General features: G+C 72.6%; 49 protein-coding genes, 1 tRNA gene and 1 riboswitch (1 of these 51 only partly in view). Of the genes, 27 read left to right on the top strand and 23 right to left on the bottom strand.

The window, feature by feature from the left end:
* On the bottom strand, positions 1 to 1,558 hold the 5' portion of the coding sequence (locus AB0R04_RS32315) for a zinc-dependent metalloprotease (protein ID WP_063351153.1). Its footprint begins 8 nt before the window's first position; 1,558 of the gene's 1,566 nt are visible here — the first part of the coding sequence; the start codon lies at positions 1,556 to 1,558; its stop codon lies beyond the left edge, outside the window.
* 260 nt (positions 1,559 to 1,818) lie between these two features.
* Here AB0R04_RS32315 and AB0R04_RS32310 point away from each other — a divergent pair, with 260 nt between their 5' ends.
* The 4 genes from AB0R04_RS32310 (at position 1,819) to AB0R04_RS32295 (ending at position 5,091) form a co-directional block, all read left to right on the top strand.
* On the top strand, positions 1,819 to 2,907 hold the full coding sequence (locus AB0R04_RS32310; protein WP_063351152.1) for an NAD-dependent epimerase/dehydratase family protein: 1,089 nt from the start codon (positions 1,819 to 1,821) through the stop codon (positions 2,905 to 2,907).
* A 109-nt stretch (positions 2,908 to 3,016) separates the two neighbouring features.
* Positions 3,017 to 3,457: a molybdenum cofactor biosynthesis protein MoaE gene (locus AB0R04_RS32305; protein ID WP_363377185.1), complete on the top strand. Its 441-nt coding sequence runs from the start codon at positions 3,017 to 3,019 to the stop codon at positions 3,455 to 3,457.
* Positions 3,458 to 3,741: 284 nt separating this feature from the next.
* Positions 3,742 to 3,933 (top strand): hypothetical protein, encoded by a 192-nt coding sequence (locus AB0R04_RS32300; RefSeq protein ID WP_063347895.1) that lies wholly within the window; start codon positions 3,742 to 3,744, stop codon positions 3,931 to 3,933.
* A 42-nt stretch (positions 3,934 to 3,975) separates the two neighbouring features.
* On the top strand, positions 3,976 to 5,091 hold the full coding sequence (locus tag AB0R04_RS32295; RefSeq protein WP_363377184.1) for a PDZ domain-containing protein: 1,116 nt from the start codon (positions 3,976 to 3,978) through the stop codon (positions 5,089 to 5,091).
* Between the two features lie 80 nt (positions 5,092 to 5,171).
* Here the strand turns inward: AB0R04_RS32295 and AB0R04_RS32290 are convergent, their stop codons facing one another.
* Positions 5,172 to 5,753 (bottom strand): PPA1309 family protein, encoded by a 582-nt coding sequence (locus AB0R04_RS32290; RefSeq protein ID WP_063347893.1) that lies wholly within the window; start codon positions 5,751 to 5,753, stop codon positions 5,172 to 5,174.
* 199 nt (positions 5,754 to 5,952) lie between these two features.
* On the opposite strand from AB0R04_RS32290, the gene AB0R04_RS32285 reads away from it, so the two are divergent.
* The 3 genes from AB0R04_RS32285 to AB0R04_RS32275 all read left to right on the top strand — a co-directional run bounded on the left by AB0R04_RS32285 (position 5,953) and on the right by AB0R04_RS32275 (position 11,387).
* Positions 5,953 to 8,904 (top strand): UPF0182 family protein, encoded by a 2,952-nt coding sequence (locus AB0R04_RS32285; RefSeq protein WP_363377191.1) that lies wholly within the window; start codon positions 5,953 to 5,955, stop codon positions 8,902 to 8,904.
* A 76-nt stretch (positions 8,905 to 8,980) separates the two neighbouring features.
* Positions 8,981 to 9,054: transfer RNA gene (locus AB0R04_RS32280), tRNA-Met, on the top strand.
* Positions 9,055 to 9,410: 356 nt separating this feature from the next.
* Positions 9,411 to 11,387: a tetratricopeptide repeat protein gene (locus tag AB0R04_RS32275; RefSeq protein ID WP_159398438.1), complete on the top strand. Its 1,977-nt coding sequence runs from the start codon at positions 9,411 to 9,413 to the stop codon at positions 11,385 to 11,387.
* Between the two features lie 39 nt (positions 11,388 to 11,426).
* Here the strand turns inward: AB0R04_RS32275 and AB0R04_RS32270 are convergent, their stop codons facing one another.
* Positions 11,427 to 11,846 (bottom strand): Fur family transcriptional regulator, encoded by a 420-nt coding sequence (locus AB0R04_RS32270; RefSeq protein WP_063347892.1) that lies wholly within the window; start codon positions 11,844 to 11,846, stop codon positions 11,427 to 11,429.
* Between the two features lie 103 nt (positions 11,847 to 11,949).
* On the opposite strand from AB0R04_RS32270, the gene AB0R04_RS32265 reads away from it, so the two are divergent.
* Positions 11,950 to 13,425, top strand: coding sequence for a catalase (locus AB0R04_RS32265; protein ID WP_063347891.1), 1,476 nt, complete (start codon positions 11,950 to 11,952; stop codon positions 13,423 to 13,425).
* An 82-nt stretch (positions 13,426 to 13,507) separates the two neighbouring features.
* Here the strand turns inward: AB0R04_RS32265 and hisN are convergent, their stop codons facing one another.
* From hisN to AB0R04_RS32240, 5 genes are all read right to left on the bottom strand, one after another.
* The gene (gene hisN, locus AB0R04_RS32260; RefSeq protein ID WP_363377183.1) at positions 13,508 to 14,305 is read right to left on the bottom strand and encodes a histidinol-phosphatase; all 798 of its coding nucleotides are present in this window, start codon (positions 14,303 to 14,305) and stop codon (positions 13,508 to 13,510) included.
* A 123-nt stretch (positions 14,306 to 14,428) separates the two neighbouring features.
* Positions 14,429 to 14,752 carry a multidrug efflux SMR transporter gene (locus AB0R04_RS32255; protein WP_063347889.1) on the bottom strand — a complete coding sequence of 108 codons (324 nt, stop codon included), beginning with the start codon at positions 14,750 to 14,752 and terminating at the stop codon, positions 14,429 to 14,431.
* 130 nt (positions 14,753 to 14,882) lie between these two features.
* Positions 14,883 to 15,938: a ribosome small subunit-dependent GTPase A gene (gene rsgA, locus AB0R04_RS32250; protein ID WP_363377182.1), complete on the bottom strand. Its 1,056-nt coding sequence runs from the start codon at positions 15,936 to 15,938 to the stop codon at positions 14,883 to 14,885.
* 15 nt (positions 15,939 to 15,953) lie between these two features.
* Positions 15,954 to 17,285, bottom strand: coding sequence for a 3-phosphoshikimate 1-carboxyvinyltransferase (aroA, locus tag AB0R04_RS32245; RefSeq protein ID WP_363377181.1), 1,332 nt, complete (start codon positions 17,283 to 17,285; stop codon positions 15,954 to 15,956).
* A gap of 154 nt (positions 17,286 to 17,439) precedes the next feature.
* Positions 17,440 to 18,171 (bottom strand): M50 family metallopeptidase, encoded by a 732-nt coding sequence (locus tag AB0R04_RS32240; RefSeq protein WP_063347886.1) that lies wholly within the window; start codon positions 18,169 to 18,171, stop codon positions 17,440 to 17,442.
* Between the two features lie 138 nt (positions 18,172 to 18,309).
* On the opposite strand from AB0R04_RS32240, the gene AB0R04_RS32235 reads away from it, so the two are divergent.
* From AB0R04_RS32235 to AB0R04_RS32180, 12 genes are all read left to right on the top strand, one after another.
* Positions 18,310 to 19,062 (top strand): SOS response-associated peptidase, encoded by a 753-nt coding sequence (locus AB0R04_RS32235; protein ID WP_363377180.1) that lies wholly within the window; start codon positions 18,310 to 18,312, stop codon positions 19,060 to 19,062.
* 73 nt (positions 19,063 to 19,135) lie between these two features.
* Positions 19,136 to 19,771 carry an alpha/beta family hydrolase gene (locus AB0R04_RS32230; protein WP_363377179.1) on the top strand — a complete coding sequence of 212 codons (636 nt, stop codon included), beginning with the start codon at positions 19,136 to 19,138 and terminating at the stop codon, positions 19,769 to 19,771.
* Positions 19,772 to 20,081: 310 nt separating this feature from the next.
* Entirely contained in the window at positions 20,082 to 20,825 is a 744-nt protein-coding gene (locus AB0R04_RS32225) for a sigma-70 family RNA polymerase sigma factor (protein WP_363377190.1), read from the top strand.
* Entirely contained in the window at positions 20,822 to 21,229 is a 408-nt protein-coding gene (rsrA, locus tag AB0R04_RS32220; protein WP_079135634.1) for a mycothiol system anti-sigma-R factor, read from the top strand. The genes AB0R04_RS32225 and rsrA overlap by 4 nt, the downstream gene beginning before the upstream one ends.
* Before the next feature lie 375 nt (positions 21,230 to 21,604).
* The gene (locus AB0R04_RS32215) at positions 21,605 to 23,053 is read left to right on the top strand and encodes an HD-GYP domain-containing protein (RefSeq protein ID WP_363377178.1); all 1,449 of its coding nucleotides are present in this window, start codon (positions 21,605 to 21,607) and stop codon (positions 23,051 to 23,053) included.
* 23 nt (positions 23,054 to 23,076) lie between these two features.
* On the top strand, positions 23,077 to 24,408 hold the full coding sequence (locus AB0R04_RS32210; protein ID WP_363377177.1) for an HD domain-containing protein: 1,332 nt from the start codon (positions 23,077 to 23,079) through the stop codon (positions 24,406 to 24,408).
* A gap of 304 nt (positions 24,409 to 24,712) precedes the next feature.
* Positions 24,713 to 25,705, top strand: a complete 993-nt coding sequence (locus tag AB0R04_RS32205) for a hypothetical protein (RefSeq protein WP_063347881.1) — start codon at positions 24,713 to 24,715, stop codon at positions 25,703 to 25,705.
* An 83-nt stretch (positions 25,706 to 25,788) separates the two neighbouring features.
* The gene (gene def / locus AB0R04_RS32200) at positions 25,789 to 26,433 is read left to right on the top strand and encodes a peptide deformylase (protein WP_079135633.1); all 645 of its coding nucleotides are present in this window, start codon (positions 25,789 to 25,791) and stop codon (positions 26,431 to 26,433) included.
* Between the two features lie 342 nt (positions 26,434 to 26,775).
* Positions 26,776 to 27,492 carry a two-component system response regulator CseB gene (cseB, locus tag AB0R04_RS32195; protein WP_363377176.1) on the top strand — a complete coding sequence of 239 codons (717 nt, stop codon included), beginning with the start codon at positions 26,776 to 26,778 and terminating at the stop codon, positions 27,490 to 27,492.
* 5 nt (positions 27,493 to 27,497) lie between these two features.
* Positions 27,498 to 28,736: a HAMP domain-containing sensor histidine kinase gene (locus AB0R04_RS32190; RefSeq protein ID WP_363377175.1), complete on the top strand. Its 1,239-nt coding sequence runs from the start codon at positions 27,498 to 27,500 to the stop codon at positions 28,734 to 28,736.
* A gap of 198 nt (positions 28,737 to 28,934) precedes the next feature.
* Complete coding sequence (locus AB0R04_RS32185; protein WP_363377189.1) at positions 28,935 to 29,672, top strand: ABC transporter ATP-binding protein; 738 nt, start codon at positions 28,935 to 28,937, stop codon at positions 29,670 to 29,672.
* Between the two features lie 30 nt (positions 29,673 to 29,702).
* On the top strand, positions 29,703 to 32,270 hold the full coding sequence (locus tag AB0R04_RS32180) for an FtsX-like permease family protein (protein WP_363377174.1): 2,568 nt from the start codon (positions 29,703 to 29,705) through the stop codon (positions 32,268 to 32,270).
* Between the two features lie 16 nt (positions 32,271 to 32,286).
* Here AB0R04_RS32180 and AB0R04_RS32175 read toward each other — a convergent pair whose 3' ends face one another.
* The 9 genes from AB0R04_RS32175 to AB0R04_RS32135 all read right to left on the bottom strand — a co-directional run bounded on the left by AB0R04_RS32175 (position 32,287) and on the right by AB0R04_RS32135 (position 39,203).
* Positions 32,287 to 32,577, bottom strand: a complete 291-nt coding sequence (locus AB0R04_RS32175; protein WP_363377173.1) for a hypothetical protein — start codon at positions 32,575 to 32,577, stop codon at positions 32,287 to 32,289.
* Positions 32,574 to 32,855 (bottom strand): hypothetical protein, encoded by a 282-nt coding sequence (locus AB0R04_RS32170; protein WP_363377172.1) that lies wholly within the window; start codon positions 32,853 to 32,855, stop codon positions 32,574 to 32,576. The genes AB0R04_RS32175 and AB0R04_RS32170 overlap by 4 nt, the downstream gene beginning before the upstream one ends.
* A gap of 495 nt (positions 32,856 to 33,350) precedes the next feature.
* On the bottom strand, positions 33,351 to 33,680 hold the full coding sequence (locus AB0R04_RS32165) for a hypothetical protein (protein ID WP_363377171.1): 330 nt from the start codon (positions 33,678 to 33,680) through the stop codon (positions 33,351 to 33,353).
* Positions 33,681 to 33,773: 93 nt separating this feature from the next.
* Positions 33,774 to 34,010 (bottom strand): hypothetical protein, encoded by a 237-nt coding sequence (locus tag AB0R04_RS32160; RefSeq protein ID WP_363377170.1) that lies wholly within the window; start codon positions 34,008 to 34,010, stop codon positions 33,774 to 33,776.
* Positions 34,011 to 34,216: 206 nt separating this feature from the next.
* The gene (locus AB0R04_RS32155; RefSeq protein WP_363377169.1) at positions 34,217 to 34,528 is read right to left on the bottom strand and encodes a hypothetical protein; all 312 of its coding nucleotides are present in this window, start codon (positions 34,526 to 34,528) and stop codon (positions 34,217 to 34,219) included.
* Positions 34,509 to 35,339 carry a helix-turn-helix transcriptional regulator gene (locus AB0R04_RS32150; RefSeq protein ID WP_363377168.1) on the bottom strand — a complete coding sequence of 277 codons (831 nt, stop codon included), beginning with the start codon at positions 35,337 to 35,339 and terminating at the stop codon, positions 34,509 to 34,511. The genes AB0R04_RS32155 and AB0R04_RS32150 overlap by 20 nt, the downstream gene beginning before the upstream one ends.
* On the bottom strand, positions 35,336 to 35,488 hold the full coding sequence (locus tag AB0R04_RS32145) for a hypothetical protein (RefSeq protein ID WP_363377167.1): 153 nt from the start codon (positions 35,486 to 35,488) through the stop codon (positions 35,336 to 35,338). Before AB0R04_RS32145 ends, AB0R04_RS32150 begins: the two co-directional genes overlap by 4 nt.
* Before the next feature lie 275 nt (positions 35,489 to 35,763).
* Entirely contained in the window at positions 35,764 to 36,759 is a 996-nt protein-coding gene (locus AB0R04_RS32140; protein WP_079136257.1) for a ribonucleotide-diphosphate reductase subunit beta, read from the bottom strand.
* Positions 36,760 to 36,779: 20 nt separating this feature from the next.
* On the bottom strand, positions 36,780 to 39,203 hold the full coding sequence (locus tag AB0R04_RS32135) for a ribonucleoside-diphosphate reductase subunit alpha (protein WP_363377188.1): 2,424 nt from the start codon (positions 39,201 to 39,203) through the stop codon (positions 36,780 to 36,782).
* A 191-nt stretch (positions 39,204 to 39,394) separates the two neighbouring features.
* Positions 39,395 to 39,537, bottom strand: a riboswitch (cobalamin riboswitch).
* Between the two features lie 443 nt (positions 39,538 to 39,980).
* Between AB0R04_RS32135 and AB0R04_RS32130 the strand changes: the two genes are divergently transcribed.
* The 5 genes from AB0R04_RS32130 to AB0R04_RS32110 all read left to right on the top strand — a co-directional run bounded on the left by AB0R04_RS32130 (position 39,981) and on the right by AB0R04_RS32110 (position 46,456).
* Entirely contained in the window at positions 39,981 to 40,949 is a 969-nt protein-coding gene (locus AB0R04_RS32130) for a hypothetical protein (protein ID WP_363377166.1), read from the top strand.
* Positions 40,950 to 41,089: 140 nt separating this feature from the next.
* A complete protein-coding gene (locus AB0R04_RS32125; protein ID WP_363377165.1) occupies positions 41,090 to 42,544 on the top strand; it encodes a glycosyl hydrolase in 1,455 nt (484 codons plus the stop codon).
* Between the two features lie 182 nt (positions 42,545 to 42,726).
* Positions 42,727 to 43,629, top strand: coding sequence for a hypothetical protein (locus AB0R04_RS32120; RefSeq protein WP_363377164.1), 903 nt, complete (start codon positions 42,727 to 42,729; stop codon positions 43,627 to 43,629).
* A gap of 163 nt (positions 43,630 to 43,792) precedes the next feature.
* Positions 43,793 to 45,244, top strand: coding sequence for a glycosyltransferase family 2 protein (locus AB0R04_RS32115; protein ID WP_363377163.1), 1,452 nt, complete (start codon positions 43,793 to 43,795; stop codon positions 45,242 to 45,244).
* Between the two features lie 15 nt (positions 45,245 to 45,259).
* Entirely contained in the window at positions 45,260 to 46,456 is a 1,197-nt protein-coding gene (locus AB0R04_RS32110; protein WP_363377162.1) for a hypothetical protein, read from the top strand.
* Between the two features lie 20 nt (positions 46,457 to 46,476).
* On the opposite strand, the gene AB0R04_RS32105 is transcribed toward AB0R04_RS32110, so the two are convergent.
* Both AB0R04_RS32105 and AB0R04_RS32100 read right to left on the bottom strand, forming a co-directional pair.
* Entirely contained in the window at positions 46,477 to 48,633 is a 2,157-nt protein-coding gene (locus AB0R04_RS32105; protein WP_363377161.1) for an acyltransferase family protein, read from the bottom strand.
* 135 nt (positions 48,634 to 48,768) lie between these two features.
* A complete protein-coding gene (locus AB0R04_RS32100; RefSeq protein ID WP_363377160.1) occupies positions 48,769 to 49,263 on the bottom strand; it encodes a GNAT family N-acetyltransferase in 495 nt (164 codons plus the stop codon).
* A gap of 408 nt (positions 49,264 to 49,671) precedes the next feature.
* On the opposite strand from AB0R04_RS32100, the gene AB0R04_RS32095 reads away from it, so the two are divergent.
* Positions 49,672 to 50,631 (top strand): helix-turn-helix domain-containing protein, encoded by a 960-nt coding sequence (locus tag AB0R04_RS32095; RefSeq protein ID WP_363377159.1) that lies wholly within the window; start codon positions 49,672 to 49,674, stop codon positions 50,629 to 50,631.
* 43 nt (positions 50,632 to 50,674) lie between these two features.
* Here the strand turns inward: AB0R04_RS32095 and AB0R04_RS32090 are convergent, their stop codons facing one another.
* The 4 genes from AB0R04_RS32090 to AB0R04_RS32075 form a co-directional block, all read right to left on the bottom strand.
* Positions 50,675 to 51,463 (bottom strand): histidine phosphatase family protein, encoded by a 789-nt coding sequence (locus AB0R04_RS32090; RefSeq protein WP_363377158.1) that lies wholly within the window; start codon positions 51,461 to 51,463, stop codon positions 50,675 to 50,677.
* Positions 51,464 to 51,618: 155 nt separating this feature from the next.
* Positions 51,619 to 53,232 carry a monocarboxylate uptake permease MctP gene (mctP, locus tag AB0R04_RS32085; protein WP_363377157.1) on the bottom strand — a complete coding sequence of 538 codons (1,614 nt, stop codon included), beginning with the start codon at positions 53,230 to 53,232 and terminating at the stop codon, positions 51,619 to 51,621.
* The gene (locus AB0R04_RS32080) at positions 53,229 to 53,495 is read right to left on the bottom strand and encodes a DUF3311 domain-containing protein (RefSeq protein ID WP_363377156.1); all 267 of its coding nucleotides are present in this window, start codon (positions 53,493 to 53,495) and stop codon (positions 53,229 to 53,231) included. The genes mctP and AB0R04_RS32080 overlap by 4 nt, the downstream gene beginning before the upstream one ends.
* A 396-nt stretch (positions 53,496 to 53,891) precedes the next feature.
* A complete protein-coding gene (locus tag AB0R04_RS32075) occupies positions 53,892 to 54,683 on the bottom strand; it encodes a GntR family transcriptional regulator (protein WP_244293370.1) in 792 nt (263 codons plus the stop codon).
* A 337-nt stretch (positions 54,684 to 55,020) separates the two neighbouring features.
* On the opposite strand from AB0R04_RS32075, the gene AB0R04_RS32070 reads away from it, so the two are divergent.
* Positions 55,021 to 56,313: an extracellular solute-binding protein gene (locus AB0R04_RS32070; RefSeq protein WP_363377155.1), complete on the top strand. Its 1,293-nt coding sequence runs from the start codon at positions 55,021 to 55,023 to the stop codon at positions 56,311 to 56,313.
* The last annotated feature ends 114 nt before the right edge of the window (positions 56,314 to 56,427 follow it).

The raw sequence follows: 56,427 nt of genomic DNA, 5'->3' as shown, positions 1-56,427 counted from the left end.
TGGGCTCGCCCTTTCCGTCGGTGCCGTCGCCGTCCTGCTTCGGCTCGTCGCTCTTCGCCGGCCCGTCGTTCTTGGTGAGGTCCGGCTTGGCGGCGGTGCCGCCCGCGGCGGCCTCGCCGAGCAGCTTGTCGATCGCGTCGAAGTCGAGGCCGCCCTCCAGGTCGCCGGTGCCCCGGTGCACGAAGGCGTCCGGGTCGTCCAGGTCGGCGGCGGTGGGCAGCATGTCCGGGTGCTGCCAGAGCGCGTCGCGGCCCTCGATGCCGCGCGCGTCGGCGAGCAGCGCCCACAGCCGGGCGGCGTCGCGCAGCCGGCGCGGGCGCAGCTCCAGGCCGACCAGGGTGGCGAAGGTCTGCTCGGCGGGCCCGCCGGCGGCGCGGCGGCGGCGGACGGTCTCGCGCAGCGCGCCGGCCTGCGGCAGGTGCGGTTCGGCGGCGGCGTGCACGACCGCGTCGACCCAGCCTTCGAGCAGGGCGAGCGCGGTCTCCAGGCGGGCGAGCGCGGCCTTCTGCTCGGGGGTGTCCTCGGGCTGGAGCAGCCCGCCGGCCAGCGCCTCCTGGAGCGCCTCCGGGTTGTTCGGGTCGAGCTGGCCGACGAGCTCCTCCATCCGGGAGGTGTCGACCTTGATGCCGCGGGCGTAGGCCTCGACGGCGCCGAGCAGGTGGGCCCGCAGCCACGGCACGTGGGCGAAGAGCCGCTGGTGGGCGGCCTCGCGCAGGGCGAGGTAGAGCCGGACTTCGTCGGCGGGCACGTTCAGGCCCTCGCCGAACTCGGCGACGTTCTGCGGCAGCAGTGCGGCCTTGCCGGCCGGGGCGAGCGGCAGGCCGACGTCGGCGGAGCCGACCACCTCGCCGGCGAGGGCGCCGAGCGCCTGGCCGATCTGGGTGCCGAACATGGCGCCGCCCATGGAGCGCATCATGCCCATCAACGGGCCGGCCATGGCCTGCATCTCCTCGGGCAGGACGCCGCCCATGGCGTTGCCGACCCGCTCGGCGACCGGGTCGACGAGGTCCTTCCAGACCGGGAGGGTGGCCTCGATCCACTCGGCGCGGCTCCAGGCGACGGCGGAGGCGGCGCCGGAGGGGAACTCGGTGACGCCGTCGAGCCACAGGTCGGCGAGCCGGACGGCCTCGGCGACGGCGGAGTGCTCGGCGGCGCTGACCGAGCGGTCCTTGCTCTTGCCCTCGGCGGGTTCGGCGACGACGCTCTGGCGGGCGATGTTCTTGGCGAGGTCCCAGTTCACCGGGCCGCCCTCGAACGAGAGCATCTGCCCGAGCTGCTGGAACGCGCTGCCGAGGTCGTTGGGGTTGAGGCCGCCGAACATCGCGGCGAACGGGTTTTCGGCCCCGCCGGGGCCGCCCGGGGCTCCGCCGCCGGGCATGCCGGGCATGCCGAACAGGGCGCCGAACGGGTTGCCGGCGCCGAAGCCGAACGGCTGCGCGCCGCTCTGGTCGGAGCCTGCGGGGCCCTGGTCCTTCTTCTGCTGCTCGTTGTCGGGCTTGGCCTTGCCGTCCTCGGGCTCCTCGGGCGGAACGCCGAATCCGAAGGGAAGGTCGCTCACGGGGTCCTCGATCCGGTCGGCCGTCATACGGGTGTGGCGGGAAGTGCTGCCCGCCCGGGGCACCAGCGGAGTGGGGGACTCGTGGGCGGCTCCAGTGCGGCAGGCCCGCGCCGGGTGCACCACCGGGCCTTCGCCTCGGGCAGGATGGACGTACGTGACACACGTCCGTACGCACATAAGCTAACCGTGGAGGATGGTCGGTGAGTTCCCCGCCTTCGGACGTTCGCTCTGGGCTGACCGGAGACGAGGACGCCCCGGACATCACGGCGTCGCCGCCTCCAGCCTACGGCGGACGGCCGCTGACCGTGGCCGTCACCGGTGCCGCCGGCGTGATCGGCGAGCGGGTCGCGGCCCGTCTGGTCGCCTCGCCGCACGTGCGCAGGGTGCTGGCGGTGGACGACCGGCGCGGTGAGGTGCCGGGTGTGCAGTGGCGGGTGCTGGACGTGCGGGACCCCGCGGTGGCCGAGCGGTTGTCCGGGGTGGACGTGGTGGTGCACCTGGCGATGGACTTCGGCATGGAGTCGGATCCGCGCGCCCGCAGCGCCTACAACGTGCGCGGCGCGCAGACCGTGCTGACGGCGGCCGCGGCCGCCGGGGTGCACCGGGTGGTGCTCTGCACCTCCGCGATGGTCTACGGCGCGCTGGCCGACAACGAGGTGCCGCTGGCCGAGGACTCCGAGCTGCGGGCGACCGAGGAGGCCTCGCTGGTCGGGGACCTGCTGGAGATCGAGCGACTGGCCCGCCGGGCGCCGCGCGCCCACCCGGGGCTGCAGGTGACGGTGCTGCGTCCGGCGGTGGTGGTCGGCCCCGGCGTGGACACCGTGCTGACCCGGCACTTCGAGGCGCCGCGGCTGCTGGTGGTGGCCGGTTCCCGCCCGTGCTGGCAGTTCTGCCACGTGGACGACCTGGCGGCGGCGCTGGAGTACGCGGCGCTGGGCCTGGTGGAGGGCGAGGTGACGGTCGGCTGCGACGGCTGGCTGGAGCAGGAGGACGTGGAGCGGCTGTCGGGGATCCGGCGGATGGAGCTGCCGGCCTCGCTGGCGCTGGGCACCGCGGCCCGCCTGCACCGGCTGGGCCTGACCCCGGCCCCGGCGGGGGACCTGGCCTACACGATGTACCCGTGGGTGGTGTCCGGCAGCCGGCTGCACGAGGCGGGTTGGCGTCCGGAGCACAGCAACGAGCAGGTGCTGGCCGAGCTGCTGGGCCAGGTCGCCGGGAAGCACGCGGTGGCCGGGCGCCGGCTGGGCGGCAAGGAGGCCGCGACCAGCCTGGGGGCGGCCGGGGCGACGGTGGCGCTGGTCGGTACGGCCGCGCTGGTGCGCCGGGCCCGCAAGCGGCGCCGCTTCTGAGGCCGGTGGCCCCGAGGGCTGGAGCAGGTTTTCTCACGATGCGGAATCCCGCCATCGTGATGCGGAACCCGCTTGCCTCAAACCACCCGGGATGGGGAATCATGGGGGCATGCCCGAGAACCAGGACCCCATCCGCCTGCTCGCCGTCCGCGACACCCCGCTCTCGCTGGACGAGGTGTACGAGGCGGTCGGCGACGACGCGGCCGGCGGGACGACCGTCTTCGTCGGGACGGTCCGCGACCACGACGGCGGCAAGTCGGTCACCGCGCTGGAATACAGCTGCCACCCCACCGCCGAGCAGGAGATGCGCCGGATCGCCGAGAAGGTCGTCGCCGACTTCCCGGTGCGGGCGCTGGCCGCGGTGCACCGGGTCGGCCGGCTGGAGATCACCGACAAGGCGGTGATCGTCGCCGTGTCCTGCGCCCACCGGGGCGAGGCCTTCGCGGCCGCCCGGCGGCTGATCGACGACCTCAAGCACGAGGTGCCGATCTGGAAGCACCAGGTCTTCGCCGACGGCGAGGAGGAGTGGGTCGGCGCCGGCAGCTGCTGACCCGGGCGCCCCCTGTGGACCGGACCGGACCGGACCGGATCGGACCGGACGGGGTCTGAAGGGGTCTGAAGGGGTCGATCGGCTGCGGAGAGTCGCCATCGGTGCACGGAATGCGACGAACATGTCGGACGGGCCGGGCTCTCACTCGAACGGGTCCGGGTCAGTGGGCCGAATACTCCCTGGCAGTGAGCCGATCGGCCGTCCCGTAACCCGGACGGCGCCGCCCGCGTTGTCCGCCGGAGTGGTTAATCTGCTCATAGACACGACGAGCTGGGAGTACTGATATGGGTGCGCTCGCCTGGTTGATCATTCCGGTCATCGCCGTCCTGCTCGCCGCCCTGTGGGCGGGCTGGGCCCAACGCGCCCCGAGGGCCACGGGGGACCCGGCCTCGCTCGCCGAGCACCGGCGCTTCATGGCCGCGATGGAACGAACCACCGCCGGGAGCACCGCCTCCGAGGACGGTTCCGGCCGGTAGCCCGGGGGGCGCCCGCTCATCCGCGTCCCGTACTGTCGAGGCATGCCACGCCGCTCCGCGACGATGCTCGCTGCCACCCTGCTGCTCATAGCGCTGCTCTGCGTCTCGGTGCTGATGAAGGTGCCGTACACGGAGATGAGCCCGGGGCCGACGTACAACACGCTCGGCAACCAGGGGGGCAAGTCGGTGATCACCATCACCGGGCGCGACTCGTACCCGACCAGCGGGCACCTCAACATGACCACCGTCCAGGTCACCGGGGCCAAGTACGAGCCCAGCCTGGTCAACGCGGTGGTCGGGTGGCTGCGCGACGACGTGATGGTCGTGCCGCACGACAACGTCTACCCGAAGGGGCAGACGGACGCCGACGCCAAGAAGCAGAACGCCGAGGAGTTCGCCTCCTCCGAGGACAGCGCCCGCACCGCCGCGCTCAACCAGCTGGGCATCCCGGTCGGCACCGAGCTGATCATCAAATCGGTCACGGCGGGGGCCCCGGCGGAGGGCCGGCTGCACGCGGGCGACCAGATCGTGGCCGTCGACGGCACGCCGGTCAGCACGGTCGAGCAGGTGGTGGCCGCGGTCACCAAGCACAAGCCGGGCGAGTCGGCGGTCTTCACCGTCGTCCCGCGGGTCAAGGACGCGACCGGCAACGGCGGCGCCAACCCGGGGGACCGGACCGACGTCACCGTCCCCACCGTGCGGGCCAAGGACCTCGACCCGAAGGCCCCGGCCGAGCGGGCGGAACTCGCGGTGGTCGGCATCGGCACCACGATCCGGCACACCTACCCGTTCCAGATCGACATCGGCCTCCAGGACGTCGGCGGGCCGAGCGCCGGGCTGATGTTCTCGCTCGGCATCATCGACAAGCTCACCCCCGGCGGCGACCTCACCGGCGGCCGGTTCGTGGCGGGCACCGGCACCATCGACGACGACGGCAAGGTCGGCCCGATCGGCGGGATATCGATGAAGCTGATCGCCGCCCGGGACGCCGGCGCCGAGTACTTCTTCACCCCGTCCTCGAACTGCTCCGAGGCGACCAAGAACGTCCCGTCCGGACTGAACCTGATCAAGACGGACACGCTGGACGGCGCGCTGAAGTCGCTGGAGCAGATCCGCTCCGGGCAGACCTCCGCGCTGCCGTCCTGCGCCGTGAAGTAGTGCCGTGAACTAATGCCGTGGCGTAGTGCCGTGGCGTAGTGCCGTGAACGTGGAGTGGTGCGGCCGGGGCGGCCGGGGGGCTACGAGAAGGTCGCCAGCAGCGCCGCGGTCAGGCCGGGCACCAGGTCCGGGCCGGTCAGCACCTCGCGGGCGACATCCTTGGAGCGCAGCCGCAGCGCGATCTCCTTCTTGCCGTTGCGCAGCACGGCGGCGGTGATCCGCACCTCCTCGCGCTTGGGGTGGTTGGCCACCCACTCGGCGAGCTGGGCGTCGCTGGCGTTGCGCGGGCGGGTCTGCTCGGAGCCCGGCGGCAGCATCAGGCGCTCGACGACCAGGGCGCAGCCGACCACCGCGTCGGGCCAGGCGATGGTGCCGAGGAACTTGTCCAGCTCCATGCCGGCCGGCAGCTCGTCCTGCTCGACCGGGGTGAGGCCGGCCGTGTCGTCGTCGCCGAGGCCGAGCTGGGCGGCGATCTTCGGGTCGGCCTTGCGCAGGGCGGTGCTGTCCACCAGGGCGAACAGCCGGGCCGGGAGGTCCCAGCCGAGCGTGGCGGCGTACTCGTCGATCTCCAGCGCGGCCCGGGTGAGCGGGGTGGCGGCGGGGAGCTTGGAGACGTCGTCGGGGGAGCCGGGGGAGTTGAGTGCATTGGACGCGTCGGACATGCCTCAATCCTCACACGCCGGGCGGGGGCCCGGGCGCCGGGCGCCGCGAGTGGGTCGGGGAACGGCGGGGACGGGGAACGTCGTCGTAACCGTCTGCTAACGGTGGGAACTCGGCCAAAGCCTGGTTAAGTTTCCCTGAAGACCGACTGACTCCAGTGACTCCAGACGACACAGCTGAGGTGCCACCGTGGTATTCCAGATGCCGGAACGCTCAGGGCCGGGTTTCCGGCGCAGGGTAGGGCCGCCCTCCCGGCGGGCGCGGGTGGCCCTGCTGACCCTGGGCGTGCTCGCGGTGCTGTTCCTGCTGTTCGTCATGTTCGCCGGGTTCTGGACGGACTGGCTGTGGTTCAGGTCCGTCCGTTACTCCTCGGTGTTCACCACGCAGCTGTGGACGAAGATCGGCTTGTTCGCGGTGTTCGGCCTGCTGATGGCGGTGATCGTCGGCTTCAACGTCTGGCTGGCGCACCGGCTGCGGCCGCCGCTGTCGGCGATGTCGGTCGAGCAGCAGAGCCTGGACCGCTACCGCTCGGGCCTGGCGCCGTTCAAGCGCTGGGCGCTGATCGGGGTCTCGCTGGTGATCGGCCTGGTGGCGGGCGCCGCGGCGTCCGGCCAGTGGCGGACCTGGCTGATGTGGACGAACGCGACGCCCTTCGGCGAGAAGGACGCCCAGTTCGGCATGGACGTCTCGTTCTACGCCTTCGACCTGCCGTTCTACGAGTTCGTGCTGGGCTTCGCGTTCAGCGCGGTGATCGTCTCGCTGCTGACCTCGGCGCTGGTGCACTACCTGTACGGGGGGCTGCGGCTGCAGGGCCCGGGCCGTCGGGCGAGCGCGGGCGCGCAGGGGCACCTGGCGGTGCTGCTGGGCGTGTTCGTGCTGCTGAAGGCGGTGGCGTACTGGCTGGACCGGTACGCGCTGGCGGTGAAGACCGGCTCCTACAAGGGGGTCTCCGGCTGGACGGGCCTGCGCTACGTGGACGCCAACGCGTTCCTGCCGGCCAAGACGATCCTGTTCTTCGTGGCGATCATCTGCGCGCTGCTGTTCTTCCTGACGCCGGTGCGCCGCACCTGGGCGCCGGCCCTGATCGGGCTGGGGCTGATGGTGCTGTCGGCGGTGCTGATCGGCGGGCTGTACCCGGCGATCGTGCAGCAGTTCCAGGTCAAGCCGAACGAGCAGGCCAAGGAAACGCCGTACATCCAGAAGAACATCGACGCGACGCGGCAGGCGTACGGGATCGCGGACGCGCAGACCACCCAGTACAGCCCGCAGGGGTCGACGACGGCCGAGGCGCTCAAGCCGGACGCGCAGACCATCTCCGACATCCGGCTGCTGGACCCGAACGTCGTCTCGCCGACCTTCCAGTCGATCGAGCAGCAGCGCAACTACTACGCCTTCCCGAACACCCTGGACGTGGACCGCTACGGCTCCGGCACGGACAAGCAGGACACCGTGATCGGTCTGCGCGAGCTGGACCTCAACGGCGTGCAGCGCAACTGGATCAACGACCACTTCAAGTACACCCACGGCTACGGCGCGGTCGTCGCCAAGGGCAACCAGGTCAGCGACAAGGGCGAGCCGGTGTTCACCGAGTCCGGCCTGCCGGCCACCGGTGCGCTGGGCGACTACCAGCAGCGGATCTACTACGGCGAGAAGACGACGTCGTACTCGATCGTCGGCGGCTCGAACAAGGAGATCGACTACACCACCAAGACCGGCGAGAACAAGGAATACACCTACACCGGCAACAGCGGTGTCTCGCTGGACAACCCGATCACCCGGGCCGCGTACGCGGTGCGCTTCGCCGAGCCGCAGATCCTGTACGCGGGGGCGATCACCGACGGCGCGAAGGTGATCTACAACCGGACGCCGAAGGAGCGGGTGGAGAAGGTCGCCCCGTGGCTGTCGATCGACGCCGACGCGTACCCGGTGGTGCAGGACGGCCGGGTGGTCTGGGTGCTGGACGGCTACACCACCTCGGACGGCTACCCGTTCTCGTCGAAGACGACGCTGGGCACCGCGACCAAGGACTCGCTGACCAACCAGCGCGGTGAGCTGCTGACCGTCGCCAACCAGGTCAACTACATCCGCAACTCGGTCAAGGCCACGGTGGACGCCTACACCGGCGAGGTGAAGCTCTACCAGTGGGACGAGCAGGACCCGGTGCTGAAGACCTGGATGAAGGCGTTCCCCGGCACCGTCGAGCCGAAGGCGGACATCCCGGGCACGCTGCTGCCGCACCTGCGCTACCCGCAGGACATGTTCAAGGTGCAGCGCGACCTGCTCGGCCAGTACCACGTGACCGACGCCAACTCCTTCTTCAACGGCAGCGACATCTGGCAGATCCCGGTCGACCCGACCAGCGACACCAAGCAGGTCCAGCCGCCGTACTACGTGACGGTGCGGATGCCGGACCCGCAGGTCACCTCGGCGAGCTTCTCGCTGACCACGACCTTCGTGCCCAACGGCCGCCCGAACCTGGCCGCGTTCATGGCCGTCAACGCCGATCCGGGGCCGGACTACGGGAAGATCCGCATCCTGAAGATCTCGGGGGACAACAGCGCCCCCGGCCCGGGCCTGGTGCAGTCGACGTTCAACTCCCGGCAGGAGGTGGCCTCGCAGATCTTCGCGCTGAAGAGCGGCGGTGACACCGAGCTGGAGTACGGCAACCTGCTGACCCTGCCGGTCGGCGGCGGGCTGCTCAACGTCGAGCCGGTGTACGTGCGCGGACGCGGCGCCAAGTACCCGACGCTGCAGAAGGTGCTGGCGGTGTACGGGAACGACAACGTGGCGTTCGAGAACACCCTGGAGGACGCGCTGAAGAAGGTGTTCGCCGGGGCGGCCCCGGGGACCACGCCGACCGCGCCGTCCACGCCGAACAACCCGGGGACGCCCACCAGTCCGGGGACGGCGGCGCCGGGCGGGACGATCTCGCCGGAGCTGCAGAAGGCGCTCGGGGACGCGGAGAAGGCGTACAACGACAGCCAGACCGCGTTCAAGAACGGCGACTGGGTGGCCTACGGCAACGCCCAGAAGGCGCTGGGCGACGCGCTGAAGGCGGCCGAGGCGGCCCGCGGCGGGAGCCCCGCGCAGGCCCCGACACCGGGCGCGACCCCGGGTGCGACGCCGACCGGATCGCCGTCCGGACAGCCGTAGCCGCAGCCGTGGCCCGCTGAGCTGCGGCAACCGATTCCTGTTCCACCCCGCGCCCGTGCTATGGTTCAACTACCGACGCGGGGTGGAGCAGCTCGGTAGCTCGCTGGGCTCATAACCCAGAGGTCGCAGGTTCAAATCCTGTCCCCGCTACTCAGTGGCCAGAGGCCCGGAGGATTCTTCCTCCGGGCCTCTGGCGTTTTCCCCCCGAAGCGGCGGGAACCGCTCCGGTACCATCAACCGTCGCCAACGACGACGGCAAGGGGTTTGTGGGGTCCGAGTGTCGGGAAATCGACAAAGCGCCGAAGCAATTTCGTCGGCTTCGGGTCGGCCCCGCCCGAATTCGGCCGGGGCAGGTGTACGCGGGTTGCGGGTGGTGCGACGATGGGACACATGGGGGACGGTGCGCGGCTGCTGACCGGCCGTCGGTTCCGGCGCCTCCCCTGGGGGTCCCCCCGGCCGCGGGCCGGGGCACGATGCCGCGACACTCTGGGGGAGCGGGAGTCGGCATGAGGCTGATCGGCAAGAACGGGTCAGGCACCAAGTCCGCGGCGGCCACCGAGGCGGACACCGACGCCTGGGCGGAGAGCCCCGAGAGCCGCCCCGGAGCCCTGCCCGCCCAGCGCACCAGCGGCCTGTCCGAGCGCCCCCCGGTCGCCGGCTACGGCCCCGACAGCCTGGTCCACGTGTCCACCCGTCAGTTCGTCGACGCCGTCCGCCCGTACGGGCCCGACGGCGCCGCCGCCGACGGCCCGAACGCCGCCGCGCTCGACCCGGCCGGCCTGGACACCACCAGCTTCGAGACCGCGCTGGCCGCCCGCGAGAGCGCCGCACTGGAGGCCCGCCACCGGCAGGCCGCCGACGACGGCGACCCGGACGCCGCCAGCCGGCTCGGCACCCTGCTGCTGCGCCGCGGCGACCTGGAGGACGCCGAGCCCTACCTGCGCGCCGCCGCGGCCGCCGGGACGCGCGCCGCCGCCAACAACCTCGGCGTGCTGCTGCACCAGCAGGGCCACCGGGCCGAGGCCGCCCAGTGGTGGCGCCATGCCGCGGTGGCCGGCAGCGCCCCCGCCGCGCACGCGCTCGGGCTCCAACTGCGCGACCAGGGCGAGGAGGAGGCCGCCGAGTACTGGCTGCACTTCGCCGCCGACCACGGCCACCCGCTCGGCGCCTACGCGCTGGGCGACCTGATGGAGCACCGGCGCGACGTGCGCGCCGAGCGCTGGTTCAAGGTCTCCGCCGACGCCGGGCACCGGGAGGCCGCCTACCGGCTGGCCCGGATGCGCGAGGCCGCCGGGGACAAGGAGACCGCCGAGGCCTGGTACCGCACCGCCGCCGCCCGCGGCCACGCCCGCGCCGCGCTGCGCCTGGGCGTGCTGCTGGAGGAGCGCGCCGCCACCGACCAGTCGCTGCTGGAGGAGGCCGCCCGCTGGTACCGGCAGTCCGCGCAGAACGGCGAGCCGCGCGCCGCCTGCGCGCTGGGCTTCCTGCTGCGCGACTCCGGGGACCTGGCTGCCGCCGCCGAGTGGTGGCGGGAGGCCGCCGAGGCCGGCGACGGCAACGCCGCCAACGCGCTGGGCGCCCTGCACGCCGGCCGCGGCGAGGCCAAGGAGGCCGAGCGCTGGTACCGCACCGCCCTGGACGCGGGCGACCAGAACGGCGCCTTCAACCTCGGCCTGCTCTGTGTCGCCACCGGCCGCGACCAGCAGGCCGAGCAGTGGTACCGCCGGGCCGCGTACGCCGGGCACCGGGAGGCCTGCAACGCGCTGGCCGTGGTGCTGTTGCAGCGCGGCGAGGAGACCGGCGCCGAGCCGTGGTTCTCCAAGGCGGCCGAGGCCGGCAGCGTGGACGGCGCGTTCAACCTGGGCGTGCTGCACGCCGGGCGCGGCGAGCAGCGGCAGGCCCAGGAGTGGTACGCGCGGGCCGCCGCCGAGGGCCACGGCGAGGCCGCGCTGCAACTGGCCGTCGCCCAGGAGCAGCGGGGCAACCTGGCCGGCGCGCTGGAGCGCTACCGGCAGGCGGCGTCCGGCGGGTCGGCGGAGGGCGCGTTCCGGCTGGCCTCGGTGCTGGACCGGCGCGGTGACGCGGACACCGAGGCCGAGCACTGGTACGCGCTGGCGGCCGATGCCGGGCACCGGCGGGCGCAGGTGCGGATGGGGGTGCGGGCGGCCGAGCGCGGCGCGCTGGAGATCGCCGAGAGCTGGTACCGGCGGGCGGCCGAGGCCGGCAGCCGCAGCGCCGCCTTCAACCTGGGGCTGCTGCTGGCCCGGCAGGACCGCGAGGCGCAGGCGATGCTCTGGTACACCAGGGCGGCCGACGCCGGGCACGGGCGGGCGGCGCTGCGCCTGGCGCTGCTGGCGCTGCGCCGGGGGGAGCCGGTGCAGGCGGAGAACTGGTGCCGCCGGGCGGCCGACTACGGGCCGGCCGAGGTGGCGGAGCGGGCCGGGCGCCTGCTGGGCGCGCTGCACGCGGAGCTGAGCGCGTAGGGCGGGTCCGGCGGTTCCCGCCGGGCGGGCGGGGCCGCGTTACGGCGTGCCCGTGCAGTCCGGGCACAGGCCGCGGTAGGTGACCTCGGCGGTGGTGACGGTGAAGCCGAAGCGTTCGCCGGCCGGGAGGGCGGCGAGCGGGTCGCCGTGCGGGTGGACGTCGCGGATGGCGCCGCAGCCGGAGCAGACCAGGTGCTGGTGGGCGCGGTGGGCGTTGGGGTCGTAGCGCTTGGCGCGCCCGTTGGTGGCGACCTCCAGGACCTCGCCGAGGCCGACCAGTTCGCCGAGGGTGTTGTAGACGGTCGCGCGGCTGATCTCGGGCAGGCGGGCGACGGCGCGGGCGTGTACCTCGTCCGCGGTGAGGTGGACGTGGTCGCCGTCGAGGACCTCGGCCACGACCCGGCGCTGTGAGGTCAGCCGCCAGCCGCGTCCGCGAAGTCGTTCCAGCAGGTCGCTCATGGCAACAGGGTAAGTCACGCTCTTAGATTGGTTCCAGTGTTGACTTGGACAAAGTCCAAGTTAGGATCGAGTCGTCACGACCGGATAACGCGGAGGCCCTCTTATGACGACCCAGGACGAGCTGCGCCCCACCCTCACCACGGAGGCGGGTGCCCCCGTCGCCGACAACCAGAACACCGAGACCGCGGGCCCCGGCGGCCCGGCGCTCATCCAGGACCAGCAGCTCTTCGAGAAGCTCGCGCACTTCAACCGCGAGCGGATCCCGGAGCGCGTGGTGCACGCCCGCGGCGCGGCGGCCTACGGCACCTTCACGGTGACCGCCGACCTGGCGCCCTACACCCGGGCCTCGTTCCTGTCCGAGGTCGGCAAGCAGACCGAGGTCTTCCTGCGGTTCTCCACCGTGGCCGGCAACCTCGGCTCGGCCGACGCGGTGCGCGACCCGCGCGGCTTCGCGCTGAAGTTCTACACCGAGGAGGGCAACTACGACCTCGTCGGCAACAACACCCCGGTGTTCTTCATCAAGGACGCCGTGAAGTTCCCCGACTTCATCCACACCCAGAAGCGCGACCCGTACACCGGCTCCCAGGAGGCGGACAACGTCTGGGACTTCTGGGGCCTGTCGCCCGAGGCCACCCACCAGGTGACCTGGCTGTTCGGCGACCGCGGTATCCCGGCCAGCTACCGCCACCTCAACGGCTACGGCTCGCACACCTTCCAGTGGCAGAACGAGGCCGGCGAGCACTTCTGGGTCAAGTACCACTTCAAGACCGACCAGGGCATCAGGAACCTCACCCAGGACGAGGCCAACCGGCTGGCCGGCGAGGACCCGGACAGCCACCAGCGCGACCTGCGCGAGTCGATCGAGCGCGGTGAGTTCCCCAGCTGGACCGTGCAGGTCCAGATCATGCCGGCGGCCGACGCGGCGCAGTACCGCTTCAACCCCTTCGACCTCACCAAGGTCTGGCCGCACGCCGACTACCCGCCGGTCGAGATCGGGCGGCTGGAGCTCAACCGCAACCCCGACAACGTCTTCGCCGAGGTCGAGCAGTCGATCTTCTCCCCGTCGCACTTCGTGCCCGGCATCGGCCCGTCCCCCGACAAGATGCTGCAGGGCCGCCTGTTCGCGTACGCGGACGCCCACCGCTACCGCGTCGGCATCAACGCCGACCACCTGCCGGTGAACCGCCCGCACGCCACCGAGGCGCGCACCAACAGCCGCGACGGCCACCTGTACGACGGCCGCCACGGCCGCCAGAAGAACTACGAGCCGAACAGCTTCGGCGGCCCGGTGCAGACCGGCCGCCCGCTGTGGGCCGCCACCGCGGTCACCGGCGCCACCGGCAACCACGAGGCGCCCTCGCACGCCGAGGACGATGACTTCGTGCAGGCCGGCAACCTGTACCGGCTGTTCTCGGAGGACGAGAAGCAGCGGCTGATCGCCAACCTGGCCGGCTTCATCGCCAAGGTCTCCGCCGACCGCGAGGACATCGTCGAGCGGGCGGTCGACAACTTCCGCAAGGCCGACGCCGACTACGGGCAGCGGCTGGAGGCGGCCGTCCGGGAGCTGCGCAAGCAGTAGCCGGGACGCGCCCCGATGAGCGGCGGGCCCGGTCGACCAGAGGACTGGTCGACCGGGCCCGCACCATGTTCAAGCAGCAGGACTAGACGCTCAGGCGGCGCAGGGTCTCCTCGTGGAGGATGCCGTTGCTGGCGACGGCGTCGGCGCCGCCGGGGCCGGGCACGCCGTCCAGGCCGGTGAAGCGGCCGCCGGCCTCCTCGACGATGACGCAGTTGGCGGCCATGTCCCAGAGCGACAGCTCGGGCTCGGCGGCGATGTCGACCGCGCCCTCGGCCACCATCATGTAGGACCAGAAGTCGCCGTAGGCGCGGGTGCGCCAGCAGGCGCGGGTGAGGTCCAGGAAGGGGTCGAGGCGGCCGCGCTCCTCCCAGCCGGAGAGCGAGGAGTAGGAGAAGGAGGCGTCCTCGATCCGGGAGACGCCGGAGACGTGGATCCGGGAGGCCTTGGTGAGGCTGCGTCCGGCGTAGGCGCCGAGGTCCTTGGCCGCCCACCAGCGGCGCTGCAGCGCGGGGGCGGAGACGATGCCGACCACCGGGCGCCCGACGCCGTCCGGGCCGTCCTCCAGCAGGGCGATCAGGGTGGCCCAGACCGGGACGCCGCGGATGTAGTTCTTGGTGCCGTCGATCGGGTCGATCACCCAGCGGCGCGGGCCGGAGCCCTGGAGGCCGAACTCCTCGCCGAGCACCGCGTCGCGCGGGCGGGCGCGCTGCAGCACGCTGCGGACGAGCTCCTCGGCGGCCTTGTCGGCGTCGCTCACGGGGGTGAGGTCGGGCTTGGTCTCGACCTTCAGGTCGAGGGCGCGGAAGCGCTCCAGGGTGACCGAGTCGGCCGAGTCGGCGAGGACGTGGGCGAGTCGGAGATCGTCGTGGTAATCGGCCATGTCCGAAACCCTAGCGATCCCGCCCGGATGGGGACAGCCGGGCTCGCGGACCGGGACGGGCCTGCCGGCGGCGAGCGGGCGAGCAGCAGGAGCGGGCCGGCAGCAGGAGCGGGCCGGTGACGGTCAGTGCGCCGAGCCGCTGAGCTGGAGGCCGATCACGCCGGCGATCACCAGGGAGATCGAGACCAGCTTCAGCACCGAGGTGGTCTCGTCCAGGAAGACCATGCCGTAGATGGCGGTGCCGGCCGCGCCGATGCCCGTCCACACCGCGTAGGCGGGGCCGACCGGCAGGCTCTTCAGGGACAGCGTGAGCAGGCCGAAGCTGCCCAGGGCGAACACGCAGAAGCTGATGGTGGGCCAGAGCTTGGTGAAGCCCTCGCTGAGCTTGAGGTTGATCGCGAAGCCGGTCTCCAGCAGGCCGGCCAGGACCACCAAGGCCCATGCCATCGCGTGCCCTCCCTGTCGATCGACGGGTCGGACCGCGCTGTGGCCCGACCTTCCTATGATCGCCAGGCCGGCGCGGTCCGACACCTCGAACGGTCGGGAAACCCATGGGACGGTAAAACCGCCGCCCGGGTCAGTCGCCCTCGCGGGCCTCCTTGCTGGCCAGCAGGCGGCGCAGCGAGTAGAGCCGGGCGCCCTCGGCGTGGCCGTCGGCGACCCAGGCGTCCAGCGCGCAGTCCGGCTCGTCGTGGCTGCAGGCGCGCGGGCAGTCGGCGGTGCCGGGCTCCAGGTCGGGGAAGGCGTGGATGACCCGGGACGGGTCGATGTGCGAGAGGCCGAAGGAGCGGAAGCCCGGGGTGTCGATCACCCAGCCCGGGTCCAGCGCCTTCTTGGAGCCCGGCTTGGCGCCGGGCGGCGGGGGCAGCCGCAGCGCCAGGGCGGACACGGTGGTGTGCCGGCCGCGCCCGGTGACCGCGTTGACCCGGCCGGTCTGCCGCTGGTGGTCCGGGACGAGGGCGTTGACCAGGGTGGTCTTGCCGACGCCGGAGTGGCCGATGAACACCGTGGAGAGGCCGCGCAGGTGCGCGCGGACGGCCTCGGCGCCCTCCGTCTCCAGTTCGTCCCGACGGGTGACCACGTAGTCGATGCCGAGTGGCGCGTACGACTCCAGCAGCGGCCCGGCCGGGGCGAGGTCGGCCTTGGTGAGCACCAGCAGCGGCTCCATGCCCGCGTCGTACGCGGCCACCAGGCAGCGGTCGATCAGCCGGGGCCGGGGCTCCGGGTCGGCCAGCGCGGTGACGATGGCCAGCTGCTGGGCGTTGGCGACGACGATCCGCTCGTACGGGTCGTCGTCGTCCGCGGTGCGTCGCAGCACCGAGCTGCGCTCCTCGACCCGGACGATCCGGGCGAGCGTGTCGTTGTCCCCGGAGAGGTCGCCGACGATGTTGACCACGTCGCCCACGACGACGCCCTTGCGGCCCAGCTCGCGGGCCTTCATGGCGACGATCTCGCGTTCCTGCTTGGTGCCCGGGTCGATCAGGCAGGTCAGCCGGCCGCGGTCGACGGTCAGCACCATCGCCTCGGCGGCGTCATCGTGTTTGGGCCGGATCCGGGTCCGCGGCCGGGATCCCCGGCGGGCGGGGCGGTTGCGGATGTCGTCCTCGTCGGCGTCCTTGCCGTAGCGGCGCATGTGCTCAGTCTCCGCTCAGGCGTCCGCCACCGCTTCGCCGAGCAGTTCCGCCCACATCTTCGGGAAGTCCGGCAGGGTCTTGGCGGTGGTGGCCACGTTCTCCACCTCGACGCCGGGCACGGCCAGGCCGACCACGGCGGCGGCGGTGGCCAGGCGGTGGTCCTCGTAGGTGTGGAAGACGCCGCCGTGCAGCGGGCGCGGGCGGATGCGCAGCCCGTCCTCGGTCTCGGTGACGTCGCCGCCGAGGTCGTTGATCTCCTTGGCGAGCGCGGCGAGCCGGTCGGTCTCGTGCAGCCGCAGGTGGGCGATGTCGTACAGGTGGGACTCGGAGTCGGCGAGTGCGGCGACGGCGGCGATCACCGGGGTGAGCTCGCCGACGTCGTGCAGGTCCGCCTCGATGCCGTGGATCCGGCCGGTGCCGGTGAACTGCAGGCCCTCGTCGGTGAACTCGCAGGCGCCGCCCATCCGGGTGTAGATCTCGCGCAGCTGGTCGCCGGGCTGGCTGGTGTGCTTGGGCCAGTCGCGCACGGTGACCCGGCCGCCGGTGACCAGGGCGGCGGCGAAGAACGGCGCGGCGTTGGAGAGGTCCGGCTCGACCACCAGGTCGCGGCCGATCAGGGCGCCGGGGGTGACCCGCCAGACGTCCTTCTCGCCGCCGTCCTCGGGGGCGTCGACCTGGACGCCGGCCAGACGCAGCATCTCGACGGTCATCCGGATGTGCGGCAGCGACGGCACCGGGCCGCCGACGTGCCGGACCTCGACGCCCTGGTTGTAGCGGGCGCCGGAGAGCAGCAGGGCGGAGACGAACTGGGACGAGGAGGAGGCGTCCAGCTCGACCGGGCCGCCGTCGAGCGCGCCGGTGCCGTGCACGGTCAGCGGGAAGGCGCCGCGGCCGCCGTCGTCGATCCGGGCGCCGAGCGCGCGCAGGGCGTTGATCACGCCGTGCTGGGGGCGCTCGTAGCTGCGCGGGTCGCCGTCGAAGTGCACCGGGCCGTCGGCGAGGACGGCGAGCGGGGGCAGGAAGCGCATCACGGTGCCGGCGTTGCCGACGTCGATCGAGGCGGGGCCGCGCAGCGCGGGGGTCGGGATGACCCGCCAGGCCTCGCCGCCACCGGTGCCGCCGGAGTCGTTGTTGACCTTCTCCTCGATGCCGACGCCCAGGGCGCGCAGGCCGTCGGCCATCAGCTGGGAGTCGCGGCTGCGCAGCGGCCGACGCACCCAGCCGGGCTCGTCGGCGAGCGCCGCCAGCACCAGGGCTCGGTTGGTGACCGACTTGGAGCCGGGGATGGTGACGGTGGCGTCAACGGGGGTGGTCGCGACGGGGGCGGGCCACAGGGTCTCGGTCATGGGGGCAAGTTTAGGGGCCGTACCGGAACGGCCCCTGCGCCAACCGCATGGCGGGACGGGGGAGGCCCGGTGCAGGGGTTGTGGCAGCCCGCCCGTGCCGCGGGGGCGGCCCGGCGCAGGGGCCGGAGCAGCAGGTTCGCGTCGAGGGCGGGGTTCAGTGCAGGGGCTGGAGCAGCCAGGTCGCGCTCAGGGCGAGGCAGGCGAGGGCGGTGAGCAGGAAGACGGTGATCCAGGCGAGGCCGGGGATGTGGGTGAGGCGGGCCAGCTGGTCGGCGTCGGAGTCGCGGGCCCAGCCGATGCGGCGCTGGTGCTGGAGTTCGAGGACCGGGCGGACGGCGCCGAACAGCAGGAACCAGCAGCCGAGGTAGGCGAAGCCGGCCTGGACCTCGGCGCTGCCGAACCAGGAGACCAGGAAGAAGGCGCCGCCGGCGACCAGCACGGTGAACAGGCCGAAGGCGTTGCGGATGCGCACCAGGAGGGCGAGCAGCAGGACGACGGCCAGCCAGAGCAGCAGGGTGATCCGGCCGGTGGAGAGCAGGGCGGCGCAGCCGAGGCCGAGCAGGGCGGGCGCGGTGTAGCCGGCGGCGGCGGTGAGGATCATGCCGGGGCCGGTGGGGCGGCCGTAGGAGAGGGTGAGGCCGGAGGTGTCGGAGTGCAGCCGGATGCCGGCGAGCCGGCGGCCGGTGACGAGGGCGATCAGGCCGTGGCCGCCTTCGTGGGCGATGGTCACGGCGTTGCGGGTGACGTGCCAGAGCGGGCGGGCGAGGACGGCGAGCAGGGCGGCGCCGGCGGTGGCCAGCACCAGCCAGCCGGGTGGCGCGGGCTGGGTGCCGGTGACCTGGTTCCACAGTTCGCCGAGGTTCTGGTCGGTGGGTTGTGCGCTCATCGTCTCGTCTCCGCCTCCGTCCGCTGCGTTGGGCCGTTCGGGGCAGCCTCCCATGCGGGGACGGGCGGGCGGGAGCCGACGGTTCTCCTGGCGGGATGAAGAAGTGGTGAGCGGGGCGGGCATGGCAAGCTGGCCCGCATGTGCGGTCGCTTCGCAGCCAGTGGCAAGCCCGAGGACATCGTCGAGCTGTTCGGCGTCGAGCAGTGGGATCCGGCGCAGACGCTGGCCCCCAACTGGAACGTCGCCCCGACCACCAGCGCCTTCGTGGTGCTGGAGCGGGTGCCGAAGGGCCGGGCGCGGCCGGTGCGCCAGCTGAGGGTGCTGCGCTGGGGCCTGGTGCCGCAGTGGTCGCGGTCGGCCGAGACGGCGGTGAAGATGATCAACGCCCGTTCGGACACGGTGCACGAGAAGCCCTCGTACCGGCAGGCGTTCGCCTCGCGCCGGTGCATCCTGCCGGTGGACGGCTACTACGAGTGGCAGACGGTGCCGGGCGAGCGCGGCAAGGCGCGCAAGAAGCCGTTCTTCGTGTCCCGGGCGGACGGCACCCCGCTGGCGCTGGCCGGGCTGTACGAGTTCTGGCGCGACCGGACGGTGCCGGCCGACCATCCGGCGGCCTGGCTGGTGACCTTCACCATCGTCACCACCGACGCCGAGGAGTCGCTGGCGCCGATCCACGAGCGGATGCCGCTGTTCCTCGACCCGGCCTCCTACGGCGAGTGGCTGGACCCGGGGCTGGACGACCCGGACGAGCTGCGCCGACTGCTGATACCGCCGCCGCCCGGTGCGCTGCTGGCCACCCCGGTCTCGCCGGCGGTCGGCAGCATCCGCAACAACGGCCCGGAGCTGAAGGAGCCGTGGGCCGAGGCGGAGTACGAGACCACCCTGTTCTGATGTCTGAATGTTTGAAGTTTGACGATCGAGTCCTGACAGCTGAGGGAGCCTGAGCCGGTTGGAGCGACCGACGATGACCACCGAACTCGTCCCCACCGAGGTGGGGGACGCCCGGATCAGCTACCACCGGGCCGGTGCGCCGAAGGCGCTGCTGGCGCTCGGTCACGGCGCGGGCGGCGGGATCGAGGCCCGGGACCTGGTGGCGCTGGCCGCGGCGCTGCCGGCGCGCGGGATCACCGTGGCGCTGGTGGAGCAGCCCTGGCGGGTGGCGGGCAAGCGGCTCGCCCCGGCGCCGCGCACGCTGGACCGCGGCTGGACCCCGGTCGCCGGGCGGCTGGCCGGTCAGGGGCTGCCGCTGGTGGTCGGCGGGCGCAGCGCCGGGGCGCGGGTGGCCTGCCGGACCGGGGCAGCGACCGGGGCGGTGGGGGTGGTGGCGCTGGCGTTCCCGCTGCACCCGCCGGGCCGGCCGGAGAAGAGCCGGGCGCAGGAGCTGCTGGAGTCGGGGGCGGCGACGCTGGTGGTGCAGGGTACGGCGGATCCGTTCGGCGGGCCGCAGGAGTTCCCGGAGCTGCCGCCCGGGCACGAGCTGGTGGCGGTGCCGTACGGCGGGCACGGTTTCGACGTGCCCAAGCGGGCTCCGGTGGGGCAGGACGAGGTGCTGGAGGCGATCTGCCGGGCGGTCGGGGACTGGGTGCTGCGGGTCGTCTGAGGCGGCGGGGTCAGCGGGGGCGGCCGTGAGCGGGGGGTTTCCGCTCGATCACCCGTACGAGCGATTTCGGGGCGGGCGCGGGAATGCGGGCGGGGTCGGGGTGGTTGGCACTCTCGTCAGTACGATTCCCGGTTGAGAGGCAGGGCAGATGGGTTCGATCGCGTGCCCCGAGCGGTCAGAGCAGCGCGAGGCCGCCGCGGCGTTCGGCCCCGCCTGGTCCGACTGGATTGTCGCGGGCGAGAAGCCCGTCAGCCCGATATCCTCCATTTCGGGGCGGCCCGCCGTGGGTCGTGCCCGCCATGCCGAGGAGGTGGGTCCGGTCGTCGGGACCGAGCACGAGGCCGAGCCGGGCCGGGGCCCGGAGGAGGGCCAGCCCGCGGGCGAGGCGCTCACCGGTGAGGAGCTGGCCGAGGCGATCGGTGAGGACACCTTCCGGGTGTCGGCACAGGAGAGCGAGGAGGCCCGGCGGGAGCGCTTCGAGCGCGACGCCCTGGGCTACCTGGATCCGATGTACTCGGCGGCGCTGCGCATGACGCGCAACCCCGCGGACGCGGAGGACCTGCTCCAGGAGGCGTTCGCCAAGGCGTACGCGTCCTTCCACCAGTTCCGCGAGGGCACCAACCTCAAGGCCTGGCTGTACCGCATCCTCACCAACACGTTCATCAACTCGTACCGCAAGAAGCAGCGCGAGCCCCAGCGCACGGCGGCGGAGGAGATCGAGGACTGGCAGCTGGCCCGCGCCGAGTCGCACATGTCGACCGGTCTGCGCTCGGCCGAGACCCAGGCGCTCGACCACCTCCCCGACAGCGATGTGAAGGACGCGCTCCAGGCCATTCCGGAGGAATTCCGGATCGCCGTGTACCTCGCGGACGTAGAAGGCTTTGCGTACAAGGAGATCGCGGACATCATGGGTACTCCCATCGGCACGGTGATGTCCCGGCTGCACCGCGGCCGCCGTCAGCTGCGCGGCATGCTGGAGGATTACGCCCGTGAGCGCGGGCTCGTCCCGGCCGGCAGCGGGGCAGGGCAGGAAGCGAAGGGCTCGGGCTCATGAGCTGCGGCGATCCGCACGACACGGAGTGTGGCGAGGTCCTCGACCACCTCTACGAATTCCTCGACAACGAGATGGCCGAGGGCGACTGCGCCAAGCTGCGGGTGCACTTCGAGGAGTGCTCGCCCTGCCTGAAGCAGTACGGGCTGGAGCAGGCGATCAAGGCGCTGATCAAGCGTTCCTGCGGCTGCGACGACACCCCGGCTGACCTGCGCAGCAAGGTGCTGGCCAGGATCGACTCGATCCGGGCGGGGCAGCGTTCGGGCGAGCAGGTGGTGGTCGCCGTCGACACCACGGTCGAGCTGCACGTCGAGACGGACCGGCCGGCGCCGGCCGCCGGCGAGGCCCCGGAGGAGCCGACGGTCCGGCCCGGTGCCACCGTCGAGGCGGGCGCCCCGGCGGAGTAGCCGGGCGGCCGTTCAACGGTCGGGCGGTCGTTCAACGGCTGGGCGGTCGTTCAACGGCCGGGCGGAGCAAGCGGACGGGCCCGCCGGCGAGGGCGGGCCGAGCGGTCCGGACACGGAGTCAGACGGCCCCGGGAGCGTGCGCTCCCGGGGCCGCTCCCGTTGTGCTTGCGTGCGCCCCTCACTCGTTCGAGTGAGTTGGCGGTGCGCCAGCAGCGTCGTCGCGCCATCATGCGTCCTTGCGCCCGGGTGGCGGCCTATCCTCCTGACGGACGCTCACCGCCGGTCCGCCCGGCGAGCTGAGGCAACGCGGGCCCGGACGTCGGGGAGGTCGAGATCGCTATCGACGGCGAAGACGCGGCCCTGCCGGAGGGGGCGATGCGCTACCTGGTGGCCGTCCCGGTGGCGGCGCTGTGCTGCCTGCTGCCGCTGCTGCCGACCGGCGTGCCGTCCGGGCTCCCGCGCTGGCTCGGCGCCCCGGTGGACTGGCCCAAGGTCGGGCTGCTGGCCTTCCTGCACGGCTGCTGGGAGTCGCTGGCCCAGGGCCTGCCGACGCCCTGCCTGCGGCTGGTCCGCCGGCTGCTGCGCCGCCCGCCGCCGCCCGAGCGGGCGCTCTCCCGCCCCGGGGTCAACGCCTTCTTCCCGGTGCTGTTCGCCGGCGTGCTGATGCTGCCGCCGGCCGCCGCCGCGCTGGTCGCGGTGCCCGCCGCGGTGCTCGGTGGCCCGGCCGGGCGCGGCTGCCGGACCCGCCAGCTGTGGAACGGCTCCCAGCTCGCGCTGTGCGCCTTCGCCTCCGCGGCGGCCTTCCACCTGCTGCACGGGCCGCAACTGCTGCTCGGCTCCCGCTTCCCGGCCGCGCTGCTGCCCGGCTTCGCCGCCGTCGTCACGTTCTGCCTGGTCAACGGGGTGCTGGTGGGCGCGATGCTGATGCTCGCGGAGGACCGCCGGCCCGTCGTGCTGCTGCGCGGGGCGGTCGCGGTGTGCGGGCTGCCGGTGTTGGTGCACGCGGCCGGCGGGCTGATGGTGGCCGTGCTCTGGCAGGGCCCGTACGGGGCGTTCGCGGCGCTGCTGGCGCTGCTGCCACTGTCGATCTCGGCCTGGGTGTTCGCCCAGGGCCAGCGCGAGCGGGACGCCCACCAGGCCACCGTGCAGTCGCTGGTGCAGGCCGTGGAGATCAAGGACTCGTACACCCGCGGGCACAGCGAACGGGTCGGCCGGGCCTCGGTGCTGATCGCCGGTCAGCTCGGCATGGAGGCCGAGCGGCTGCGCACCCTGCGCTTCGCGGGGATCCTGCACGACGTCGGCAAGCTGGGCGTGGCCACCGAGTTGCTGCGCAGAAACGGTCCCCTCAGCGAGGCGGAGCGGCGGGCCGTCGAGATCCACCCGGTGTACGGGTACGAGCTGGTGCGCGGGATCGCCTTCCTCGGCGAGGCGCACGCCGGGATCCTGCACCACCACGAGCGGATGGACGGCCGGGGCTACCCGAGCGGGCTGGTCGGCGAGCAGATCCCCGAGTTCGCCCGGATCATCTCGGTCGCCGACGCCTTCGACTCGATGACCTCCACCCGCTCCTACCGGCGCGGCCGCCCGGTCGCCGAGGCCGTGGCGGAGCTGGAGCGCTGCTCGGGCAGCCAGTTCGACCCGGTGATGGTCCGGGCCCTGATCGACGCGCTGGCCGGGCACGACTGGCAGCCGGTGCTGCCGCCGCCCGGGGACGGCATCCGGGCCGTCCCCGACATTCCGCTCGGGGTGCCCGAGCCGGCGCGGGCGGCGCCGGGCCGGGTGCCCGCGCAGGGCGGGAGCGTCCCCACGGCCGGGCAGCCGTGACCGCGGCCGGCCGGGAGGCTCGCGTGGTGCACGCGGCGGCGGCCGCGCTGCTGGTGTTCGCGGTGGGCGCGGTCGCGGTGCGCGGGGTGGCCGGGGCGAGGGTCGCGCTGGCGTTCACGGCGCTGATCGCGCTCGGCGAGTGCGTCCGGATCACCCTTCCGGGCGACCGCGAACAGGCGCCGATCGGCGCGGCCGGCGCGCTGGCGTACGCCCTGCTCGGGCCGCTGCGCGGGGTGCCCACCGCGCACGGGATGCTCCAGGTGGTCGCGGTGACCGGCGTCGGCCTGCTGCTGGCCTGGCTGCCCGGCCTCGCACTGCCCTGGCTCAGGGCGTGCCGCCCGGGCCGGGGCCGGCCGGGCCTGACCCAGCGGGCCCGCCCCGGCCGCCCGCACCGGCGCCCGCCCTGGGCCGACCCGGCCCGGCGGGACAGCGCCGCCCGCCGGCTGCTCGGGGTCGGCTTCGCCGCCGCCGTCTTCCAGCCGCTCTACAACGGCGGACTGGTCGACCGCTTCTCGCCCGAGGGCCCGGCGTACGGGGTGTTCCTGACCGCCGTCGCCGCGCTGGCCGCGCTCTGCGACGCGACCCTGGCGGCGCTGCTGCGCCGGTCGGCGGCCGGCCTGGAGGGCGGGCTGCGGTTCCCGGCGGCGCTGGAGGACGAACTGCGCTCGCTGTTCGGGATCGGCTCGGCGATCGTCGCCACCGGGATGCTGGTCAGCCTGGCGGCCGGCGAGGTCGGGCTGTGGGCGCTGCCGCTGTTCTGCACCCCGCTGCTGCTCGCCCAGGTGTCCTTCCGGCGGGCCGCGGCCGTGCGGGCCACCACCGGGCAGACCATCGCCAGCCTGGCCCGGGCCACCGAGGTGGCCGGCTACACCCCGCACGGGCACGCCCGCCGGGTCGCGGACACGGCGTGCGCGCTGGGGCGCGAGCTGGGGCTGGGCACCCGGGAACTCGCCCTGCTGGAGTACGCGGCGCTGATGCACGACGTGGGCCAGCTGTCGCTGGTCGAGCCGGTGCCGGACGGCGCGACCGCGCTGCTGCCCTGCGCCGAGCAGCAGCGGATCGCCCGGCTGGGCAGCGAGGTGATCCGCCGCACCGGGGTGCCCCGGCAGGTCGCCGAGCAGGTCGCCCGGCTGGCCGATCCGGTGCCCGGCACGGCCGGCGGGGACGGCGCGGTGCCGCTGGCGGCCCGGATCATCCGGGTGGCCAACGCCCACGACGACCTGCTGACGGCGGCCCGCGGCCGCGGGGTCGGCGAGGCGGTGGGCCGGCTGGAGGCGCTGGAGGTGCTGCGGCTGGGGCGCGGCCGGGTGTACGACGCCCGGGTGGTGGACGCGCTGGCCCGGGTCGGCGGCTAGGGCCTGTCCAGGCGGGCCCGAAGTCCGACGGTCGGCCCGGGTCCCGTCGAGTGCCGCGGGGCGGACCGGCGGAGCGCCGCGGACCGGCGGGCCTGCGCCGGGGTTGAGGCGGGGCGGCCGGGCGGGCAGGCTGGGTAGGGGCGGCCCCAACCTCGCCGGTGGGGAGCGCGGGCGGGGGCGGGCGTGGTTGGATGCGGTCGTAGCGTGGAACACCGACCCGGGGCACCGTGCCCCGGACCCCCGCGGAAGTGGATCCGGACGCGGCGGTACGGGACTTGAGCGGACGACGACGGCAGGGACGAACGTGAGGATCTTCCACCGGGCACGGCACCGGCCGTCCGCCACCTGGCGGCAGACGACCGACCGGGCCTTCACGCTGATCGGCGACGGCCGCTACGAGGACGCCGGCGCGCTGCTGGTGATGGCCGCCGACCTGGAGCCCTGGCTGTCCGACTCCTGGTTCAACCTCGCCCTGCTGCACAAGTTCCGCCGGGACTGGGAGCAGGCCCGCTCGGCCGGGCTGCGGGCCGTCGCCCTGCTGGACCGCGAGCACGGCGCCCCCGACTGGTGGAACCTCGGCATCACCGCGACCGCCCTACAGGACTGGCCGCTGGCCCGCCGCGCCTGGCAGGCGTACGGGCTGAAGCTGCCCGGCGGCCCGGGCGGACAGCCGGACGGCCCGGTCAGCCTGGACCTCGGCACCACCCCGGTGCGGCTCTCCCCGGACGGCGAGTCCGAGGTGGTGTGGGGTCGCCGGCTGGACCCGGCCCGGATCGAGGTGCTGTCCATCCCGCTGCCGTCCTCCGGCCGCCGCTGGGGCGAGGTGGTGCTGCACGACGGCGCCCCGCACGGCGAGCGGGTCACCGACGGGGTCGCCTACCCGGTGTTCGACGAGATCGAGCTGTGGGCGCCGTCCCCGGTGCCGACCTACGTGGTGCTGCTCCAGGCCGCCACGGCGGGGGACCGGGACGCGCTGGAGCGGGTCGTCGCGGACGCCGGCTACGCGGCGGAGGACTGGACGTCCTCGGTGCGGCTGCTCTGCCGGGCCTGCTCGGAGAGCCGGATGGCCACGGACGACGGGCACACCGCCCACCACGACCCGCACGACGACGGCGACGCCGCGCACCCCGGACACCTCAGCCACCTCAGCCAGGGCGGGGAGGCCGGAATGTCCTGGCTGGTGGAGCGGGAGTGCGGGATCGCCGCGCCCGCCCTGCTGGTCCGCTCGCTGCTGGACCGCTGGGCCGCGGCCTCGCCCGGCACGCGGGCGTACCGCGATCTGGAGGAAGTCTGTTGAGCGCGCCGCTTACCCTTGAGCGGTGTACCCGGCGAGAGCCGAATACCTGGACCATTCTCGGAAGCGGAAGCGGATAAGCAGCGATGGCGGAGCAGCACGACCACCAGCACGACCACGACCACGACCAGGAGTCGGCGGCCGACGAGGCCCCGCTGAAGGTGGTCGGCGAGCAGCCGGACCTCTCCAAGGGCACCGCGCGTCCGATCACCGTGGTGGGCAACCCGGTCCTGCACCGCGAGGTCAAGGACGTCACCGCGTTCGACGGTGAGCTGTCCGCGTTGATCGACGACATGTTCCAGTCGATGTACGCGGCCGAGGGCGTGGGCCTGGCGGCCAATCAGATCGGCGTGGACCTGAAGGTCTTCGTCTACGACTGCCCGGACGACGAGGGCGTGCGCCACATCGGCCACGTGATCAACCCGAAGCTGGAGGAGTACCCGGCGGACCGCCGGCGGGTGCTGGACGACAGCAACGAGGGCTGCCTGTCGGTGCCGGGCGCGTACGCCGAGCTGCCCCGCCCGGAGTACGCGGCGGTGACCGGCGTGGACAAGGACGGCCGGCCGATCCGGGTCGAGGGCACCGGCTTCTTCGCCCGCTGCCTGCAGCACGAGACCGACCACCTGTTCGGCACCCTCTACATCGACAAGCTGTCGAAGCGGGACCGCAAGGACGCGCTGAAGCAGATGGCCGAGGGCACCGCGCGGTACGCGACCGTGGCAAACGACTGACGAACCGTCAAGGGCCGGGGCGCGACGGGCGTCCCGGCCCTTTGCGTTCCCGCACTTGACGCTCCCGCTCTTGACGTTCCCGCTCCTGACGCCTCCAGCGCTACCTGGCCCAGGGCCTGACCGCCGGGTCGGTCAAGGGGTGATCGGTGGCGGGTGCGGCGGGGGGTTCGTCGGTGGGTTTGTATCCGCCGGGTATCAGGGAGCGCGCGGCCTGACGTCGATGTGGGTGAGGAGGCCGGGGCGTCCGATATCTGCCGTATCGTGCCCTTGTCCGCCGCTGTCCGCGGCCGTTCGTCGCCGTTCGTCGCCGTCCGTCGCTGTCCGAGCAGGAGCCGTTCGCCCGTGTCCTCGCCCACGCCGCCCCCGCACCCCGTCCGCGTGCTGCTGGTCGAGGACGACGAGCTGATGCGCCGCTCCTTCACCGTCGCGCTGGAACGCTACGGCTACGGGATGCGCGCCGCGGCGGACGGCCTCACGGCGCTGGAGCTGTTCCGGGACGAGCAGTTCGACCTGCTGATCCTGGACGTGATGCTGCCCGGCCTGGATGGGATCGGCCTGTGCCGCAAGGTCCGGGAGACCAGCCTGGTGCCCGTCCTGATGATGTCCGCGCGCGGCGACGGCCTCGACGTCGTCGCCGGCCTGGAGGCCGGGGCGGACGACTACGTGGTCAAGCCCGTGGACACGTACGTGCTGGTGGCGCGCATCCGCTCGCTGCTGCGGCGGGCGACGTACGCGCCACCCGTCCCGGCGCCCTCGCCCGGAGCCGCCGACGGGGACGTCCTGGTGTTCGGGGACCTCACCGTCGACACCGCCGGAATGGAGGTGTCCGTCGGCGGGGCGCCGGTGGCGCTGACCCCGACCGAGCTGAAGCTGCTGCTGGAGTTCGCCGCCCACCCCGGCGTCGTGCTGGAGCGGCACACCCTGCTGCGCAACGTCTGGGAGTACGGCTGGGACGGCGACAGCCGGGTCGTGGACCTGTGCGTGCAGCGGCTGCGCCGCAAGCTCGGCCGGGAGCGGATCGAGACGGTCCGCGGCTTCGGCTACAAGCTCAGGCGCTGAGAGCGGTGCACACGACTCCCCGGCCCGCCCGCGCGCCCCTGCGCTGGAAGATCGCCGCGCTGGCCGCCGCCACCGCCTGCCTCGTCGCGGCGGCGGTCGGGGTGCTGGTGCACCTGTGGACCGCGCACGACATCCGCAGCCGGGCCGAGGCGCAGGCCTTCAACGCCGTCTACTCGGCCATGGACGTCTACCGGCGCACCGGATCGCTGGCGGACGGCGCCGAACTCGACCCCGTAGACCTGCCCGCCGCCCTGCGCCACCCGGCCGACGGCGAACGGCACACGGCCTACGACGGGCACGCCGCAGGGAACTCGGGCCCGAGCTACTGGGCCGCCCAGCGCACCGGCGGGCCCGGCAGCCCCGTCCTCGCCATCCAGGTCAACCTGGCACCGCAGCTCTCCGACCTGCCCCGGCTGGACGCGGCGATGGCGGTGGCCTCGCTGGTCGCGCTCGCGGCGGCCACCCCGGCCGCGGTCTACGGGGCCGGACTGCTCGCCCGCCGGCTGCGGCGGGTCGCCGAGACGGCGGGCCGGATCTCCGCCGGGGACCTCGACGCCCGGACCGGGCCCACCAAGGGCGGCGACGAAGTCGCCGACATCGCGGCGACGGTGGATCTGATGGCCGACAGCCTCGGCCAACGGCTGCGCTCCGAGCGGCAGTTCACCGCGGACGTGGCGCACGAGCTGCGCACACCGGTCGGCGGACTGCTGGCCGCCGTCGACCTGCTGCCGGCCGGCGAGACCGAGGACCTGATCCGGGCGCGGGTGCGGGACCTGCGCGGGCTGGTCGAGGACCTGCTGGAGATCTCACGGCTGGACGCCGGGGCGGAGGAGGCGGCTCGGGCCCGGGTGCCGCTCGCGGCCGTCGTCCGGGAGGCCGTGCTGCGCACCGGGTACGAGGCCGAGATCGCCGTGGCGGCGGAGCGGACGGTGGAGACCGACCCGCGGCGGCTGGAACGGATCGTCGGCAACCTCGTCGTCAACGCGCACCGGCACGGGGCCGCCCCCGTCCTGGTCACCGTCCAGGACCGTACGGTCGTCGTGCGCGACCACGGCCCCGGCTTCCCGCCGGACCTGCTGCGCCACGGCCCGCGCCGCTTCCACACCGGCGCCGCCGAGCGCGGCACGGGCCACGGGCTGGGGCTCACCATCGCGCTGGGGCAGGCCCGGCTGCTCGGGGCGGAGCTGCGCTTCGACAACGCCGAGGACGGCGGCGCGGTGGCCACGCTGCGGCTGCCGGGCTGAGTGAACCGGTTGCCGGGTTGCCGGGCTGACCGCTGCGGCTTGCGGTTGCTGCAGAACTGCCGCGAAGCGGCGCGGGGACTGATACACGGCGGCGCAGGGGCCTGATATGTGCTCCGGACACCCTTCGAAGTGCACCGACTCGCACCTTGACTCGCGCCTTCGGACAGGAGCCCCCTCGTGACCGCCAACCCCCTTGCCCTGCAAGCGACCCCCGGGGTCGCGGCCGCCGTCGTCGACCTGACGAAGACCTACGGCGGCGGCGACACCCGGGTCACCGCCCTGGACCGGGTCAGCGTGGCCTTCCGGGAGGGCGAGTTCACCGCGATCATGGGCCCGTCCGGCTGCGGCAAATCCACCCTGATGCACTGCGCGGCCGGGCTCGACACCCCCACGTCGGGGTCGGTGCGGATCGGCACGACGGAGCTGGCCGGCCTGGGCGACCGGCAGCTCACCCGGCTGCGGCGGGACCGGGTCGGCTTCATCTTCCAGGCGTTCAACCTGCTGCCCACCCTGACCGCGCTGGAGAACATCACGCTCCCGCTGTCGCTGGCCGGGCGGACGCCGGACCGGCAGTGGCTGGACCGGGTGGTGTCGATGGTCGGGCTCTCCCAGCGCCTCGGCCACCGGCCGGCCGAACTGTCCGGCGGTCAGCAGCAGCGCGTCGCGGTCGCCCGGGCGCTGGTCGCGCGGCCCTCGATCGTGTTCGGCGACGAGCCGACCGGCAACCTCGACTCCCGGGCCGGGGGCGAGGTGCTCGGCTTCCTGCGCGGCTCCGTCAGGGAGTTGGGGCAGACGGTGGTCATGGTGACCCACGACCCGGTGGCCGCCGGGTACGCGGACCGGGTGGTGTTCCTGGCCGACGGGCGGCTGGTCGACGAGATGGCGCACCCGACGCCGGACCGGGTGCTGGACGTCATGAAGTCCTTCGCCGGCTGACCCCGCACCCGCCACTTCCGGAAGCTGATCATGCTGACCACAGCCCTGCGCAACGTCCTGGCGCACAAGGCCCGGCTGCTCATGACCGTCCTCGCGGTCTGCCTCGGCGTCGCCTTCGTCTCCGGCACCCTCGTCTTCGCGGACTCGACCGCCGCCGTCCAGCGGGCGGCCGCGTCCCGCACCTTCGCCGACGTCGCGGTCAGCGTCACCGCGAAGGAGCCCGTCGCCACTCCTGACCAGCCGGGCGTGCTGACCGACGCGCTGGCGCGCAGGCTCGCGGACGTGCCCGGCGTCGCGGCGGTACGGCCGTCGGTCGACGGGAGCGCCACGTTGAACGCGGCCGACGGCAGGCCGCTGCGGGTCAAGCGGGGCACGAACCTCGCGGCCGCCTACGTCCCGGGGCGCGACGGCAAGGACGCCCGCTACCCCGTGGTCGAGGGGCGGGCCCCCGCCGGTGCCGACGAGATCGCCGTCGACCGGGGCACCGCGGCGGCCGGCCGGTACCGGGTGGGCGACACGATCACGCTCGCCACGGACGGCCCGGCCCTCACCGCGCGCCTGGTCGGCACCGTCACCACCGGGGACACCCGGGTCACGGCCGGCGGCACGCTCACCCTGTTCGACCGGGCCACCGCACAGCGGCTGTTCGCAACTCCCGGGAACTACACCAGCCTTGAAGTCTCCGCCGGACCGGGCGCCGGCCAGTACGAGCTGGCGGAGCGGATCGCCGCCACCCTGCCGCCCGGCACGGCCGAGGTCACCACCGGACAGGCGCAGGCGGACCAACAGGCCCTCTACGTCGGCACGTTGACCCGGGGCTACCAGAAGCTGCCGATGGTCTTCGCCGGGGTGTCGCTGTTCATCGGCTCGTTCCTCGTGGTCAACACCTTCACCATGCTCGTCGCCCGGCGCACCCGGGAGATCGCCCTGCTGCGGGCGGTGGGCGCGACACGGCGCCAGGTGGTGCGCTCACTGCTGGCCGAGGCGGCGCTGGTCGGGGTCGTCGCGTCGATGGCGGGGTTCGCCCTCGGGCTCGGCATCGTGACCGTGCTGCCCGGACTGCTGAGCGGTGACGGGAACCAGGTGCCGAAGGGCCCGCTCGTCATCGGGCCCCGGCCGGTGGCGGCGGCCCTGTTCGTCGGGGTCGGCGTGACGGTGCCGGCCGCCTGGCTGCCGTCGCGCAGGGCGGCGCGGATCGCGCCGATCGAGGCGCTGCGGGCGGCGGCCGCGCCGCCCGGCGGGCGCTCACGGCTGCGTCCGATCGCCGGGGTGGGGCTGTTCGTGCTCGGCGCCGGCCTGCTGACCGCGCTCGCGCGTTCGGCCGAGGACGCCTCCGAGGAGAACCTGCGCAGCGCGATGCTCGGCTGCGGGGTCCTGGTCGTCGCCCTGATCGTGCTGGCGCCGACCCTCGCCGTCCCGGTGATCCGGGTGACGGGCCGCCTCACCCGGCGGTTCGGCGTCGCCGGCCTCCTGGCCCGGCAGAACGCGCTGCGCGACCCCCGGCGCACGGCGGCGACCGCCGCCACGCTGCTGATCAGCACGGCACTGGTCAGCGGGCTCGCCACCATCGGCCACTCCACCGGGCAGGCCCTCGACCGGCAGACGGCGGACGGGCTCGCGGCCGACTACGTGATCAGCACCGGCGACACCATGACCGGCATCGACCCGGCCGCCGTCCAGCGGGTGGCCGGCGCCCCCGGGGTGCGCGGCGCGAGCGCGGTCGCCGACTCCACGGCGGTCATCGGCGGCAAGGTACGCGAGATCTCCGGCATCGACCCGGCCGATGTGGAGTCGGCCGACGTAGAGCCGGACGGCGTCGGCCAGGTGCTGAAGCTCGACTTCGTAAGCGGCTCCGCGCAGGACCTCGGGCCCGGCCGGATCGCCGTCTCCAGCAGCGTCGCCCGGGAGATCGGGGTGAGCACGGGAGGCCAGGTCAACGCCCGCCTCGGCCGGAGCGAGGAGTTCACGCGGTACACCGTCGTCGGCGTCTACCAGGACAACCCCACCGCCCACGACGCGGTCGGCGCCCGGGCCGACGTGCAGAAGCACAGCTTCAAGCCCGGCTCCGTCCAGCGGATCCTCGTCCGGGGCGACGGCGCGTCCGGGGATGGGCTGCGGGCGGCGGTCGGCAACAACCCGCTCCTGAAGGTGCAGGACCGGGCCGAACTGGTGCGCGAGGCGGCGGGGACGATGGGCGACCTGCTGACCCTGATGTACGGGCTCCTCGGCATCGGCGTCGTGATCTCCGCCCTCGGCATCGTCAACACCCTGGCCATGTCCGTCACCGAACGGACGCGCGAGATCGGCGTCCTGCGTGCCATCGGCATGGACCGCCGGGGCATCCGTCGGATGATCCGCCTGGAAGCCGTGACGGTCGCGGCCTTCGGCACCCTGCTCGGCCTGGCCGCCGGCCTGTTCGGCGCCTGGGCCGTCGGCGCCCTGGCAGGCGGCGCGGTCAAGCAGTACACGCTGGCCGTGCCCTGGGGGACCCTGGCCCTCCTCTGCCTCGCCTCCCTCACCATCGGAGCCCTCGCCGCCACCCTCCCCGCCCGCCGGGCAGCCACCCTCAGCCCCCTGGAGGCGGTCGCGGCGGCGTGAACCTTTACGGGCCCGGTCAGTCCGCGCGCAGGATCCGGGACACGTAGACACGAGACGGATCCTGTCCCTCGTCGACCGCGTACTCCACCAGCCCGAGATCCCGGAGCAGCGGCGCCGAGTGCATGCCGGGTCGCCCGGGGACCGGCATGCTCAGGTGGGGGAAGGGGTTCTCGCGCAGGTCGACGAGGAAGGCGACGACGGCGGAGAACACGTCGGCCGGTGTGCCCGGGTCGCCGAGGAACTCCTCGACGGCCGGGGAGAGGGTGATCGGATCGTCCTCGTCCGGGTCCCCGACGTGGTCGCTCACCGGGCCCCGAGACGGCGGAGAAGCGCGGAGGCCGGGGTGCCGGGGGCGGTGCCGTCCTGGATGGCGGCGTGAATACGGTCGCCCTCCGGGTCGCGGTAGAGCTGGGCGCGCAGCCACCAGCGCCGCAGGACGCCGCCGATCGTCGAGTCGTCGGCCTCGCCCATCTCCCGGTAGAACTCCATCCGCTGTGCCGGCGGGAGAGCGGCGGCGACGGTGTCCTGGGTCCGCGGGATCGGCTGCTGGTCGTCGTGGTGGCCGTGCAGGGGCGCTGCGCTCACGGTTCCTCCGGAAGTCTCGTGCGGGCGGGACCGGTACCAGTGTCCTCCCTCGCCGGCCCGGCCGGTACCTGGGCCGTCACGAGAGTCCTGAGCTGGTGTTCCTTCCCGGCGAAGATTGACCGGTCTCGCCGAACGCGTTCCGGGGGCCCGCCGGAAACTCCGGCGGGCCCCCGGAGGCGGGGCGGCAGCGTCAGCCCGAGACCGGTGGTCGAGCGGCGGGTCGGGTCGGGCACGGGATGTCCGGCCAGATCCTGTGGGGGCACGCGATCACGTAGTGGCCCGACCAGCGGCTGTCGGATACCCAGCGGGACCACACCACGTCCGTGGCACTCTCCAATTGTTCGATCGCGCGGAGTCGCCGTGCCTCGGTGGGAAGCCAAGGATCACCGCCCGGCGTGTGTTCCTCGTACCGTGCCGCAAGCCAGTCGGCTGCGTCGGCCGCCGTCTCCCAGGTGCCCCGGATTTGGGAGGTCGGGCGTAGCAGCCACCAGCCGGTCAGCATCGGTGGCAGCTCCGAGAGGCCGAACCGTGCGGCCTCGATCGGGCGACGCTCCGACTCCTTCGCCAGCAGCCGGCCGTCACCGGCCCACTCGTAGCCGTGGAAGTGCAACTGTGCTTCTCCTCGGAGACGTTGAAGCCCCGGCCGCCCGCACGGGACTGCGGGCGGCCGGGGCGCTTGCTGTCGCCCAAGGCGTAGACGCCCTGCTCGACCAGGCCGAGGATCACGCATGACTCGCCGTCGTCGCCCCCGCCCTGGTTGCCGCCGCACGCATGGTTGAACTTGACCTGGGAGAGGTCGAGTTCGTACAGGTTGTGGCCAGTCATCGCCTGCACCTTCCGGTATCGCTTCGGGGCAGCACGGAACGGCCCCGCCCCGCCCAGGACTTGGGCGGAAGACTCAAGGGGAGGGCCGGTCCGTCACCGCCACAGGCTGATGCGCGTGGTGAGCTGGTCGGCCGGCACCTGGCGCGGCGGGGCATCCGGTTCGAACAGTGGCCGGACCAGCGCCCGGCCGTCCTGGGCACCCACGATTTCGACCAGGCACCCGGTCGTCAGGTCCTTCCGGACCGGGTTGTTGTCGATCCGCTCCATGAGCTCCGCGTGCGTACGGCGGCGTGTGGTGCCGGGCGGCTGTGCGAAACCGTCAGTGGGCATGGAGCGCTCCGGTGGCTCTCGAATCATTTCGGCGAGTCACCAAATTACCGGGGCGTTGGGGTTATTCCTGCACGCTTTCCTGTTCCCGAAATAACTCTTCACGGCCCATTTCAGGTGGTCGCTCCGGATGCGTGCGCAGGAAGTCGGACTGGCCTACTTCCTGCGCCGCGAAGGTCCGCTGGGGTCATTCCTGTCGGGTGGCTCGGCTATTGGCAGAGATCCTGCGGCGTCTGCCGCTCAAGCTTCTTGGCGATGACCTTCGAGTGATCGCCGGGAATGTGGGCCAGACTGGCGTTGACGTACTCCGGCGCCGAGAGCAGTCCGGTGATCATGGTCGGCAGGGAGTAGCGGAGTTCCGTCGAGGTCCGCTCAAGGGTTGCCAGCTCAACCTGCTTCTTTTCTGCGCCGTTTCGGCGGAGGGTTCTGGCGTCCTGCCACTCTGGGCCTGCGATCCGTGCTGAATCCGACCAGTTGTCCATTGCGGATTCCTTTGGGTTCTTATCCTTGAAGGAACTCATCTCGGATCCCTTCGACCAGTGCGCGCATGTCGTCTCCGTGTAGTGCTACGGCGTCGAATTCGGAGAATCTTGACAGATAGACGCTGACGTCCCTCGGATCGCGAGTGGTGATCTCTGAATGGAACGTCTCCACGATGACCAGGCGATCGTCATGCATGCTGAAACATGTCATTGGAAAGTCGGGCATTCGTCCGCCGAGGGGAATGACCCCGATGGTCACGTTGGCAAGCCGGGACAGCGACACCAGGCGATCGAGCTGTGTGGCCATGACGGCAGGAGGGCAGATTCGCCAGCGTAGTACGTGTTCACAGATGAGGAAGTGGAACTGTCGCTGGCGGTCGTACAACACGGCCTGGCGCTCCAGCCGAGCTGCGATCGTCTTCGTCTTCGCCCCTTCTGGAAGCTCTGGGTACAAGGCGAAGACGGCCGAGACGTATTCGGCGCTCTGGAGCAGTCCAGGAATCAGCTGTCCCTGGAAGAGCCGGAGAAGGCCCGTTCGGGCTTCGATGGCTTTGATGGCGTGCTGGTGTTTCCAGTGGCCCATTCTGCGGAGTTCCCGCCAGGCGACCTCTTCGGTCGCCGCGCCACGGGCTGCTTCCAGGAACTCGGCCCTGGCCTCATCCGATATGCCGAGCGCGGTCAGGATGAGGTCCACGTCCTGCACGCTCGGCAGGGTCTTGCCGTTTTCGATCTTCGAAAGCTTGGCTGGAGACATGGAAGCCCTGCGGGCGACGGTCTCGGCTGTCTTGTCCGAGGCGATCCGTAGCGCCCGCAGGGCTTTGCCCAAGTCCTTGTGCTGCTCTCCGCTCAAGGCGCCGAGTACTCCCCGAAGGGCAGGGCGTGAGCCAGAGCAATCTCCCGGTACTGGCGGTACTCGTCGAGGCGGTCCTCGGGCAGCAACTCTGCGCCGATGAACTGTCCGGCGTCCGTGTAGTCCCCGTTCTCGGCGCCCCACAGCATCGGGCACGACCCGTCGTTGCAGGCCCCATTCCCCGCCAGCCAACGCAGCACGACGTGCCTCCGAGTCGCCAGTGGTTCCTGTCTTGGCCGATGCTCCCGGCTCTGTGGGCGCAGGGTCAAGAACCCGATCTTTCCAGAACGGGAAAGTGGTTGGGCCGCCCCCGCCCGGCGTGAACGCCGGGCGGGGGCGGGAGAGTTCAGAGGTGATCGGTACAGACAGAGGTGCCCCGCGCGGCGGTGAGCCGGGCGGGGCACCTCTGGTGTGTCTGAGTGCTTTAGAAGTCGTCGTCGAAGGCGACGGAGCCTTCGACGGCGACCTGGTACGCGGAGACGCGGCGCTCGAAGAAGTTGGTCAGCTCCTGGACGTTCTGGAGCTCCATGAAGCCGAACGGGTTGGTGGACCCGTAGCGGATCGGCAGGCCCAGGCGGGCGAGGCGCTGGTCGGCCACGGCCTCCAGGTACTGGCGCATGGAGTCGGTGTTCATGCCAGCGAGGCCGTCGCCGCACAGGTCCTGGGCGAACTGGAGCTCGGCCTCGACGGCCTCTTCCAGCATCTCCGTGACCTGCTTGGCCATCTCGTCGTCGAAGAGGTCGGGCTCCTCCTCGCGGACCGTGTCGACGACCGACATCGCGAAGTCCATGTGCATGGACTCGTCGCGGAACACCCAGTTGGTGCCGGTGGCCAGGCCGTGCAGCAGGCCGCGCGAGCGGAACCAGTACACGTACGCGAACGCGCCGTAGAAGAACAGGCCCTCGACGCACGCCGCGAAGCAGATCAGGTTCAGGAGGAACGCGCGGCGGTCCTCCTTGGTCTGCAGCGAGTCGATGTGGTCGACGGCGTTCATGTACTTGAAGCAGAACTGCGCCTTCTGGCGGATGGAGGGGATGTTCTCCACCGCGGCGAAGGCCGCGTTGCGGTCCTCGGGGTCGGGCAGGTAGGTGTCGAGCAGCGTCAGGTAGAACTGGACGTGCACGGCCTCCTCGAACAGCTGGCGCGACAGGTACAGCCGCGCCTCCGGGGAGTTGATGTGCTTGTAGAGGCTCAGCACCACGTTGTTGGAGACGATCGAGTCCCCGGTGGCGAAGAAGGCGACCAGGCGGCCGATGAGGTGGCGCTCGCCCTCGCTGAGCTTGGCCAGGTCGGCGACGTCGGAGTGCAGGTCCACCTCCTCGACGGTCCAGGTGTTCTTGATCGCGTCCCGGTACCGGTCGTAGAACGACGGGTAGCGCATCGGGCGCAGGGTCAGCTCGAAGCCGGGGTCGAGCAGCATCTTCTCGCGGTCGGGGGTGCTCACTGGCAGGCCTCGCAGGACTCGGGGTTCTCCAGGGAGCAGGCCAGCGCGGCCTCCTCCTCCGGGGTGAGGGTCGGGGTGTTCACCGGCACGGGCGCGGACGCGGACGCGGGCGCGGCGGCGCGGGCGGCACCGGAGGCGGCCTGGGCGATCCGGGTCGCCGGGCGCGAGCGCAGGTAGTAGGTGGTCTTGAGACCGACCTTCCACGCGTAGGCGTACATCGAGCTGAGCTTGCCGATGGTCGGCGCCGCCATGAACAGGTTCAGCGACTGGCTCTGGTCGAGGTACGGCATGCGGGCCGCGGCCAGGTCGATCAGCGCGCGCTGGGGCAGCTCCCAAGCGGTGCGGTAGAGCGAGCGGACCTCGGCGGGCAGCCAGCCCAGCTCCTGGACGGAGCCGTTGGCCTCGCGCAGGGCGTCGCGGGTCTGCTGGTCCCAGACGCCGAGCTCCTTGAGCTCGCGCACCAGGTACGGGTTGACCTGGAGGAACTCGCCGGAGAGCGTCTCGCGCTTGAACAGGTTGGAGACCTGCGGCTCGATGCACTCGTAGACGCCGGCGATGGACGCGATGGTCGCGGTCGGCGCGATGGCCAGCAGCAGCGAGTTGCGCAGGCCGGTCTCGGCGATGCGGGCGCGCAGCGCGGTCCAGCGGTCGGCCCACTGCGGGGCGGCCGTCGGGAAGTGGTCGATGTGCAGTTCGCCGCGGGCGGCGCGGGTCTCGCCGTAGGCCTCGTGGCGGCCCAGCTGCTCGGCCAGGTCGGCGGAGCGCTCGTACGCGGTGAGCATGATGCGCTCGGCGATGAGGGTGGACAGCCGCGCGGCCTCGGCGGAGTCGAAGTCGATCCGCAGCTTGAAGAAGACGTCCTGGAGGCCCATCACGCCGAGGCCGACCGGGCGCCAGCGGGAGTTGGAGGTGCCGGCCTCGGTGGTCGGGTAGAAGTTGATGTCCACCACGCGGTCGAGGAACGTCACGGCGGTGCGGACGGTGGCGTCGAGGCGCTCCCAGTCCATGGCGCCGAGCAGGTCGTCGACGGAGGCTCCGGGGGTGACGTGGGCGCCGAGGTTGACCGAGCCGAGGTTGCAGACGGCGGTCTCGGAGTCGTCCGTGACCTCCAGGATCTCGGTGCACAGGTTCGAGGAGTGCACCGTGCGGCCGGGCAGCGCGGTCTGGTTGGCGGCGCGGTTGGAGGCGTCCTTGAAGGTCATCCAGCCGTTGCCGGTCTGCGCCAGGGTGCGCATCATCCGGGCGTACAGGGTCTGCGCGGGGATGGTGCGCACGGCCTTGCCGGCCAGCTCGGCCTTGCGGTAGGCCTCGTCGAAGTCGGAGCCCCACAGGTCGACGAGCTCGGGCACGTCGGCGGGGGAGAACAGCGACCAGTCCTCGTTGGCGTTGACCCGGCGCATGAACTCGTCCGGGATCCAGTGCGCCAGGTTGAGGTTGTGGGTGCGCCGCGCCTCTTCGCCGGTGTTGTCGCGGAGCTCCAGGAACTCCTCGATGTCGGCGTGCCAGGTCTCCAGGTAGACGCAGGCCGCGCCCTTGCGGCGGCCGCCCTGGTTGACGGCGGCGACCGAGGAGTCGAGGGTGCGCAGGAACGGGACGATGCCGTTGGACTTGCCGTTGGTGCCGCGGATCAGGCTGCCGCGCGAGCGGATGCGCGAGTAGGACAGGCCGATGCCGCCGGCGTGCTTGGACAGCCGGGCGATCTGCGCGTAGCGGTTGTAGATCGAGTCCAGGTTGTCCAGCGGGGAGTCGAGCAGGTAGCAGCTCGACATCTGCGGGTGCCGGGTGCCGGAGTTGAACAGGGTCGGCGAGGAGGTCAGGTACTCCAGCCGGCTCATCAGGCCGTACAGCTCGGCGACCTCGCGCACGGACTGCTCGCTGTCGCCGACCGCCAGGCCGCAGGCGACGCGGAGCAGGAAGTGCTGCGGGGTCTCGATGACCTTGCGGGTGATCGGGTGGCGCAGCAGGTAGCGGGACTGCACGGTGCGCAGGCCGAAGTACTCGAAGCGGTCGTCGCCGTGTACGTCGATCAGCGCGTCCAGGGTGGCGGCGTGCTTGGCGACGAAGGCGGCGGTGGTGTCGCCGATCAGGCCCTCGTCGTGGCCGACGGCGATCGAGGCGGCGAAGGAGCGCGAGCCCTGGCTGTTCGCCTCGTCGACGATCTCCAGGGCGAGCAGCCGGGCGGCCAGCTTCGAGTACTGGGGGTCCTCGGCGATCATCGACGCGGCGGCGTCCACGGCCAGCCCGCGCAGCTCGGCGAAGTCCGAGCCGGCGTGGCGGCCGCGCAGCGCGGCGGCGGCGACATGGCCGGGGTCCACCTGGGGGAGATCGACGCTGCGGTCGGTGAGCAGCCGAAGGAGCGCGCCGCCGGGGTCGGAGACCGTCGGGTCGGTGGGGGCGGGGCCGGTGCCCTGGGCGGGCAGGGTGGCTGAGGCAGCGGTGGTCAAGGCGCTCTCTCCTGGCGGCGATCGGCGGCGGTGATCGGGGGGTACCGGGCCGTTCGGGGCAGGGGAGCACGGCACGTACGCAGAAAGCGTCGCGCGACAGTGGCGTCCCCGGCCCGCCCGCGAGGCCCGGAAGGTAGTTCTCGTGCTGGCGCGGCCTCTGCGGGAGGGCCCGTGCGCACACCGTCGGCAGGTACTCGGACTCGCGGGGCGGCTGCTGGAGCCGCCCGCTCACCGCTGCGGGGCAGTCCCGGATTCGCACCGGGTTCCCCTGCATCGACAGCAGGATTGAGCATACATCTTGTGGTGTCTCTCTGATGCGACCCCACATGTAGTACGGCGCGGTGTGTCGGAGCGATAACCGGGGGTGCTGGGAGGGGGCGGGTCGTGGCCTTGGGGCGCCTCGGATCCGGGCTCCCGGGGCCCTGGTTCCGGGCTCCCGGCGCGCTGATTCCGGGCTCCGGCGTCCTGGTTTCGATACGGAACGGTCACCGGGCGGACCGGCTGGCGGGGGCATGCCCTACGATCTGGGCGCATGAGCGAGCGAAGCGCCGAGGGGCGCGTTTCGCGAAGCGATCATCGAGCGAAGCGAGGGGGCGCGTGAGCGACGGAACTGGCGCACCCGGGCAGGGTCCGCAGGGAACGCCTCCCACCGGGCCGGGGGACGCGTACGGTCAGCAGCCGCCGGTGGTGCCCGGTCCGGTGTTGCCGCCGAGCGGGGGCTTCGGGCCGCCGCCGGCCTCGTACGGGCCTCCGGTGCCGCCTCCGCAGCCCGGCCCGCCGGGGCAGCCTCCGCTGCCGCAGCCGGGCCAGCAGCTGCCGCCGCAGTGGCAGCCGAACCCCCAGGCGCACCCCCAGCCGTACCCGCAGCCCCAGGCGCCGCAGCGCGCCGAGCCGAACTGGCAGGCGCTGGCGGACCGCAACGCGGCGGACGACAAGCGCCGCCGCCGGCTGCGGGCCCTCGGCGTGGCGGTCGCGGTCGTCCTGGTCGGCGGCCTGGTCGCGGGAGGGACGGTGCTGCTGACGAAGGGCGACGGCGACAAGCCGCCCGCCGGGCCGACCGCCTCGGCCTCCAACCGGCCGTCCTCTGTCGCGCAGAGTGCCGCACCGAGTGCCGCCCAGAGCACCGCGCCAAGTGCCGCCGGCACCCCGGGCGGCGCGCCGGACGACCCGTCGAAGCCGATCTGGGAGGCCGCCACCGACCCGGCGCCGCAGGACGCGGGGGCGCTGTTCTCCGCGCTCCAGGTGACGGTCAACGGCGCCACCTGGAACCGGACCTTCGTCTCGCTGGACTCGCCCTGCTGGGACGGGAACTCGACGACCGGCGGGCTCGGCAAGGTCCTCGGTGACCAGGGCTGCCAGAAGGTGCTCCGGGCGACCTACGTCTCCGGCGACAGCGCGGTGACCGTCGGCGTCGCGGTCTTCGACCACAAGATCCAGGCCGAGACCTCGATGAAGAGCTACACCGGCCACCTCAAGGGCGCCGTCGCGCCGGGCGCGCCGGCCTTCTGCGCCACGCCGGGCTGCACCAACACGCACAACACCCTGGGCCGGTACGCCTACTTCACGGTCGAGGGCTCGGCGAAGGGCGGCGACACCGCCGACGCCGCCGCCACCGCGGCGGCCGCCGGTTTCGGTGAGCACGTGAAGGGCCAGCTGCTCCAGCGCGCCAAGGCCGCATCCGCGGCCGCGCCGGGTGCGCCGGGGGCCGCCGCGGCCGGCTGATCCGCCGTGACACCCCGGCCCCGGCGGGTTCGCTCGCCGGGGCCGGGGGAGTGTGGCAGGCTCTCGGGGCAGTCATTCGTACGAGTGTTCCGGTTGTGTCCGCCTGGGCCGGTGCCGGCGAGCAACCGGAGGAGCGGTCCGTGGCCCTGCCCAGAGCCCTGCGCGGCAAGCCCGCCGTCCTGGCCGCGGCCGGGGTCGTGGTGGCCGCGGGCGCCGTGGCGCTGTTGCAGCGCGACGGCCGGGCCGACGGCGAACAGCCCGCCCGCGTCCCGGTGGCGGTCGGTTTCTCCGGCCGCACCCTGCCGCCGGAGGTCGGCCGGGACCTGCTCGCCCGGGACCCGCAGGCCTCGCCGAACGCCCGGGCCGTCCAGCAGCTGCTCGCCGACCTGGAGGGGCAGGCCCGCACCGGGCAGAGCGGCGGGACGGTGATCGGCCAGCACGTCGAGGCGCACAACGAGCGCAACAACCCCGAGTACGGCGACTACCGCGGCACCAAGCAGGTCGGCTACTACTACAAGAAGGCCGCCGACCTCACCGGCAAGCTGCCCGGCTTCGTCGAGACCGACCTCGGCCCCGGCTACGGCCAGACCGGCTGGGGCGTCGGCGACCCGCGCTCCTACTCGGCCGGCCGGTGGCCCACCTGCCGGGCCGGCTGGCAGTACACCGACGACGCCGTCGACCTGCTCTCCGCCGTCTGGTCCGGCCACCCGCGCGCCGACGACGGCAGCTACGGCACGGCCGGCGTCCAGCACAACTGCGACGGCACCACCACCGAACTGCCCGACAACGGCGGGGGGCCGGCCGGGATCGTCGGCATGTCCTTCCACCAGCCCTACCCCGGTTCGGACGTCAAGTCCTTCGAGCAGGTGCTCTGTTCGAACTCCCCGGCCGCCAAGGACAAGGGCTGGTTCGGCCGGGTCGTCGACAGTGCGCACGACACCCCCGAGTACCGCGCGCTGATGACCGACCTGTCCTACCTGGCCGACCACCTGGAGTACCTGGCCGCCCACGACGTGCCGGTGCTGCTGCGCCCGTACCACGAGATGAACGTGCAGGACTGTGCCCGCAGGTTCTGGTGGTCGGGCCAGAAGCCGGCCGACTACCAGGCGCTGTGGCGGATCACCTACCGCTACCTGGTGGAGACCAGGGGCCTGCACAACCTGCTGTTCGTCTGGACGCCGGTGTCCTGGGACGGAGCCCCCGGCGCGGACCCGTGGGACTACTACCCGGGCTCCCAGTACGTCGACGTGGTCGGGGTGGACGACTACAGCGGCAGCCCCGCGCGCCCGATCGGCACCGGCGAGGTGTGGACCAAGCGGTACTACGACGGGCTCGCCGCCTACGGCAAGCCGCGGATCCTGGCCGAGTCCTTCGCCGTCCCGGTCAACTCCCGCCAGCCGGACACGCTGCGGCGCACGCCCTGGACGATCTGGACGGTGTGGGGGCAGTCGCTCACCTCGGACAACCTGACGCCGGACCAGCCGCGCAACTCCGGCGCGGACGTCAACGCCACCTACCACAGCCCGCTGGCGCTCACCGGCGGCGCCGGCCCGTTCGGCGCGAACGTCGACTGGGGTGGCCTGCACGTTCGTTGAGCCGCCCCGCGCGTTCGTCGAGCCGCCCCGCACGTCCGCCGAGCCGGTCGCCGCGAGGTGCGCTACACCACTGAATTCCGTTGAACGGCCAGAATACCGTGTCCGTTGTGCCGTGTGGCATCCTGTGGCGGCGAAGCCGAGGGGCTGACGCCGGGACGGGCCCGGCGGGGCGGGGGTGCGGGATGGGACAGGCACGTGCGATGCGCGCGGCCGGCGGCATCGCCGTCGGCTGGGGCGTGGTGCTGCTCGGCTGGGCGGCGTACAACTGCTTCGGCCAGGTCGGGTTCGCGACCTACGTCAAAGGCATCTTCTACTACGGCGGCACCTCGGTGGACGCCGAGACCGGCAGCCTCAACTACGGCCTGATCTACCTGGTTTCGGGAATCCTGCTGCTGCGCGGGCGCACCTGGGCGCTCGGGGTGGCGGCCGGCGTCGCACTGGTCGAGGGGTACAACCGGGTGCGCAGCCTGACCGGCGCGCTCCTGGACAAGCCGCAGCGGGAGTGGTTCACCAGCACCACCGAGGGCGGGCTCAAGCTCGCGACCTTCGCGCTCGGCGTGGTCGTCACCGCGGCGCTGATCCTGCTGCTGGCCCGGCTGAAGTGGCGGGAGCGGGGGGCGCCGGAAGCCGCCGCGGCGTCGGGCGGACAGCTGCACTGGTCGCTGCTGCAGACGATCCCGGCCGAGCCGGCCCCGGGCCCGCAGCCGTTCCAGCAGCAGCCGTTCCAGCACCAGCCCGCCTGGCCGCAGCAACAGCAGCAGCCGCCGCTGCCGCAGCCGCAGGCCGCCTGGCCACCGCAGCCGCCGTTCCAGCAGCAGCCGCAGCCCGCGTGGCCGCAGCAGCCCCCGGCGCCGCAGTCGCAGCCCGCGGCCTGGCCGCAGCCGGCGCCGGCCCAGCCGTCGCAGCCGGTGCCGTACGCGCAGCAGCCCACCCAGCCGGCCCCGCACCCGTCGACGCTCGCCCAGCAGCCGTGGCCCGCCGCGCCGCCGGTGACGCCCGGTCCGGTCGCCCCCGGCCCGGTCGCGCCCCCGGCCGACCGCCCGCCGACGGACCGTCCGCCGGCCGACCGCCCGCCGCAGCCCTGAACCTCCGCGGGCCTGAACCTCCGCGGGCCTGAACCTCCGCGGGCCTGAACCTCCGCAGCCCTGAACCTCCGCGGGCCTGGACCTCCGCAACCCCGGACCGCCAACGAACGACCCGGCTCCCGCACGGGATCGGCCCGACAGCAGACGAGGAGCGACTTTCGCCATGCCATCGACAGCCCCCGCACGGACGGTGCTCACCACGTCCCGCGAGGCCGCCCGGCTCGCCGAGCGACAGATGTCGTGGAAGCCCCGGGTCCTCCCGTTCTACTTCTCCTTCACGGTCATCTTCGCCTTCTCGGTCTGGGCCTACGTGCCCAACCCCACCCCGCTCGGCTGGACGATCACCATCCTGTGGGGGATGCCGGTGTTCGGCGTCCTGATCGGCTTCCAGGGCGTGCTGATGGTCCGCCGCCGGCTGCGCCAGGTGAGCCGGATGACGCCGGCCGTACCGGTCGAGGACGACTTCCTGATCGTGCTGGTGCCGACCATCGGCCGCCACGACACCTATCCGGCGCTGGAGCGCTCGGTGCTCTCGTACGTCGAGCACCTGCCGGCCTACTTCCCGTGGATGCGGGTGGACGTCCTCACCGAGGAGGGCTGCGCGGCCGCCGAGAAGATCGACGGGCTGGCCGCCCGCAACCCGCTGATCCGGGTGGTGACCGTGCCGAAGGCCTACGAGACGGCCAACGGCACCAAGTTCAAGGCCCGCGCCAACCACTACTCGCACGAGCTGCGGATCGAGGAGGGCGAGGCCGAGGACGACGTCTGGGTGCTGCACATGGACGACGACACCGGCGTCGGCCCGGACACCGCCGCCGCCGTCGCGCAGTTCGTCAACCGGCAGCGCCGGGCTGGGGACGACGCCAAGCACATGGCGCAGGGCATCCTGACGTACCCGCGGGAGAACGCCGTCTCCACCTTCACCTGGCTCGCCGACGCGATCCGCCCGGCCGACGACATCGCCCGCTTCCGCGCGATGACCGGCACCGGCACCCCGATCGCCGGCGTGCACGGCGAACTGCTCCTGATGCGCTCCTCGGTGGAGGCCACCATCGGCTGGGACTTCGGCCCGAAGACCATCGTCGAGGACGCCCAGATGGCGCTGAACTTCTGCCAGCGCTACCCGGGCCGCAGCGACTGGTTCAACGGGCGCTGCTACGGCGCTTCGCCGGCCGGGGTCAAGGACTTCCTCAAGCAGCGCGAGCGCTGGGCCTGGGGCCTGGTCGCGCTCTGCTTCAACAGGACGATCCCGCTGCGGTACCGGCTGTTCATCGGGATGGGCATGGTCAGCTGGGTGCTCGGCCCGCTCCAGCACGTCGGCCTGGTGCTGCTGGTCGCCTGGTTCACCGGGACCTGGAACACCTCCCCGGTCACCCAGTCCGTGGTGCTGGTCTGGTCGATCAACTTCGCCTACGTCATCTGGATGTACTGGGAGGGCCTGCGCCTGAACGTCGTCGCCTCGGCGAACCACCGGCGCAAGTGGTGGGAGCCGATCGTCGTGGTGGCGGCCATCCCGCTGTTCTCGTTCCTGGAGGGCTGGGGCGGCCTGCGCGGGCTGGTCAAGTTCCTCAAGGGCGAGGAGAACAAGTTCGTCGTCATCGCCAAGCCGGCCTGATCGGAGGTCACCGCTGTGAAGCGCCCCGTCATCTTCATCCTGCCGACCGTGGTGGTCGCCATCACCGTCGGCGTCCCGGTGGTCTGGGGGGACCACCCGCTCAAGTTCGTCCACCAGCGCCCGACCGCCGTGCACTGGGCCGGCTCCGAGACCGAGCAGGGCCGGGTCTGGGGCTTCGGCAAGGACGCGCCGCCGGCCGAGGACACCGGCCCCAAGGTGGCCCGCCCGTGGGCCGAGGGCAGCCCCGAGTGGGGCGTTCAGGTGTACTGGCTGGACGATCCGGCGGACCCGGACAACTTCGTCCAGGGCAAGGTCGACCGCATCGTCAAGTACGTGGTCGGGCTGAACGCCAACTCCCTGTCGGTGACCTTCCCGTACTACACGACGGGCACCAGGTCGAACGCCGTCGCCGCCCGGCCGACCACCCCCACCCCGGAGCGGCTGGCCCTGCTGCTGGACGCCGCCCACCGGGCGGGCCTGCGCACCACCATCCGTCCGATCATGGACGAGGACGTCTTCGACTACCTCAACACCCTCAAGTGGCGCGGCAACATCGCGCCGACCGACCGGGACGCCTGGTTCGCCAGCTACGCCGCCTTCCTGACGCCCTACCTGAAGACCGCCCAGGAGCACTCCGCGGCCGAGGTCACCATCGGCACCGAGTTCAACTCGCTGGAGGGCGACCCGCGGTGGCCCGGTCTCATCGACCAGGCGCGGAAGACCTTCCACGGCGAGCTGGTGTACGACGCGAACTTCGACAACTGGTCCAAGGGGCCGATAGCGGTCCCGGCGGACGGCACGGGCGTGGACGCCTACCCGCCGGCCAAGTCGGCCGGTGACGACGCCCCGGTCGCCGACCTGAAGGCCAGCTGGAACGCCTGGCTCGACAAGCGCGGCAGCGGTCCGCAGCCGACCACCAAGCTCACCGAGGTGGGCATCCCGGCGCAGAAGGGCGCCTACAAGACGCCCGGCGAGTACTACAAGAAGACCGAGCTGAACGAGGCAGTCCAGGCGACCTGGTTCACCGCGGTCTGCCAGGTGGCGCAGGAACGCAAGCTGCGCGGGCTGTACTTCTGGTCGCTGTACTTCGGCATCGACCCGAACCTGCCGACCAACAAGGACACCCCGCGGATGGACTACGCCGGGCGCCCGGCCTCCGAGCAGGCGATCCGCGACTGCTTCGCGCAGACCTACGAACTGCCGCCGTCCTAGGCGCCGGGCTAGGGAGTGGGCTAGGGAGTGGGCCGGCTGGGCTTGGCCGAACTCGGTTGGCCCGTCGGCTTGGTGGTCGTCGGCGCAGGGGTCGGCGCGGCCGTCGGGGTCGGTGTCGAGGTCGGCGTCGGGGCGGCCGGGGGCGGCCCCGACGGCGGTCCGGTCATTCCGTCCGCGATCTGCTGCTCCAGCCACGGCGTCACGAACCGCATGCCGGCCGGAGTGAGGTGCACCCCGTCGTTGGCGGGGGTGACCCAGTGGCCGTCGCGGTCCTTCCACGCGCAGGTCTCGTACGGGCAGAAGAAGGTGTTGAGGTCGACCAGCCGGACGGCGCCGGCGGTGGCCTTCACGTAGGCGGCGACCTGCTGGTCGTAGCAGGTGCCCCAGCCCTTGTTGATGGCGCCGTTCTCGACCCGTTCGTTCATCAGCAGCACCCGGGCGCCGGGCGCGCGGCGACGGACCTGGTCCACGGCCTGGGTGAGCTGGGCGGTGTAGCGGCTCTTGTAGTCCTCCTCGCAGGGGCTGAGCCAGCTGCCGTCGAGGTACTGCTCGGCGGCGTCCCAGCCGAGGTGGATCACGACGGCCTGCGGGGCGGAGCCGGCGAGCTGCCGGTCCCACGCGGCCGCCCGGTCGCGGCACTCCCGGCTGGTGTCGAACTCCTCGCCGGAGGTGGTGCGCACCTTGTCCGGGTCGAACACGCCGCAGCCGCTGATCCCGCCGTCGACCACCCGGTAGCGGTCGCCGTGCCGGTAGAGGCCGGTGGCGAGGTCCTGGGCGAAGGAGTCGCCGAGGACGAGGACCGCGGGCTTGCCGCTCGGCCCGGACCGCATGTCGTACTGGACCCAGGTGGGCAGGTACCAGGCGCCGGTGGTGGCCACCGCCGTGGCGACGGCCAGCAGCGGGACGGCCGGGAAGGCCCGCCAGCGCAGCACCCGCAGCTTCTCGGTGCCGGTGTGCATCAGCCAGGCCAGCACCCAGGAGAGCGGTGCGCCGATGGCGAGCAGCAGTTGCGGCGAGATGTCGTCGACGTAGTGCTGGAGCAGCCAGTACACCGGCAGGTGGAGCAGGTAGAGGCTGTAGGAGATGGTGCCGGTGAGCCGCAGCGGGGGCAGCGACAGCAGCCGGACCAGCGGGCCCCGGTCGTGGCAGAGCGAGGCGACCAGGACGGCGGCCAGCGCCGCGACCACGGCCAGCCCGCCCTGGTAGAGCAGCGGCTGGTGGTAGCCGCTGACGGACAGGCTGGCCCAGACCAGGCCGCCGAGGGCCGCGGTCCCGAGCAGGGCGGGCGCCAGGGTGCCGGCGGCTGCGGAGCGGTCGAGCAGGCGCCGCCGGGAGCGGGTGGCGCCGTCGTCGTCGGGGGCCGCCGCGCGGACCTGGCGGCGCAGCCGCAGGTAGACCGCGAAGGCGGCGGTGGCACCGGCCGCGAAGCCGACCGCGCGGGTCTCGGTGCCGAGGTAGAGGCGGTCGCTGTTGTCGCCGTTCCACATCAGCGGGGCGACGAGCGCGGCGACGACGAACAGCCCGGCGGTGACGACGCCGGTCGCGCGCAGCGAGCGGCGGCAGAGGCCGAAGACCGCGAGCAGCAGCAGCGGCCAGAGCGCGTAGAACTGCTCGGTGATGCTGAGCGACCACATGGCCGCGAGCGGGTCGATGGAGGCGAAGTGCTGCCAGTAGGCGTCGCCGCGGGCCAGTTGGGCCCAGTTGGCGACCTGGCCGAGCGCGGCGAGCGCCTGCGGGCGGAGGTCCTTGACGTCCCGTAGCGGGCTGACCAGTGCGGACAGCGCGACGACGAGGAGGACGGTGGCGAGCAGTCCGGGCAGCAGCCGCTTGGCCCGGCGGCGGTAGAAGACGCCGAGCCGGATGCCGTCGGTGCGGTCCAGTTCACGGATCAGCACCAGGGTCACCAGGAAGCCGGAGAGGACGAAGAAGACGTCCACGCCGAACAGGCCGTTCTGGAACCAGTTGGTGTGGTAGAGCAGGACGGAGGCGATGGCGAGGCCGCGCAGCCCGTCGACCGCCGGGAAGCGGACGGAGGGCGGCAGCGGCCCGCGCGGCCGGGGCGCCGGTGCGGGGATCGCGTAGCGGCTGGTGGCCGGGGGCTCGATGCCCCGGGACGTGCGCATGTCCTGGAGCGTGGGGCTGCTCGCGGGCGTGCCGAGGCCGGGCCCGTCGTCCATGTGGTGCGTCCCCCCGGGATCGGTCGGCTGCCGCGACGTGGCATCAGACGTGATCTGTGGTTTATATCAAAAGACGTCCGTTGATCGTCTGTCGGTCACCGGGGAGGGGTAGGGCCGACGACGCCCCGGCCGGGCTCAGAACGCCAGGCTGTAGACCATCAGGTCCATGCCCGGGTACGGGGACCAGTCGCGCTCGGGGGTGCGGCGGAAGCCGGTCCGCTCGTAGACGCGGTGGGCGGCGGTCATCTGCGGGCGGGTGGAGAACGCCATGCCGTCCAGGCCGAGTTCGCGGCTGCGGGCGATGGTGGCGCGGACCAGGGCCTCGCCGACGCCCCGGCCGCGGGCGGCCGCGGCGGTGGCGAGCATCCGGATCTCGCCCTCGCGGGGGCCGGCGATGTCGGCCCACTCGGTGCCGCCGACGGCGTAGGTCACGCAGCCGAGGACCCGTCCTTCGGACTGGTCGACCGCGACCAGGAGCTCGGCCTCCCGGGCCCGGCGGGCGGCGTCGCGCAGGAGCTCGACGTAGCTGCTCTCGGGCGAGGTGTGGCCGTCGCCGACGAAGGCCTCGACGGTGATGCGGCCGGCGTCGTCGAGGTCCTCCGGAAGGGCCTGGCGGATGAGGATGTCCATCCCGTCAGTGTGCCGGAGCCGTCCGGGGTGATGATCTCCGGGGTGGCCCGGACCGGGAGGGTGGCCGGGTCGGCGGAGGGGCGCAGCGAGGCGGCGGGCATGGTGCCGTACAGCCGGTCCAGGCGTTCCGGGCCGGCCGGGTAGCCGCCCGGGCGGTGCCAGTTGTCGCGGCCGGTGGCGGCGCCGCGGGCGACCTCCCGGCCGATCAGGGTGCCGAGCAGGCCGAAACCGCCGACGGCCCCGACCAGGGCGATTGCGCTTGCGAGAGTGCCGGTGTCCATGGCTCCACTCTGGTCGGGTGGGGCGGCGGCCACGAGTGGCAGGAATGACTGATCTCATCGAAAAACTGCCACCCGGGCCTGCCCCGGCCCTTCCGTCGTCGGTGCTGGCCGGGGCATCCTGGGCGGCATGCTGAAGAACGTGGTCGCGGTGGTGCTGGAGGAGATCCACCCCTTCGAGCTCGGTGTCGCCTGCGAGGTCTTCGGCCTCGACCGCACGGCCGACGGCCTGCCCGGGTACGACTTCGCGATCGCCGGCGCCCGCCCCGGGCCGCACACGACGCACGCCGGGTTCGCGGTGGACGTCCCGCACGGCCCCGAGCGGCTGGCCGGGGCCGACCTGGTGGTGGTCACCGCGACGACGATCCGCCCGGAGTACCCGGAGCCGCTGCTGGCGGGGCTGCGCTCGGTGGTGGCGGACGGCGGCAGGGTGCTGTCCATCTGCAGCGGCGCCTTCGTGCTCGGCGCCGCCGGGCTGCTGGACGACCGCCGCTCCACCACCCACTGGCGGCACAGCGAGGACCTGGCCCGGCGCTTCCCGCGGACCGCCGTCGAGCCGGACGTGCTGTACGTGGACGACGACCCGGTGATCACCTCGGCCGGGACGGCCGCCGGCATCGACGCCTGCCTGCACCTGGTGCGCAAGGCGCAGGGCGCCGAGGTGGCCCGGGGGATCGCCCGCCGGATGGTGGTGGCGCCGCACCGGGAGGGCGGGCAGGCCCAGTTCGTGAGCCGCCCGCTGCCCGGCGGCGACGGCGACTCGCTGGCGCCGCTGCTCGACTGGATGCGCCACCACCTGGACCGGGACTGCACCGTCGAGCAGTTGGCCGCCAGGGTCCACATGTCCCCGCGCACCTTCGCCCGCCGCTTCCAGCAGGAGACCGGCACCACGCCGCACCGCTGGCTGACCGGGCAGCGGGTGCTGCTCGCCCAGCGGCTGCTGGAGTCCACGGCCGAACCGGTGGACGCGATCGCCGCCCGCTGCGGCTTCGGCAACGCGGCCGCGCTGCGGCACCACTTCGGGCGCCGGCTGGGGACCACGCCGCTGGCCTACCGGCGCTGCTTCGCCGGCCCGGACGACGAGGCGTGACCGGAGGAGGAGGCGCGACCGGGCGAGGGCTCGTGACCGGCGGTCAGTTCTCCAGCGCGAGGTGGTCGACGCTGTTCCAGCGGTCCGGGTGCAGCCGCCCGTCCTGGGCGCGCCACAGGCTGGTGGAACAGTTGCGCACGGGCGCGAGCGCGGTAAGCCGTTCCTCGGTGAGCCGCTCCAGTACGTAGCGCAGCATCAGCACCGTGCAGTCGTGCGCGACCAGCAGGACGGGCCGCCCGGCCTCCTCCTCGCAGAGGTCCCGCAGCAGGCTGCGCACCCGCAGCGCGACGTCGGCCCAGGACTCGCCGCCGGGCGGCCGGTAGTACAGCTCGCCCATCTTGCGCCGCCGGGCGGACTCCTCCGGGTGCTTGGCCTCGATCGCGGCCCGGGTGAGCATCTCCAGGACGCCCAGCTCGCGGTCGCGCAGCCGCTCGTCGTGGCGCACGGTGAGGGTGACCGGGACGGCGCCGAGCCCGGCGGCCTGGGCGAGCGCGATCCGGGCGGTCTCGGTGGTGCGCACGTACGGCGAGCACCAGACGCTGCGCGGGCGGTCGGCGCTGGGCAGGGCGGCCCACCAGCGGCCGAGTGCCTGGGCCTGCTGCTGGCCGTGCAGCGACAGCGGGATGTCGGCGTCCCGGCAGCTGATCGGGACGCTGAGCGCGCCGGCGGCCTCGGCCAGCTGGAACTCGACGTTGGCGGTGGACTCGCCGTGCCGGGTGGCGATCAGCAGGGACGGCAGCCGGGTGGCCGACGCCGGGCGGTGGGTGGTGAGGTGGTGCGGGCTCTGGGTGGACTGGTGCTGGCCGTTGAGGGTGGTGCCGAGTTCTGCCATGGCCGCGTGCTCCCCGTGGGTCGATCAGTTGCCGGCCGGTCGCCGGTCCGGTCTGGTGGTGCCCTGCGAAGGCGGCTGTTCATACATATGATCGCGCCGCCTTCTCCAGTGTTCACGGAGAGGGCGGCGCGATCACAGGGCGCGTGCGGCGCGAATCAGTGCGCCGCTACGGGCTCCGGCGCGTTCTTCGGCTCCTCGTCGCCGGCCTCGGCGCTGTAGTCGGCGGGCCTGGTCTCGTCCGGGCCCTCGGGCGCCTTGACGGCGCGCAGCACCAGGGTGAGCGCCACCGCGACGATCAGGTTGAGCGCGAAGGCGGTCAGGCCGATGTAGCCGATCTCGCCGATGCCGGGGATCGCGGCCGCGTTGCCGCCGAAGTGCTTGGTGGCGGGGCTCGCGATGCCGTAGGCCTTCCAGGTGCCGTAGGCCATGCCGGCCGCCCAGCCGGCGAACAGTGCCCAGTGGTGGAACCAGCGGGTGAACAGGCCGCCGACGATCGCCACGAAGGTCTGCAGGATCCACAGGCCGCCGAGCAGCTGGAGGTTGATCGCGGCCTGCTTGTCCATGCCGAGCACGAAGACCAGCGCGCCGACCTTCACCAGCAGCGAGACCAGCTTGGCGATCCGGGTCTCGTCCGCCGGGGTGGCGGCGGGCTTCAGCCACTCCTTGTAGACGTTGCGGGTGAACAGGTTGGCCGCCGCGATCGACATGATGGCGGCCGGCACCAGCGCGCCGATCCCGATCGCCGCGAAGGCCACGCCGGTGAACCAGTCCGGGAACATGTCGGCGAACAGCTGCGGCACGGACAGCTGGGCGTTGAACTTCTTGTCGCCCTTGCCGACGCCCGCCGCGATGGCCATGAAGCCGAGCAGCGCCAGCAGGCCCAGCATCAGCGAGTACGCGGGCATGAGCGCCATGTTGCGGCGCACCGTGCCGCGGGACTTGGAGGCCAGCACGCCGGTCACCGAGTGCGGGTACATGAACAGCGCCATCGCCGAGCCCAGCGCCAGCGTCGCGTACGTCCACTGCTTGTCGCCCGGGAGGGTCAGCGAGCCGGCGGACTTGGGGGCGCTGAACTTGTGCGCGGCCGCGTCGAAGATGTGCCCGTAGCCGCCGAGCCGGATGGGGATGTAGATCACCGCGACGATGATCACGATGTAGATCAGGGCGTCCTTGACGAAGGCGATCAGCGCCGGGGCGCGCAGCCCGGAGGAGTAGGTGTACGCGGCCAGCACGCCGAAGGCGAGGAACAGCGGCAGGTCCTTGACGAACCAGTTGGCGTTCTCGCCGCCGCCGACGCCCAGCACGTCCAGCACCGCCTGGATGCCGACGAGTTGGAGCGCGATGTACGGCATGGTGGCCAGGATCCCGGTCAGCGCGACGACCAGGGAGAGCGGCCGCGAGCCGTACCGCCCGCGGACGAAGTCGGCCGGGGTGACGTACCCGTGCACCCGGGAGACCGACCAGAGCCGGGGCAGGAAGAGGAAGACCAGCGGGTAGGCGACGATCGTGTACGGCACCGCGAAGAAGCCCGCCGCACCGGTCGCGTAGACCGCCGCCGGGACGGCGACGAAGGTGTACGCGGTGTAGAGGTCGCCGCCGAGCAGGAACCAGGTGACCCAGGTCCCGAAGCTGCGGCCGCCCAGGCCCCACTCGTCCAGGTGCGCCGCGTCGTCCGCGCGGCGCCAGCGGGAGGCGAGGAATCCCATCACGGTGACCAGGGCGAAGAACAGCACGAAGACGGTGAGGGCCGTGACGTTGACGTGGCTCATCGCGCGCCACCGGCCTTCCGCGCCGCCTTGCGGGCCTTCTCGTCCCGGTTGATCAGCAGGTACGCGGCCACGGTGAACACCGCGGACACCGGCACCCAGAGCAGCTGGTACCAGTAGAAGAACGGCACCCCGCCGACGCCCGGGTCGGTCTTGTCGTACGAGGACACCCACAGCATCGCGACGATCGGTACGAGCAGGGCGAGCCCGGCCAGCACCCGTTCGGGGGTCACCGCGGGCACCTGGTCCCCGGGTGGCTCGGGCATGACAGGTTCGACGGTATCGGGATCAGACGGCATCTTCGGCTCCGCTCCGGAGGGTTCTCCCCGTCGGCGCCGCAGCCCGCGGGGCACCGCACGCCCCCGCGAACCCGCCGAGCAGCACCATCGGTGATCGACAGTCAGTACGGCTGCGCAATCTAGGGCATGGAGTGATCCATGTCACCGGGGTCGGCGCAACTTCCCGCCATCCGGACGGCTACCGGTCGTATTCGACCGGTACTGTCCCTCCCGTGACGCGAACGGGCACCGGCGCGCGCGGGTCGCGCGCGCCGGTGCCCGTGGTACGCGGGGGGAGTGCTCCGCCCTGAACTACTCCGCCCTGAACTACTCCGCCCCGAACTGCCTCGCCCGAACTGCCTCGTCCGAACTGCTCCGCCCGGATTACTCCGGGCGCTTGAGCCGGGTGATGAACTTGTAGCGGTCGCCGCGGTAGATCGAGCGGACCCACTCCACCGGGTCGCCGTCGGCGTCGAAGGAGTGCCGGGAGAGCTGGAGCATCGGCAGCCCGAGGTCGGAGCCGAGCAGGCCGGCCTCGCGCGGGTTGGCGAGGGTGGTCTCGATGGTCTCCTCGGCCTCGGCCACGGTGACCCCGTACACCTCGCGCAGCGCCGCGTACAGCGAGTTGTGCTTGGCGAGGTTGCGCCGCAGTGCGGGGAAGCGCTTGGCGGACAGGTGGGCGACCTCGATGGCCATCGGGTCGCCGTTGGCCAGCCGCAGGCGCTCGATCCGCAGCACCCGGCCGCCGGGCTTGATGTCGAGCAGCGGGGCGAGCCGGTCGTCGGCGGTGATGTAGCCGATCTCGATCAGCCGCGAGGCGGGCTCCAGGCCCTGGGCCCGCATGTCCTCGGTGTAGGAGGTGAGCTGGAGGGCCTGGGCGACCTTGGGCTTGGCGACGAAGGTGCCCTTGCCCTGGATGCGCTCCAGCCGGCCCTCGACGACCAGTTCCTGCAGCGCCTGGCGCACGGTGGTGCGGGAGGTGTCGAACTGGGCGGCCAGCGCGCGCTCGGGCGGGACCGGGGTGCCGGCGGGCTGGGTCTCGGTCAGCTGGAGCAGGTGGCGCTTGAGACCGTAGTACTTGGGGACGCGCGCGGTCGGGTCGGCGCCGGCCTGCGTCGGGAGGTTTTTCACCTCGGGGTCGTTGACCTGGGCGGTGGTTCCCCCGTCGCTGCTCATCGGACCTGTTCTCCCGCTTCTCGCGGGGCCTTTACGGGCCCCGCCACATAGTTAACGGGTGACATCGTTGCATGTATGGCTACGGAACGAATACCTCATCACGCGATGAACGATGTGCGGTGTCGGCTTGATAACGGGTGGTCCGGATCGGTCGAACAGCCGTTGACAGGCCCATTGGTCTAGGCCAAGCTCCAGGCATCTGGTCTACACCACTAGGCCGGACACTATGAATCCCCCCACCCGCTCGAAGGGGTCCGCGGCACCTTTCCCCCCGCTTTACGTGGGTCTGCCGCTGCCGCCCGACGGGGGTAACCCAGGCATCCCTCAGGAGGATGGCGTGAAGCGTCAGCTCATCGCGGCGGTCGGCGTCGCAGCAATGGTCGTCGGCCTGGCGGCCTGTGGCTCGGACGGCAAGAGCAAGGACAACGCCGGTTCGAACTCGTCGTCCGCGACGGGCGCCAAGAACTACAGCGGCAAGACGCTGAAGGTGTGGCTGATGACCGGCTCCGCCCCGAAGGGCTGGACCGACGCGGTCAAGAGCGAGTTCGAGACCGCCTACCCGGGCTCCAAGGTCGACTTCCAGATCCAGGAGTGGGACGGCATCGGTCAGAAGGTGACCGCCGCGCTGTCCGAGGGCTCGGTCGACGTCGTCGAGCTCGGCAACACCCAGACCTCCGGCTACGCCGCCTCGGGCGGCCTGCTCGACATCACCAAGGACAAGTCGGCCCTGGGCGGCGACGGTTGGAACGCCAACCAGAACGAGGCCGCCCAGCTGGACGGCAAGCAGTTCGCCGCCCCGTGGTGGGTCTCCAACCGCGTCGTCGCCTACAACAAGGATCTCTGGGCCAAGGCCCAGCTGACCGACGCGCCGAAGACCCTGGACGAGTTCTACGCCGACCTGGACAAGCTGAAGGCCACCGAGGGCGTCGTCGACCCGATCTACCTGCCGGGTCAGGAGTGGTACACCTACTTCGGTCTGCTCGCCGGTGAGGGCGGCAAGATCGCCAAGAAGGACGGCGACAAGTGGGTCGGCGGCCTGTCCTCGCCCGAGGCGCAGAAGGCCTTCGAGACCTACAAGAAGCTGCAGGGCTACTCGGCCACCGGTCCGAAGGACAAGGACGAGGCCACCCCGCAGCAGAAGGACGTCTTCGGCAAGGGCAACGTCGGCACCATGATCGCCCTCGGCTGGGAGCTCCCGGCGGAGAAGGACATGGCGAAGGACAAGATCGGCTTCTTCCCGCTCCCGGGCAAGACCGCTGACAAGCCCTCCGGCGTCTTCCTCGGCGGCTCGAACCTGGCGATCGGTGCGCAGAGCAAGAACACCGACATGGCCAAGGACTTCCTGAAGATCGCCCTCAACGACAAGAACGAGGGTGCGGTCGCCGCCGCCGGCAACATCCCGAACAAGGCCGCGCTGAACAGCCAGCTCACCGGCGACTTCGCGAAGGCCGCCCAGTCCGCCTCGGCGGTCGGCGCGGTCACCCCGATCACCCCGAACTGGGCGAGCGTCGAGGACAAGCCGAACCCGATCAAGGAGTTCCTGACCGCGGCCCTCCAGGGCGGCGACTACGCGGCCACCGCGAAGAAGTACGACGACGAGATCGCGAAGCGGCTCAACCAGAAGCAGTAGGCACCGAGCGGCGTGGGGAGGGCGGCGAGTTCGGACTTGATCGCGGCGGCGGTGGCCTTGCCATCGAGAATCTGGGCAGTCATGACCCCATTCTCCCGGATCGCGGCAAGCCGC

This window comes from Kitasatospora sp. NPDC056731, assembly GCF_040687675.1.
Classification (GTDB): Bacteria; Actinomycetota; Actinomycetes; order Streptomycetales; family Streptomycetaceae; genus Kitasatospora.
Note: the sequence above shows the minus strand (reverse complement) of the source record. Positions and strands in the feature narration are given on the sequence as shown.

What these genes read in the sequence shown, in the direction of transcription:
- AB0R04_RS32120 (WP_363377164.1), top strand. Translation starts at nt 42,727, where the DNA reads ATGGGACAGGCACGTGCGATGCGCGCGGCCGGCGGCATCGCCGTCGGC.
- AB0R04_RS32100 (WP_363377160.1), bottom strand. Translation starts at nt 49,263, where the DNA reads ATGGACATCCTCATCCGCCAGGCCCTTCCGGAGGACCTCGACGACGCC.
- AB0R04_RS32115 (WP_363377163.1), top strand. Translation starts at nt 43,793, where the DNA reads ATGCCATCGACAGCCCCCGCACGGACGGTGCTCACCACGTCCCGCGAG.
- rsgA (WP_363377182.1), bottom strand. Translation starts at nt 15,938, where the DNA reads ATGCGCCGCTACGGCAAGGACGCCGACGAGGACGACATCCGCAACCGC.
- AB0R04_RS32075 (WP_244293370.1), bottom strand. Translation starts at nt 54,683, where the DNA reads ATGAGCAGCGACGGGGGAACCACCGCCCAGGTCAACGACCCCGAGGTG.
- def (WP_079135633.1), top strand. Translation starts at nt 25,789, where the DNA reads ATGGCGGAGCAGCACGACCACCAGCACGACCACGACCACGACCAGGAG.
- AB0R04_RS32105 (WP_363377161.1), bottom strand. Translation starts at nt 48,633, where the DNA reads ATGGACGACGGGCCCGGCCTCGGCACGCCCGCGAGCAGCCCCACGCTC.
- AB0R04_RS32290 (WP_063347893.1), bottom strand. Translation starts at nt 5,753, where the DNA reads ATGTCCGACGCGTCCAATGCACTCAACTCCCCCGGCTCCCCCGACGAC.
- AB0R04_RS32255 (WP_063347889.1), bottom strand. Translation starts at nt 14,752, where the DNA reads ATGGCATGGGCCTTGGTGGTCCTGGCCGGCCTGCTGGAGACCGGCTTC.
- hisN (WP_363377183.1), bottom strand. Translation starts at nt 14,305, where the DNA reads ATGGCCGATTACCACGACGATCTCCGACTCGCCCACGTCCTCGCCGAC.
- AB0R04_RS32285 (WP_363377191.1), top strand. Translation starts at nt 5,953, where the DNA reads ATGCCGGAACGCTCAGGGCCGGGTTTCCGGCGCAGGGTAGGGCCGCCC.
- AB0R04_RS32090 (WP_363377158.1), bottom strand. Translation starts at nt 51,463, where the DNA reads ATGGCAGAACTCGGCACCACCCTCAACGGCCAGCACCAGTCCACCCAG.
- mctP (WP_363377157.1), bottom strand. Translation starts at nt 53,232, where the DNA reads ATGAGCCACGTCAACGTCACGGCCCTCACCGTCTTCGTGCTGTTCTTC.
- AB0R04_RS32180 (WP_363377174.1), top strand. Translation starts at nt 29,703, where the DNA reads ATGCTGACCACAGCCCTGCGCAACGTCCTGGCGCACAAGGCCCGGCTG.
- AB0R04_RS32265 (WP_063347891.1), top strand. Translation starts at nt 11,950, where the DNA reads ATGACGACCCAGGACGAGCTGCGCCCCACCCTCACCACGGAGGCGGGT.
- AB0R04_RS32095 (WP_363377159.1), top strand. Translation starts at nt 49,672, where the DNA reads ATGCTGAAGAACGTGGTCGCGGTGGTGCTGGAGGAGATCCACCCCTTC.
- AB0R04_RS32275 (WP_159398438.1), top strand. Translation starts at nt 9,411, where the DNA reads ATGAGGCTGATCGGCAAGAACGGGTCAGGCACCAAGTCCGCGGCGGCC.
- AB0R04_RS32305 (WP_363377185.1), top strand. Translation starts at nt 3,017, where the DNA reads ATGCCCGAGAACCAGGACCCCATCCGCCTGCTCGCCGTCCGCGACACC.
- AB0R04_RS32140 (WP_079136257.1), bottom strand. Translation starts at nt 36,759, where the DNA reads ATGCTGCTCGACCCCGGCTTCGAGCTGACCCTGCGCCCGATGCGCTAC.
- rsrA (WP_079135634.1), top strand. Translation starts at nt 20,822, where the DNA reads ATGAGCTGCGGCGATCCGCACGACACGGAGTGTGGCGAGGTCCTCGAC.
- AB0R04_RS32215 (WP_363377178.1), top strand. Translation starts at nt 21,605, where the DNA reads ATGCGCTACCTGGTGGCCGTCCCGGTGGCGGCGCTGTGCTGCCTGCTG.
- AB0R04_RS32235 (WP_363377180.1), top strand. Translation starts at nt 18,310, where the DNA reads ATGTGCGGTCGCTTCGCAGCCAGTGGCAAGCCCGAGGACATCGTCGAG.
- AB0R04_RS32165 (WP_363377171.1), bottom strand. Translation starts at nt 33,680, where the DNA reads ATGACTGGCCACAACCTGTACGAACTCGACCTCTCCCAGGTCAAGTTC.
- AB0R04_RS32295 (WP_363377184.1), top strand. Translation starts at nt 3,976, where the DNA reads ATGCCACGCCGCTCCGCGACGATGCTCGCTGCCACCCTGCTGCTCATA.
- AB0R04_RS32300 (WP_063347895.1), top strand. Translation starts at nt 3,742, where the DNA reads ATGGGTGCGCTCGCCTGGTTGATCATTCCGGTCATCGCCGTCCTGCTC.
- AB0R04_RS32270 (WP_063347892.1), bottom strand. Translation starts at nt 11,846, where the DNA reads ATGAGCGACCTGCTGGAACGACTTCGCGGACGCGGCTGGCGGCTGACC.
- AB0R04_RS32160 (WP_363377170.1), bottom strand. Translation starts at nt 34,010, where the DNA reads ATGCCCACTGACGGTTTCGCACAGCCGCCCGGCACCACACGCCGCCGT.
- AB0R04_RS32155 (WP_363377169.1), bottom strand. Translation starts at nt 34,528, where the DNA reads ATGAGTTCCTTCAAGGATAAGAACCCAAAGGAATCCGCAATGGACAAC.
- AB0R04_RS32080 (WP_363377156.1), bottom strand. Translation starts at nt 53,495, where the DNA reads ATGCCCGAGCCACCCGGGGACCAGGTGCCCGCGGTGACCCCCGAACGG.
- AB0R04_RS32230 (WP_363377179.1), top strand. Translation starts at nt 19,136, where the DNA reads ATGACCACCGAACTCGTCCCCACCGAGGTGGGGGACGCCCGGATCAGC.
- AB0R04_RS32240 (WP_063347886.1), bottom strand. Translation starts at nt 18,171, where the DNA reads ATGAGCGCACAACCCACCGACCAGAACCTCGGCGAACTGTGGAACCAG.
- AB0R04_RS32145 (WP_363377167.1), bottom strand. Translation starts at nt 35,488, where the DNA reads ATGCTGTGGGGCGCCGAGAACGGGGACTACACGGACGCCGGACAGTTC.
- aroA (WP_363377181.1), bottom strand. Translation starts at nt 17,285, where the DNA reads ATGACCGAGACCCTGTGGCCCGCCCCCGTCGCGACCACCCCCGTTGAC.